Origin of the sequence: Microcoleus sp. T3_B1 (assembly GCF_036700445.1) — a bacterium.
Taxonomy (GTDB): Bacteria; Cyanobacteriota; Cyanobacteriia; order Cyanobacteriales; family Microcoleaceae; genus Microcoleus.
Genome location: NZ_JAUBOX010000014.1, coordinates 1 through 43,411, shown reverse-complemented (window position 1 = coordinate 43,411; position 43,411 = coordinate 1). Strand labels below are relative to the sequence as shown.

Below are 43,411 nucleotides of genomic sequence, written 5' to 3'. Positions count from 1 at the left end.
TGCCTTCTGCCTTCTGCCTTCTGCCTTCTGCCTTCTGCCTTCTGCCTTCTGCCTTCTGCCTTCTGCCTTCTGCCTTCTGCCTTCAACATCCGTTATTAATTACTTCCGCCACGGCCATTGCGTAACTTTCGTCCAGCAGCCAGCATAGCGCCTCCCGCCATCAAACCCCCCACAGTCATCGGTTCGGGAACCGGCTCAGCTTGAACCGTCCCCACAGAACCGCCTTTAATAAATACAGCAGAATCTAACTTGCCATCGCCCACATCTTTAATGCGGATGCTGAGAACATTCGTCTGATTTTGCTTGAGCAAACCCTCAAAACCTAAAACTTTAGTAAAACCGTCGAGCTTAACGATGTTAGCAGCAATACCTGTCAAACTTGGGTTATCAATATAGTCTGAGTGATATGTAGAGCGATTATATGGATCTGGAACCAGATTATTAATCGTAACTGTTTTTCCGTCGCTCAATTTGGCCAAATTAGTGCCGTTCAGCAGCAGTTCAAAATCGTCATTATATTCTTCATAAGCGCCGAACTCAGGAAACTCCTCAGAAGCAAATACATATTGAAAGAACAACTTTTGAACCGTGCTATCAGCAAAAAAGCTGAGGTTTAGCTGAGTCACATCCCCCTGTTCACCTTCAGGTCCAAAGTCCGTGCTTAAATCGCTGTCCTTTATCGTGAAGTTATCAGTCTGATTCGTACCCGGTATATCGGCGACTCTACCAGTGCTCAGAACAACACCTGATGTCAAACCGAAGGGGTCATTAGTGAAAGTACCAAAAGCAGCCGAATTACCCCTAATTGAAACAGAGAAATTACTCAACCCGGCTGTATTAGCCCCCAATAAATTATTTCTTAAAGTCGCAGTGTTATTAGTTGCCCCTACCGAAAATGCCATTGCTGGCGCTGCCAACAAACTCAGAGCAGTAGTTAATGTAGCTGTTAAGGCAGCAATTTTGTGAGTAATTAGCATAAATTTTTCCTGGAAGATACAAACCTGATTCTCTGCACAACTTAATTTTTACATTATATAAGTATCAATGTCTAGTGCCTTTACAATAACTTTACACATAAGTGTATATACGCTTTCTATGGTTATTCTTTTTGGTAGTTCTTGGCAATAAGTCAGCCTATAAACATCAGCGCAAAAATACGGATGCAAAAATACACGTACACAGACTAATAATTTCAGGACTTACGCACTGGAGACCCAAGAAACCCGGTTTGGATACCGTTGGCGCTCTCCAAAATGACTAATGACTAATAGCTAATGACTAATGACTAAGGACTAATGACTAATGACTCATGACTCATGACCTCCCCCAAAAAAACCATACAAGCCCCCGATTCCTGTCGTAGAGAGATCAAAATTTTTGACCCTAGTTCAATATCCCAGATTCTTCTCTGGAGTAAATCTAAAATCCTTCAACCCTCGCGCCACTCGACCGCTGGCCGAAGTCTAAAATCTAAAATCTCTAATCGACTGACTTTTGACTAAAACCCCCTTGCTTCTCCTTCCCCGCGCCGATCGGCAGCCCCTTCCAACCAACCGTCTGCAGTCAGGACGATCGCATTGGCATTGCCCCAGCCGTCACCTTCAACAATCTGGTGTCCCCGCCGCCGCAACTCCGAAAGCGTCGCAGCCTCAAAACCTCCCCGTTCCACCCTCAGGCGATCGGGCTGCCACTGATGGTGAATCCTCGGTGCAGATACAGCATCGCCGACATTCATGTCGTAAACCAATACGTTCAGTACAATTTGCAACACCGTGGTAATAATCGTGCTGCCTCCGGGAGCCCCCGCAGCGAGGCGAAATTTGCCATTTTCTGTCACGATGACCGGCGTCATGCTCGATAAAGGAGTCTTCCCTGGGGCGATCGAATTTGCCTCGGAGCCCACCAAACCAAACAAATTCGGCACTCCCGGCGCGACTGCAAAATCATCCATCTCGTTGTTGAGCAAAATTCCCGTACCCGCAGCCACGACTCCCGCCCCAAAACCGCCATTCACTGTAAAAGTTAAGGATACCACATTGCGCTCTTTGTCAACTACCGTGAGGTGGGTAGTTTCGGGAGACTCCCACACAAAGCGGCTCAAAGTTTCAGCGTCAACAGCTTTTACCTCGCTGGAGGGTCTGGCTTTTGACATTTGGATTTGCGATCGTCTGAATTTGCCATAATTGGTGCTAGTCAGAGCTTTGACCGGTACACTCACAAAATCCGGGTCGCCCAAATACTCAGCCCGATCGGCATAAGCAATCCTCATACTCTCCGCCAGCAAGTGCAAAGTATCTGGACTTTGCCTCCCCAACCTCTTGAGATCCGTATCTCCCAGAATATTTAAGATTTGCAACAAATGAACGCCGCCGGAAGAAGGAGGCGACATCGCGCAAATTTCGTAAGTGCGAAAGTTGCCGCAAACCGGATTCCGCCAAATCGGCGTATAGTTTTTCAAATCTTCGAGAGTGATAATGCCGCCATTTTTAGCCATATCGGCGGCGATCGCCCGCGCAATGTCCCCGCTATAAAAACTCTGCGGATTTTGTGCAATCTGTCGCAAAGTCCGCGCCAAATCCCGCTGCACCAAAAGCTGACCAGGTTGGTATAAAATGCCACCGCGAGTAAAAACCTCCCGCGCCGCCCGGTTTTTTTTGAGTACATCCTGTCGTCGCCCGGTAGCCGTGGTAAACCGCGAACTTACCGGAAAGCCTTTTTCCGCCAGGGCGATCGCCGGCGCCACCACCTGTGCCCAAGGCAACTTACCATACTCGCGGTGCACCGTATAAAGTCCAGCAACAGTGCCGGGAATACCCGCCGCCAAATGCCCGTCCAGACTTGCCCTTTGGCGCACCTTCCCTTGCTTGTCGAGGTACATATCCCGCGCCGCCCGTTTCGGAGCTCGTTCCCGGAAATCCAGCGCTTGCACAGTCCCCGTTTCCACCCGCCGCAGCAGCAAAAAACCCCCGCCGCCGATACCCGCCGAAAAAGGCTCCACCACCGAAATCGCCAAAGCCGTAGCAGCCGCCGCATCCACTGCATTGCCGCCCTGTTGCAGCACGGCCAGCCCCGCAGCGCTCGCCAGAGGGTGAGCTGAAACTGCCATCCCCTGTTTGCTGCGCTGTTGCTGCAAGTTTGGCTGTAGCTGCTGCTGGCAGCCACCCAACACCAAGACTGTTAGGCAACAAGTATAAATTCGCACTTTACTCAAGAAATTTGGCAACATTTTTTACGGGTGAGGCGAGGATTTTTTACAGTATAATTTTATGATGGTCTTCCCTAAGAACTAGCAATACTAAGTTCAATCGCAGATAAATTACCTGTTATGGCAGACGGAAAAACGATTTGACCCTGGGAGGCGATCGCGGTACAAGAGGAAGAGAAAAATCAGGGACAGCTTATGGCCAATTCATAATTAAACAAGTTTGAAAAAGCATCTTTTTTAAGAAAATACCGATTTCAAAAGAGCTGAGGAACCTACAAAAACGCCGTTGCTGATTTACGATAGAAAAAACTAAAGATGCCAATCATATAAACCAGGATTCACAAAGCTTCTGAATCTTCAAATTATTTTTGTTTCAGAGCATGATTAAGCAACAGCAAAATAATCAGTATTTTAGGTGATGGCTATGGTAATCCAACATAGAGCAGATTTAGCATATAGCAATCCTCGCATCATTTGCATAATTATTGTAGGGGCAATCCCACGCCCGGTTGCCCGATAGATAGGGGGTAGGCACTCTTAGCACTACCCCTACAAATTTATCTGAATCATTTAGGATTGCTATAGCCGTTTTTGGGCAGTTGTTCGACTGGTTAGTTAATCAATACAACAGGATTTACCCAATCTGGCTCTCAAGTTTGATTAAATAATTATAATGAGGCTGGCGAGTGAGGAATCAAAGTCCTCACTCGCCAGCCTCTGGCCCATGAAAAACAATTTTATGCTCACCGATTAACCGGAATCGCTCTGAGTCAGAAACCAGGTTTTTTAGTAGCTCTATAGTTCTCAAACCAATGATTTTGATTGAGACCGGGTTTTTCTGGGTAAGTCCTATTAAAGCAAAAAGATGCGATCGAATTTAGGACAACTCCAGTCCCCCGTAAAAACCCTCAATCCCTCGCACCCGTGGCCTTCGTGTCAGAAAAATTGCCCGCCAAATAATAGTCTGCACTCCGCCTGCTAACGGCTGTCCCCTCCTTATGGTAGCTCGCACTAATGTCCGTAAACCTGTTATATTGGCAGTATCTAGGCCCGTTTCCTGACTACAGGTACTTGCACGTAAATGAGTCAGAGTGTCTGCTTCGAGACTATAGCAATCCTCGCATCAGTTGTAAAAATATGTAGGGGTAGTGCTAAGAATGCCTACCCCAGCCTGCATCGGGGCAACCGGGCGTGGGGAGAGCCCCTACAATAATTACACAAATCATTTAGGATTGCTATATACTTCGGCGAACAACTACCAAACCACACCTTAATGCAAGTTATGAACAGCCAAAAAGTCAGCGTAATCATTCCTGCATTCAATGCTGCCGACACTCTGGCCGAGACAGTTGCCTCCGTACTCAATGGCACCCACAAGAATCTAGAAATTTTAATTGTTGATGACTGCTCTACTGACGCTACTGACAAAGTTGCTGCTAAGCTGGTCGAGCAAGATTCGAGAATTCAATACTTCCAGAATCCCCAAAATTACGGGGTTTCTAAGGCTAGAAATTTAATGATATATCGGGCAACGGGCGAGTAGGTAGCGTTTATCGACAGCGACGATACCTGGGAACCCAATAAGTTAGAAGTTTGTTTGAAGATGCTCGCAGACAATCCCGAAGTCAAAGCTGTGGCTCACGCTTTGCGGTATTTAGACAAGCGCGGCAACAAGTTGAGTTACATTCCCACCTATCCTACCACTAAAGCAGAAATGCAGGCGATTAAGGAGACAGGCGAATGTCCTTGGGTTTTCCCGTCTTCTGTTGTAGTCGATCGCTCTATTCTACTCCAAGAAGGCGGGTTTCCCGAAGATTGGCAGGTAGGAGAAGATACAGAGTTATTTACCAAAATTGCTCAAAAGTACGGTTTGCTAGCGGCGACAGAACCTTTGGGAAATTATCGGATTAGAGGGAACTCTCTCACAGATAAGCACTGGCTGAAGAAGCGCATAGCTTCTGATTGTGTCAAGGAAAACCAACTGTGGCGCTTGCGGGGAGAAAAAGAGTTATCACTCCAGGAGTACGAAGAGTTATGTTTTAAGAATTTGCCGCTTTTGCAAAAGCTTAACAAATTTCGAGAAGTTTTGGCACTGCACTACATGAGAAAGCTGGGACAAAGTTGGTTAAATCGGGAGGTTTTGCCTACTATTGTTTACGGCATCGCTACCACAGTGCTCAATCCTCAAGCTACTGTGCACAAGTGGAAATGGATGAAGACTCACGAAAAGTTGAGTCATCAAACCGCAGAAGGTATCAGTCATTCGCCAGAATTAAACCCCCAGCGATCGTCTGAAATCGGGGGGTTGTCCTAAAGGATGTTATACTTGTATAGCCTTTCTCATTAACATGAGGTGCACACTTGATAAGCGGGCATAGGCCTCCGTGGGCATAGGGCATACCTCACCAAGATTGAGAACTGCTGTATGCGGGTTGAGTCAAGAAATGAGGTGCTGCCAATACAGCCGAATCAAAGTTGATAGCCCTGGGGCTGATTAATACGCGATATTCGGGTTTTGATCCGTATTTGACTGTTAATATCCTGTAGGGTCAATTACCCGCAATACCAGCTACAGCGGCTTGCAGCCGTGCGATGGGACACAATATAAAAATTTTTGAAAGTCGCGGATGTCAGCCTTGAGTTATTCGGCCGCCAGCTTCAACCCTATACAGGGCGAAAATAGCAGCGATCGCCAGCCGTGCTATTTGCCCCCACAACAGTTAGAATAAATAATGTATAAGTAAAAAGGAAAGTTTTTGGAATTAAAAAATGGGTAGCAAACCCCTTTTTGAGGCCGAAAATAAAAGCAAAAATTTATAAAACATTCGGCCTTCTACCTTCAGAGGACGATCGCCTTTTTATTTGGAATTAGATTGAATTTATGGACTGGCAAGAAATTTCTGGTAACTGGGTATTAATTCCTTCAAGACCGATCGCGATCGTACATTTTCTCGGCGGTGCATTTGTGGCGACAGCACCGCAACTCACCTATCGCTGGCTGTTAGAGGCTTTGGGGAATCAAGGATATGTTGTAGTCGCAACGCCGTTTGTCAATACTTTGGATCATATTGCGATCGCCCGCGATGTCCTCAACAAATTTGAAAATGCCCTCGATCGCCTGCGCGCCACTAAATTGCTCAAATCTTCCTATCTCCCCGTTTACGGTATGGGACACAGCATGGGATGCAAACTGCACTTGCTGATCGGTTCTGTATTTGACGTAGAAAGGGCAGGCAATATTCTGATTTCTTTCAACAATTATGCGGCATCCGAAGCAATCCCGATCGTCGAGCAAATTTCCCCCGTCTTTAACGTCGAGTTTACCCCTTCCCCGCAAGAGACTAATCGCCTTGTCCAAAATAGCTATCAAATCCGGCGCAATCTTTTAGTCAAATTTAACGGCGACAATATCGACCAAACCCTGCTGTTGACCAAACTGCTAAAAGCACGATTTCCCGACATGATTACAGTTCAGACTCTAGCGGGCAACCATCAAACGCCCTTGGGGCAAGATGTTAGCTGGCCTGTGGGTCAAATTTTTACGCCATTCGACGCGATCGGGCAGTGGGTCAAACAAGAAGTGTATCGAGAATTAAATGAATTAAAACGGACAATTCTGCTGTGGCTTAATCCTCTGTCCAAGGATTTTAAATCTTAAAGTTCAGATTTTAGCTTGGTGACATTAAATTGAAAAATTACGCATAAACTCTATCTGTAGGGTGCTTATGGCGCACACACTACTTAGGAATTACGCATAAACTCTATCTGTAGAGTGCTTATGGCGCACCTTACACTACCAATAGTGTTAAAAAGCCGTTTGCGTAACTCCTAAAACTGCCAAGGGATGTCTCAGCTATGCACTCATAGCCGCGAAGATCCTACTTTTCCGACTTTTCCGACTTAAAAGATCCGACTTTTCCGACTGACATGAGCCTGAGTGGTGAGTCAACATGGTGATAGGTGCATCTGAGGCTAGGTAAATTACGGCCTAAATTAATCGCCAGTTGTTTGTCCACTTAGAGTTTCGGCACCCACAGATGTTAATTTCTAGTTCTGCATCAGTCCCTTCCTCATGCACTCCAGATATAGATTCAGCTTTTTGGAAATTATGGCAAGATAATCAAGATTACCTTTACCGTTGCTGTCGCAAGTGGATGGGCAACCCAACCGATGCGGAAGATGCCCTCAGTCGCGCGATGCTGAAAGCTTGGGAGAAAGCAAGAGATGGTACGGATGATATCAAAAACTTTAAGGCTTGGTTAACCAAACTGACTTATAACCTGTGCGCCGATATCCATCGAGAGCGCAACAGGGGTGCAGTAGGAGTTGAAAGTTTGGACACCATTGCTTTAGGAAACGAAACCGAATTAATCAGCCAAGAAGAAACACCAGTTCGCGCTGCTATGCGGGGTGAAGTCGAATTATTTTTTCGCGCCGCAATAGATGAGTTGCCAGATAGATTGCGCGAGACTTTTCTTCTCCATTTTGAATCAGGGCTGTCTTATCCAGATATTGCAGAACAGCTTGGCATATCTTACGATAACGTCCGCAAGCGCATTTCCCAGGCGCGGGCAATTTTGCGTCAGCGGTTCAATGAAAATTTCGGGGAAGATGGGACTGACTCGGATTTGTCTAATCCTAAGTCGAGGGTTTCTCCTCAGTCTGCAAAAGGGAAAAAGTCTCAGAATATTGTTGAAAAAAAAACGGTAACAGAGGAGATTGAAGAAAGAGAAATTGTTGCCGGTGGGGAAATTCAAGAATCGGTTTTAGTGAATGCTAAATCTGATGGGGAGATAAAAGAAAGAGAAATTGTTGTCGGTGAGCAACAGCCAGAAGTGGCGGTGTGTGTTTTGCATCTAAGCGCGAAGGATTATTCGCCACTACGGATATTGGCTAATAGTCTGGGGAAGGACAGCGAAAAATCGATCGCCCCTAACGCCTACAGCGGATTGCTTTCTGAGTCTTGGGAAAGCCAAAAAGCTCTTGGTGTGCAGGAGGCATCATTAATGCTGCCGGCACAGGGCTGTTGTACCATCAGCGACTGCAATCCGCTGTATTCCCAGTTTCTCAACAGAGAAAACCAATACTTGACCGATGTTCGATCGCCAGAAATGCGATCGGGCCAGGGTGCAGGAGGCATATCGCGCAACGGTGCGTCTGCTGTATCGCTTTTTCCACTGTACAGGAGGATGTGGGCAGACAGTGGCGGCTGGCTTTCTTCCATCTGAAAAATAGGCAGGCAGAAAATCGCTTTAAATCAGTAGTGCGTAGGTTGGGCCCGTGGAACGAACCCTCCGTTTCACTCCGCCCAACATTTTCTTTAACCCAAGCGTATTGGGCATTAATGCTGCCGCGAGCTGCAATCCCCTATATTCTCGCTTTCTCTATGACTGGCGCGATATGGCGCTAGGCCGAATTTGGCATGGAAAAATTCGGCATCCCTGGTTTCGTCAATCTAGATTTTCAGGAAGAGATAGACCAATACGCTTGGGTTAAAACTATTTATTGCTCGGAGATCCCCTTAAATCCCCCGAATCGTTGCGGGGACTTTGAGTAAGTTCTTGTCCCACCCCCTACTCCCCTTTTTAAGGGGGGTTAGGGGGGATCGAGCTTAACTGAACCGTATTGAGAGATCGACTGCGTAGCAGGAATTGGTCAAATCCTCCCTCAAACCGGGTCACCCCCAAAAGTTAGAGATGTCATCTATCTAAAGACTGAATTATTCACAAATCGCCTTCGGGAAACGTCTAACTAATAGAACACAAAAAACCAACCCTGGAGTTGAAAAATTATGATTCGTCGTATTGCTTTCGTTAGTGGTCTCGTTATTCTCAATGCTTTTGGTTTCGCTACCGTAGCCCGTGCCGGTGAAGGTGGTATAGCAGGTTCCGCAGCTTTCACCGTTAACTCCGACAAAGTTACAGGTGTGGCTGTCTCGGCGGCGGTCGGTAAAGAAAACGCTTCTGCTGCTGCTTTCAACTACAGTGCTGCTGGAGGGGGCAATGCTTTACAGAACTCAGCTTGGGCTCTGGGTAGTGCAGGGATACAGGCTTTTACGACTGTCGGCAATCCGACTGGTTTCGACGTTACGCCCGTTTCTGACACCGCAAGAGCTACCCCACAAGAGAATAAGTTTAATGCTGGAACTGTCAACGTGCAGATTGGTACCGCTACTGGCAATGCTGTTGTTAAGTCTCCCACTCCCTAGAACGGTTGTGAAAGGTTAGCTAGCCAGCTAACCTCACCGGTCAATCAATTTTATCTCCGTTCAAATATCAGATCAGGATCTCCGCTTCCCTCGAACCAACCAGTCAGCCGAGAGCCTTATTAATAGGGTGTTTTTATCCGCAATACCTTCTGATGAATAACAGGACATTCCCCCGATGAAACCCATGCTAAATACTTCAAAAACTATCAATCCAGCCACCAGAATTGTTTTTATCGATGCTGGAGTAGAAAACGCCGATCTACTCATTGAGGATGTCATTTCCACTACTGAAGTCTTTGTCCTAGATGGGACGGCCGATGGCATCGAGCAAATTAGCCTGGTTTTACAACACCGTCCAAATACCGATGCCGTTCATATTATTTCCCACGGTTCCCCAGGTTGCTTGTATCTGGGCAATAGCCAACTAAGTTTAGATACCCTAATCCACTACGCCCCGCATCTCCAAAAGTGGGATGTTGCCAACCTCGTCTTCTATGGCTGTAAGGTTGCAGCCGGAGATGCTGGCGAAGAGTTCATCGCACGACTCCACAAACTAACAGGCGCTCAAATCGCTACCTCTGCCCTACCCATTGGCAGTGCCGCAGGACTCGGTGGTTCTCAGTTGCTCAATAGCGGTTTGGTGAGGACGAACGGTATTAGCTTCCATAACAATTCAGCAATTGGCGGCCACGGCGGCAACTTCTGCGACTTTTTTGCACGCTGACCTCTGTAACTCTTTCAGCGCCAAGTTTTCAGGTGTGTATGGAGGTAAATTATCTCTTCGCTACTTTGACGCAAATTCACTATTTTTCAGGAGAAAGTATTTCATGGCGAGCGAGTTAATCTACGGGCCTATCTACGGTACACCCAATAACGACATTCTGCGGGGTACTGCGGCTGGTGACCAAATCTACGGTGACGCCGGAAACGATGTCCTCTATGGTAACGCCGGAAACGATACCATCAATGGTAATTTGGGCGACGATATTGTCTACGGTGGCAATGATAACGATTCGTTGCGGGGGGGTCAAGGCAGCGATCGCCTTTACGGTGATGCCGGTAACGACGAACTCCTCGGCGATCTGGGTGATGACATCCTCTATGGGGGTGATGGTAACGATCTCCTCAATGGCGGTGCAGGGAGCGATCGGCTCTACGGGGATGCAGGATTTGATACCTTTGTCCTTGCACCAGGAATGGGTCAGGATCTGATCTATGGCTTCCAAGGTGGCCAAGACAGAATCCGATTAAATGGAGGTTTAACTTTCGGCGATTTACAGATTGCCCAAAGTGGTAGTTCCACCTTAATTAAAATTGCATCAACCGGAGAAACCCTCGCTTCTTTAGTTAACACAAATTCTGCCTTAATTGGGAAGGATAATTTTATCCCAATTTAGGGGGATTTGGCTAACTATAGCGCTAGCGTAGTTGTCTAATTGTCTAAATTCTGAAATTATCAGGTGCGTTAACTTCCGTTAGCGCACCCTTGATTCTGATCTTATAATTATTAAACATTCAAAATATTCATCCCAATAAATATTTTTTTATTGCATCTATAGCGAACCTAAATAAATTCTGTAATTCTTGTAGGGGCAAACCCCCCGTGGTTGCCCCGATCCGTGGGGCGTAGGCACGGGGAGTAGGGGTAGCACTACCCCTACATATTTATTTGTACCAATGATTTATACCAATTTAATGTGAAGTTGCACATATCTCGATCCCCCTCGCATACCCCCTACTCCCCCTGATTGTTGGGGAGTAGGGGTTGACTTTGAGAAGAATCTTGTCCCCCCCTTATTAAGGGGGGTTAGGGGGGATCAGATTCTACGGGGCCTCATAAAAAATTGGTATTAGACCCGCTATATATAACACAATACGCTTGGGTTAAAACTATTTATTCCTCGGAGATCCCCCTAAATCCCCCTTAAAAAGGGGGAATTTGAGTAATTTCTTGTCCCACCCTTCGTAGGGGCGGTGCCCCCGTGCCCGCCCTTGGCTAGGGGGGCTCGGAATTAACCCAAGCCTATTGATATATAACAATATTAAAGCCAGAAATAGAATTGTTATTAAATCATCAGGATATCAGGATTGAATCACTGTATTAACTAATATATTTAATCCCTACTTTTCGCGCTTTTAATGATGATTAACCTCCTCAAATTTATCGTTAACCCTACGGCGCTCCTTTCAAGAGCATACAATGCTAGTATTGTCGTCGGTTTGGCTCTCCTGAGCATCGCTTACTCAACCCCAGCCATAGCAGAAACTCGCTCCAATTTACTCGACACATCCAATCAAATGGATGCCTCTGCTGCGAGTGTTTCTGACCTTCCAGAAACGAGCCCTTTATCAGAAACACCCAACTGGTTTACTTCTGCTACAAACCAGGAACCCTCATCCCCAAATTTAGCCTCTGAACCTCAACCCAAAAAACCCCAATCAACTAATAATCCTAACGGATTACCCCAACCTTCTGCGCCATCTACTGACCCCGATTACATTATTCCACCTCCAAGCGCTCCCAGCGTTTCCGACCTTCCACAAGCCACCCCTTTATCAGAAACACCCAACTGGTCTACTTCTGCTACAAAATTGGAACCCTCATCCCAAAATTTACCCTCTGAACCTCAACCCACAAAACCCCAGTCAACTAATAATCCTAACGGATTACCCCAACCTTCTGTGCCATCTACTGACCCCGATTACATTATTCCACCTCGAATCGCGCCCGACGAAAAACTTAGCCCCTTCACGACTACTTTACCTCTCAATGACATTCCCATCAGCCATCTAACTGAATGGGAGTTTAGTGGTTTCCATACTTTTGCTGACACCACAGACAGCGATATTTTTTTTAATGGCACTCTCAAACTTAACAGTCGAGTCAGTGAAAGTTTAAGCCGAAATAATATTTATAGAGTAGACCAAAAAGGCACTTATTTTCAACTGCGGACTGTTCCCCTAGAACGAACAATTACAACCACAACTACCGCACCCCAAACCATGACGGGGTTAGAAATTCAAATGAGTTTAACGGGGGCTTGTATTTTTCCCAATACTCCCAGTGACCAACAATGTACTTATACCCCAGGTTTAGTTATCGATCGCAATAGTATAGATCCAGAGTTTTTCGTGCCTACCCGCGTCTTTCAAACGTCTCAGGTTGGGGAGGTTCTCAAACCAGAAACTTTGGCTTTTATGCAGCTTCCAGGCTTTCAAGGGGGAACCAGCAGTCAACCGATTGGTGTCGATTTTTATTTTCCCAATTCGGGTGCTTATCCGGGAAACAGCCAATCCCAAAAAACAAAAGTTGAGAGAAAAGAAGAAGTTGACTATACGATTGCAGGTACTGTTTCCCGTGTTCGTCAAGTTGTTAAAGCCAATGATCGAGAAGCCGTTTTAGGACGGACTATTCGAGGCTTTACTCTCTTTGTTGATGATGAAAATCGCTGGCTCAATACGGCAATTCAAGCGGGGGCGCAAATTTTACCCGATGTCATTCCTGACCTAGAAGGCAGTAAAAATCCAGTTAATACTAATATCAACCGCAACTTATTTTTAGCGGCTAATAATACTCGTTTACCCAGCAGTAGTTTTACGATATATTCCGCCGGACTCGGACGGGCAGAAAGTTTAACGCCTAATGTCACCAGCTTAAGTCAAGTTCCTAGAGCGAATTATAATAGCCTTTGGCTCGGTCTTTCTCCCGTGATCGATCGCAATATTGAAGATGGTCGAACCTTTTATGATCCAACAGGGCCACAAGTCACCCTTGTAGGTGCTGGTGGAGAAGGTGGAGCAAATAGCAATGTACAGTTATTCTCAGCAGTTAACCAAAATCAGTATTCTACGGCCAATTTGCAGAATTTTTATGCCCAAGTTTATTTAAGCTTTTTACAGCAAGATGTCAACTTTGTTAGAGAAAGTATCTATCGGGAAGAAAGCTCTTACTATCCTCATCTCAGCTTTACCGGAAACTGGACAGGAGTCGAAGATATCCTGCGATACTATACGGGTGTGATTGCTTCAGAAAATCCCAAACTCTACGTCGGTGCTGATTACACGAGAAACACGCTAAACAATTGGAGTTTTCGGGGCGGTGCAATTGGTTATCTCAACCCCGATCGCGATTATTACAGCCAACTTTGGGGGAGTGTAGCCAAAACCTTTCCCTTCAGTAGGCAGGCCAATTTAACCTTATCAACTGGCTTTAATTATGCTCTCGATCGAGAAACAAGAATTGGTGATGTACTTAGTATTTCACCAGCTAGTGAAGTTGCCGTTAGCGCTCGCGTAAATTGGGGAATTTTTTCTCTGGGTTTGACCAACTATTTTGGTGATATCCTACCCAATTCCTACGACGATCGCTTACTGGCTGAGTTAACCATCCGTCCTCTAAGCACTCTCACTCTGTCTGGTTATATCGCCCCCATCGATAAAAACTCAACTCGCTCTCTCTACGGTGCTAGTGTAAGTTGGCAACTGGAAAATAACTACAACAGTCCTACCCTATCCCTGAATTGGCAAAATAACCAATATGATTATGGCGATGATGTTTTGGGGAATCGTTTATTATTGAATGATAATGTTTTTACGATCCTTTTTCGGATTGGTTCTCCAGCTAATCCGCTCTCTCGTTAATCTTACTCAGATTAGAAGCCAACTAATTTGCTAAAATAAAAAATCAGACTTCTGCCTCATCCCCGCCTGTGAACCGTTTGAGAAAATCTAAGGAATGAGAATTAAATAACTTCCACTCTTGAAAGTGGGATGGGCGTCCCGCCCGTCTTTTTTGGACGGGCGGGACGCCCATCCCACCATAACAATTAAAATTGTAAGTTATTTAATTCGCGATCCTAAGCCAATAGGGACTCTCACCGAGATTACCTCCTTTGCGAGTTAATCTGCTTCGGACGGCAGTGCCATAATATTTTAGGGTAATAAGTACGGAAGAACCGGAAATACCGATGCTATGGGAACTGCCAGTATCTAGCGAAGCAGTCAAATCAAAAGATCATAAGCTGCGTAGCCGCTTAAGAGTCACCCTGGGTTCTGAGGGAAGGGTTGAGGCTACCCTCAACCCTTACCCGCTAAAAATATTAGTGTTATTTTCGAGCGTCGATACAGGGCGAATAATTTTTGACCATCGACAAACAGTTCCGTCCATCAGCCATTCTCTCGTAACTAATACTGTCTGCGATGTCTTTGATCAATTTTAGGCCCCGCCCGCCCGGAGAGTGAACATCGACTTTTTCCGAAATATCTTGGATTTTTTTCTCTAAATCAAACGGATCGCCCGAGTCCCAAATTTTAATCTCTAAAGATTCAGCGAATACCGCCACCTGAATCTCCACAGGCAAATCCGCTGGTTTGCCCTTGTGGGCGTGACGCACCGCATTCGTAAAGCCCTCAGCCAAAGCCAACTGACACCTGATCCACACACTTGTAGGAATTCGCGAGTCGTACAATTGTGCAAACCACGACAAAACCCAGCTTAATCCATTCAGACCTGTATTGACTTGAAGATCCGCTTTTTTTAGCATCGGCAACTTTTCGGAACCCTTTAATTCAATCACGCTCACCACACAAGTTCTTCATCGGCCCGTGGGCAAAATACAACGAGACAAAATACAACCAGATAAAATACAACGAGACAAAGTATAACGGCGGCAAAATTGAATGGTAGTTTGAGGATACTAGCTTTGGTGGGCCGTCGATCGATGTCTAATCCACTAATCGGTTAGCCACTATACCATAAATAGCATTTTCATGTCAACCAGCGCCTGTGGGAAATAAAAGTCTATAAAAATTTATATTCTGAGTATAAACTGAGTGAAGTTCGATCGCGCCAAATTTCTATCAAATTTTAACGTAAATTGAACTCAACGACCCGCCCTCAAAAGCAATTACCTCGAAAGCGATGTCAATCAACTATACTCAATCTCAGACAAGGGCGCTGACAGGATATATTTTAAATGACCCCCAGACCTTGAAAAACTTGTAGTACCTAAGTGCCCATGTTTCAAATTCTGGTTATTGACGATGATACGGCTGTTCAAGAACTGCTGAGAAGAACCCTGAAAAAACAGGGTTACGAAGTAACAGTAGCAAGCAATGGCGAAGACGGTGTAGCCCAGGCGCAAAAATTGCGTCCGGCCCTGATAATTTGCGATTGGATCATGCCGCGCTTGACCGGCATCGATGTCTGCCGTCGAGTTAAGGCAGATCCGGATCTGTCAACTACACAATTCTTTTTGTTGACTTCTTTGGGTTCGATCGCCGATCGAGTCAAAGGGCTCGACGCAGGTGCCGACGATTTTATCTCCAAGCCGATCGAACTCAACGAGTTACAGGCGAGAGTACGCGCGGGATTGAGGCTGCACCAACTCAGCCGAGATTTGAAAATAGCCAAGCAAAGTCTGGAAGCCGAGTTAGCCGAGGCCGCCGAGTACGTGCAATCGCTGCTGCCAGATCCGATGACGGAACCTATCAGCATCGAAGCAAAATTCATTCCCTCCCGGCAGTTGGGGGGAGATTGCTTCGACTACAACTGGCTAGATGCCGATTATTTGGCGATTTACTTGCTAGACGTAGCCGGTCACGGTTTGCGGGCGGCGCTGCCTTCGGTGGCCGTGCTGAATTTGCTGCGATCGCGCACGCTCCCAAACATAGACTACTACAAACCCAGCGACGTTTTGCGCGCCCTGAACACCACCTTCCAGATGAGCTACCAAAATGACAAGTATTTCACCATCTGGTACGGCGTTTACAACCGCATTTCTCGCCAGCTAGTTTATGCCAGCGCCGGCCATCCACCAGCCGTCTTGATTTCCCAGTCCCCTGCGAGCACCGCTAAAATCCAGCGATTAAAAACCCCCGGAATGCCGGTCGGGATGTTCCCCGACGCCCCCTATGTCGATAATTGCTGCGATGTCGAGGATTTGAGCACTCTCTACATCTTTAGCGACGGGGTATACGAGATCCACCAACCTGACGGCAATATCTGGGGGCTTGACCCTTTCATCGACCTGTTAGCAGCTTACAACGGTGCAAGTGCCGACCAGTTAGAGCTGGTTTTGAACTACATTCAAAAGTTGAACGCTAAAGCAGTTTTTGATGATGATTGGTCTTTACTCAAGGTAAACTTTGGCTAGCTGACTTCTTGCATTGCATCTGCGACCAAATAGCAAGAAGGCAGCAGCCCAAAGATTTAGTTAGTTGAGAGAATTTTGCTATTAAAAGCATCGCGGTTCTGAAATATCTCGAAAACTCGATCCATACTGGTGAGTTCAAATAAGATGCGGATTTGCTCGTTGATAGAACAGACAACTAATTGACTCCCAGCGGCCCGGACTGTTTTGAGTGCCAAGACTAAAGCGCCCAAACCAGAACTATCCATAAATGTCACATCAGTGAAGTCTATCAATACCACATCAGCTCCCGCTTCCACTAGGTCGCTAATCTCTTGGCGGAATTGACTTGCCTTGGTGCCGTCTAAAATGCCAGAGGGCTGAATAATTTTAACTACAGGACTCATATTTTGCGGTGGGAATGTCAGAATTTCTAGCCAGACTAGGCTAGTATAGCTGCGAGATGGACTCCGATCCAAATAAGAGAGTGGGAAAGCGCCAGAGCCTGAGAGCGGGAGAATAGTTTTGAGTGCAAAAGATGGTGTTCGTCGCGGATCGTAACGCCGATCGCAGTCGCAGCGCTTCGCCGGGAGTGAATTTTGAGATAGGGACAATCTTTGTTCTGCCGAATGCCTTCTGGTATTAATCAAACTGGGCTAACTTTGGCGCGGTAGAGCAGTTTTTCGCCTTGTCTGTAGCCTGTGTAGCGGACTTTGACGGGTTCTCCGGGCTCGGCTGTTCCTTCCATGAGCTGATGCTCTTGGGGGTTGTAGGGAATCTGGACTCCGACTGGGGCGATCGACTCCACTCCCCAATGCTCCAATAACTGCTCGACGGGCCGCAGCAAGGGCAGTAGTTTCTGAGCCCGCAAGTTGTGATTTTCCTGAGCTTTGCTCGCAGCCGTCGGCCACTGCAACATCCAAGATTCTAAAATTTGCACGCTAGATAGCTGGAATTCCTGCATCAAAGATTCTCGCTGCTGTTCGATCGAAGCTTGCAGGCGCTGATATTCTTGTTCTAGGGCTGTCGGTGGTGCCTTTTCTAACTCTACATAGTTTGGCGCCAAGGTTGCGAGCAGTTCGGGTAAGGAAATTTGCAAAGCTTGACTAATTTTGAGCAGGATGTCGGCTCGGGTTTGCAAAGCTAAACCGCGACGCAGGCGACTTAGCTGGATCTCGGAAACTCCTGCTTTTTGGCTGAGTTCTCGATCGCTCGAAAGCCCCGCCTGTTCCATCAGGCGTTGCAGTTGAAGAGCATAATCTGGAATATTGGCAGTCACGAAAAACTCATCCAAATTAATAAATGGACATATTCTCGATCGTAAACTGTCACGAGCCTTAAGGAAATACATCTGTGGGGCGGGCTCGGGCGCCCACCCCACAACTGTTTTTGTGGCTATTTGACGGCAACTTTTTCGGGGGCGGCTGTTGCAGTTGTCGCAGAACCTTGCAAATGCGCTTCTAGGAACCACAAACGCTTGTCAATTGTCCGCGAAATTTCGGTGTAGAGATCCGCTGTATCGGCGTCGCCGAGTTCGTCTGCTTTGCCGATGGCGACTCGCAGGTGTTGGGCGTAGGGCGCGTAGCGATCGGCCAAAGCCGTCACATATTCTTTCCCGTCTAAAATGTCGAAAGGAAACTCTGGCAGGATGGAATCTGCGGCTGCTGTGCGGACTGTTCCTACAGCCAAACCGCCCAAAGCTGTGACCCGTTCGGCAACCAAATCGATGTATTCTTCGAGTTCTGTTGCCATTTCGTCAAACAGCAAGTGCAACTGGTAGAAGTCCATGCCTTTAACGTTCCAGTGAGCTTGCTTAACTTGAGTTTTTAAGTCCAGAGTCGTTGCCAGCGTGGCGTTGAGCAGCCCGACTACTTGAGAGCGGGTGGCTGCTGACATATCGATGCGGGTAGGGTAAAGATGTTGTTTGTGGTTGTTGGTAGTCATAGGTTTTTAGCTTGTTATTAGTGATGGTCGATCGAATATCTTTGCCTGTCGTGAATTTCTGTTGAGAGGCTCAGGCTAGGTGCATCTGCAACACGGCACGGGGAGCTCGGCGTACTTTACAGCGGATAGTTTCTAAACCGAGACGCTGGCAAGCTTCGTAGCGGTGGCAGCCGGAAAATCCGTAATACTGTCCATCTACTTCTAGCACGTCGATGGGTTCGTTTAAACCTACCTCGCGGATGGATTCCATGAGGGCGGCGACTTTGGTTTGGTCGTTGACTCGCGGCAGGGGGCGGCGAATCTGGTTGAGGGGTATTTCTTCGATCCTCATGGCGTTGGTCTGTTTTGCTTCTTGTTAAATCATACTCGTAATGACTTCGTTTTAGCAATAAAAATGTCAGGAAATTTTGAGATTGGCAGAAGGGGGGCGTGCGATCGCCCGTTTGCTGTAGTGTCGGGGAATGGAGGGCGATCGAATGCGAGTGGGAGAATCAGCATGAAAATTTCTGTCTCATCAACTGGGTAGCTCAATTGATTATCCGTGTCTTGACATTCTCATCAACTGGGTAGCTCAATTGATTATCCGTGTCTTGACATTTGAATGCGGTAATTTGAATCCCCTCAAGTTATAATTTTGTTAGGCTTTGCCTAGGACAATTGTTAATTTACTGCATAACAAATAAATTCGCTGCGATATAATGCCGTAAACTACCCGCCGCTAATTCGGAGTACCGAATCTAGCGGGGGCTTTTAAGAGAAGCCCAGAGTTTACCCGACTAAGTACCTTGTGTACTTCGTTTTAGAAGCCATCACACCTACGGATACGAAGCCAGTCTGTAGCTCTGTGGTCAACGATTAAACAGACATATCGGGTCGAAGTCAGTGTCGTTGACGCGACAAACTTCTAAAACATTGTCAAGGCTAACATTACCCGCAAGGAGACTCACTCGTGAGTAAAGTTTTCGTTCTGGACACCAACAAACAGCCTCTCAATCCTATTCATCCAGGTAGAGCGAGAATGCTGTTAGCTCAAGGGAAAGCTGCTGTACTTCGCAGCTATCCCTTCACACTAATACTGAAAGAGGAGGTGTTAAATTCTCAAGTTGAACCACTGCAAATAAAGATCGATCCGGGTGCCAAGACCACTGGAATAGCGCTGGTCAACGATACCACAGGCGAAGTTGTTTGGATAGCTGAACTACAACATCGTGGCTTCCAAATTCGGGATGCTTTAACTTCACGCCGTCAATTACGACGGTCACGCCGTAACCGTAAGACGCGATATCGCAAACCACGCTTTCTCAACCGCACTCGACTAAAGGGTTGGCTACCACCCTCTTTAAACAGTCGCGTTGCTAATATTTTGACTTGGGTTAAACGACTATCTGCACTGTGTCGAATTACTGCCATTTCTCAAGAATTGGTCAGATTTGACACACAACAGATGGAAAGCTCCGAAATTAGCGGGGTTGGTTATCAACAAGGAACTTTAGCCGGATACGAAATTCGTGAGTTTCTTCTTTCCAAGTTGAACAGAACTTGTGCTTACTGCGGTGTAAAAGAGACCCGACTTGAGATTGAACATATTCAACCTCGGTCAAAAGGAGGTTCAAACCGAGTCAGCAACCTGTGTTTAGCCTGTGTCCCTTGTAATCAGAAAAAGGGTAATCAGGATATCAAAGACTTTCTCAAAGGTAAACCTGACTTGCTCAAACGAATCTTGGCACAAGCTAAAAAACCCTTGGCTGATACGGCAGCCGTTAATGCGACCCGATGGAATCTGTACGAAAACCTTAAAAAAACAGGCTTACCTGTTGAAGTTGGCACAGGGGGTCGCACAAAGTACAACCGCACGATTCGAGGTTTAGACAAGACGCATTACTGGGACGCGGCTTGCGTGGGAGCATCTACTCCAGAACGGTTAATCACAAAGGTCGTCAAGCCCTTACTGATTGCCGCTAAAGGGCATGGAACCCGTCAGCAATGCCGCACAGACAAGTTTGGTTTTCCAGTTCGTTATTGTTCTAGAACCAAATTCCACAAAGGTTTTCAGACAGGTGACATTGTAAAAGCCAATGTTACCTCTGGGAAGAAGGTTGGGACTTACGTGGGTCGAGTAGCTACTCGTGCCACTGGAAGTTTCAACATCTCAACAACCGATGGGCTAGTTCAAGGAATTAGTCACAAATACTGCATACACATTCACAAAAAGGATGGCTACGCTTATGTTGCCTAGACCCCGCCCCCCTTTTCCTCCCACCACCAATCTGGGTACAGATATGGTGGGGGTTTCCAAGGGGGAAGAAAGATGATAAAAACATTCCAATATCCCGATATTATTGTGACCAGTCAAGATGGCGAATATCTAATGCTTGTTGAGGTAAAATTCAAACACATCAGTATCGCTAAAAGTGCTATTGAACAGCTTAAACATACTATGGCATCTATTGGTTGTTCAGTTGGACTTGTCGTAGCTGGTGAGCGTGTGATTCTCCTCCGCGACTCCTTAGAAAAGTATAATGGTGAGTCAATTTATGTAGTTGGTGAAGCGCAACTTCCAGATTCTTTGCTACCACCTGCAGATGAGCAATGGAAGGGAAACCCTGCGAGTGAGTTTGAATCGCGAGTTCAGCGATGGCTTGAGAAACTGAAGCTGACTGCCAGTATGGACAACTTCCCAAATGACTTAAGAAACCTACTTGGCGAACAAATAATCAGCCTTCTCCGAATTGGGGAAGTGAGGGCTGCTGGCCCTAGATGGAGTAAGAGTGCAAAGTGAAACCCAAAGCAGTTTTAGTGGAAACAAATTGGGTAGTGGATGTTATTGCTCCAGCACACTTGCAAAGTCCACAGGCTATTCAGTTGCTCCAACGTGCTCAGGCTGGTGAGTTTAAGTTATATGTGCCTGCAATATGCCTTACAGAAGCACGTGAAACCGTACCTCGAAGGTTTTCCCCACGCTCTCGCTCTGATGATTTACGCAAATTTGTGAGATGGGCAACAGATGAAGGTCGAGTGACCGCTGAGGATGCGGATGCAGCACGTCGGGTATTTGCTCTATTTGATGGATTAGTGGCAAATGAACTGACGAAAGTTTCAGAACGATTGAATGACTTAGCGAACCATCCTAGTCTCAACGTCTTTCCGCTTTCAGAGCCAATGCTGGAGCGCCAAATATCTATCGGTGCAATGGATGATCTCTCCCTTAAACCCTATGACTTAGCTGTTTTGGCGGCTGTGATAGTTAAATCTGAAGAATTACAGGCAGAGGGGCATCCCTGGGTTGGTTTCTGTGAGCTAGACTCCGATCTTCAACCGTGGGACAAATCCGGTGCCCGGAAACGTGTTCTTAGCGATCTCTACGATGATGTCCGAATATTCGTGTACGCAAACTTCCTACTAGAAGATGTAAGTGAGCTTCCCGATGGTTGGACTACTTCAATTTAGCAATTACCACCTAACTATTATTAGGATGAAAGTTTCCGCATCATACTCTAAATCATACCACTGCTACTTAATCCTCTCAACTCAATCCAGCAATAATATTGACGCTCATAGCCAGAATAGCGGTGTTAAAAAAGAACGACAGCACGCTGTGAAAAAGGACCAGATACCTCGTGGAACGAGAAGTGCTCTGCACGTCTGCAACGCCGGCAAGTCATGCCAATACCAAAGGAGAAATATAAAAAATCTTTGTAATCTGCTTCCTCGTCGCCCGGAAAATCCAAACCCTCCGCCTGTAAGTAACTGCCGTGCTGCTTGCTGCGGTTTTTGTAGTAGCTGCGGGCATAGTGCATCGTGAAGATAGTGTGTACCTGCATCCAAGACCCAACAATTGTTAGGACAGAAAGCCCCAAGTGCAGAAATAGCAAATTCGGCAACAGGCCTTTGGGATCGCGCAGCAAAAAGAAGATGGCTAACAAGCTAGCACAAGCCGCTGCCACGATCGTACTTAAGATTGTTAAGTGGCCAGCATCCAACTGCTGAGCGTGGTGGCGCATCAATTCGGGAGTGCCTTGCAGCATCAGCATCCAAGTCAAAATCAGGAAACTGACGGCGCCCGCGTTCCAAATGCACAGCGTCCGAGTCAGGGGAGATAGTCAGGTGGCAGCAACACAGCAACTGCCATAGCAAAGAGAAAAGACACAAACAGGCGGTGCCGGACGCTCCAGACCCAGTGCATTTTACATTGGGAAACATTTTTCACAGTAATCTAGTGTAATTTACGCACAGTAAGGGTTAGAAAATCCCAACTACTGCTATCTTGGCAGGAAATCCCAAAAAGTAACTATGAATTGGCAACACGCAGCACAGGCAGAATTTTTCATGCCTTTCGATAGATCGATCGACCTCAACGTTCTAGGTAGAGTGTGAGAAAAGATAAATTGTGGCTTGAAATTATGGCATCCTCCCAACCCCTCAAAGGCCTTGAATTGATCGACTGCGCCAAAGCTAACGCCCAACAAGGAATCGCCACAGCCGCGAAGCTCTGCGGCTACGGAAGCGACCTCAACACCTTCGAGCGGGAACTAAAAAAGGCTTGCCAAGACATCGGCGTCGAAGTCAAAGAGTTAAACGACTTGATTACGACTCAGCAGATGATGAAACAAGGAATGGGTATTGAAGTCGCTCCAGATACTCCCTCAGAACTCTAGGCTCAATCTCCACCGCAGCAGTTTGAGAGCTAAGATTGCCCTCACACCCGTATTTTGAGTCTGCTAGCTGAGGCAGGCTAGAATGTTTTGCATGGGAGCTTCCGACTTTTGGCAGGAGTCGTGTTTCCTCCCGCGAAGAGGGTGCTTTCTGGAGGGTGCACAGATTGTTAGGAGGACTGTCGTGTCAGATCAGCAAGACCGAATTATGCGTTTGTTTATAGAGGAGGCTAAGGAGCACCTCGATACTCTAGAAAATGGTTTAGTGGATTTAAAGTCCACGATGAAAGACCCCGAAAGCGTCCAAGAGATGTTTCGAGCCGCCCATTCCGTGAAAGGAGGGGCGGCTATGCTTGGCTTAGATAGTATTAAAACAACCGCTCACCGCTTGGAAGATTGTTTTAAGGTGCTCAAGGACGGGCCCGTCAAGCAGGTTGACCAAACGGCAGAATCCCTATTTTTAAAGGGAGTTGATACGCTTAAGGACTTGCTGGGGCGACTGGAGGGGCCTTTCGGCTTGAGGAATGAGGAGGGAGAAAAACTTGTGCAGCAGGTGATGCCTGTTTTTGCTCAACTCGAAACTCACCTCGATAAATTGGCGTCGGGCAAAGTGCAGGCGGTGGCTGCTGGGTCTGCTGCGCCCGCCGCTCCAACAGCGGGCGCTGTGCCGCCAAATTTTGCTGTTGAAGTGATGACTTTACTCAAAGAAATGTTGCAGGTGTTCAAGCAGAAAGAATCGGCTGCTAGTCGCTCTGAGTTGACGGCTGTGTGCGTTCGCCTCTATAAGTTGGGAGGTAAAATAGAGACTTGGCAAAATTTAGTAAAAACAGCTAGAGCCGCGATCGTTAATCCCAAAAACTCTTATAAAGTCTTAGCTCCGCTGATTATCAAAGAACTCAAAGAAGCTGGCGATTTAGTACAAGTGGGGAAAGTCAAGACGATCGTTCCGAGTAAAAATTTGCTACTTTTGGCAGCAAGCCCAAAACCAGCAGAGGCAAGCCCCCCAGCCGTTCCAGCAGCCCCAGCAGCAGCCTCGAAGCAAGTAGCACTTCCAGCCGAACCGAAGGCGGTAGTCAAGCTTTTGCTCAAAACTTTCAACAAAAAGCAACTCTCGGAAATCGCCAAGTTATTGGTTAACGCCATCAAATCCTCGAACTAGGAGTTTTGGCAGTAGAAGATAGAATCAAAGCAATATTTCTGAGGGGGATAATTGTCTGGGGGTGCTGGCAGCCGGAGTTGAGCAGCAACTAGAAAAAATTCACTCACTCGATATTTTTGCCTTCTACCTTCTACTGTTGGGCAACCCTGCGTTAGAATTAGTGGATATGTAGGCGTGCAATATTGTACCAGAATAAAAAATCGAGCAGGCTTTATAAGGCGGTAGCTGTGAAACCAATTAGTTCATTAGAAGATGCTTTAAACCGCTGTCAGGCGATGGGAATGCGCTTGAGCCGCCAGCGTCGATTTATTCTAGAACTTTTGTGGGAGGCAAAAGAACACCTCTCGGCTCGCGAAATTTACGATCGCCTCAACAAACAAGCGCATTCGATCGGGCATACTTCTGTGTATCAAAATCTAGAAGCTTTGTCGAAAGCAGGGATTATTGAGTGCATAGAACGCTCGGAGGGACGCTTGTACGGCAATGTCAGCGACTCTCACTCTCACGTCAATTGTCTTGATACGGCTCAGATTCTCGACGTTCATGTGGAACTGCCGATCGACTTGATCGAGCTAATCCAAGAGCAAACGGGTGTCAAAATTGTAGACTACCGGATAGATTTCTACGGATATCGATCTGCCGAGTCCGCCACGCAAGCATCGAGTGTCAGCGATACGCCACAGGCTTCGTAACTGATAAAGCAGCGGCTGTTGGACGCAAAACCGATATTTGTACAAGGTCGATCGGTGGTATAAAATGATTTAAGTATTTAGCTGGGTTCGATCGGTTTTTTTTGCCGTTGCGCGCCGGAATTCGGCACAGTAGAAAAAAACAGAAAACAGAAAAATGAAACTCGATCGGCAAGTTTGGCGATCGGGAATAAAATTTACGACTAAGGATCGCGAATTAAATAACTTACAATTTTAATTGTTATTGTGGGATGGGCGTCCCGCCCGTCCTTTTTGGACGGGCGGGACGCCCATCCCACAATCTTGTGGAAGTTATTTAATTCTCATTCCTAAACCCAAAAAATCAGTTCTACCGGCTACACGTAAAAGTGTAAACCAAATCCGGCTGTAGTCCCCCCTTGATTTTTTAATCGGCTTGGAGGAGACGAAAGTTTGTGTATTTGCGGTTTCAACCGCTGAGTCTGATAAGGGAATTTCTGATCCGGATTTAATATTAGACCTTAGTTTAATCCCTCCTCCAATTCATCTGCAGAGTCAATTCTAAAATCTAAAATCTAAAATCTAAAATCTAAAATTGATGGACAGACGGGGCTTTATACTGTTTTTTCTGCTAAACGGCCCCGGAATCTGTGAATAATTGTTTGATAACTGGTATGATTTACGTGCTTCTTGAGCCTAAAATGCTCGGAAGCAACCAGTGGGGCCAGACACGAACCTCACTATAAAACACCGTAGAGGGAAAGATTGCCAGTACCTTGAAGGAAGTTCTCGATCTCCTTAACCGGAGTCAGAAGCCGACATCACAATCTATGATTTGATGTGGGAGTGTCACGTGAAGAGTGCGCATTACAGGACAGGCTGAAGTAATGGCGAGACGACAATCTGACCAATTCCACACACCACCGCAATACAACCCATCCCCTAAACCGACGGCACAGTTCAGTGCAGAGGCGACAGGCGATGCGAGTTCCTTCGTAACGGCGCAGCCAACCGAGGGAAAAAGAACTTTTTGGCAGTGGCAGCTTATCTGGCTGAGTCTCCTGGTGGGATTTGGAGTAACCGGTGCCGCTGCATTTCTGTGGTTGCTGACGATGCCGCCACCGCCGAATTGCCAGCAACTGTCGCCACTGGCGGCGGACGGAGAGCGACTTTACTGCGCTCAACAAGCTGCTAAGTCGGGCAAGCTAGAACAGATAGAATCGGCAATGGCCTTGGTGCAGGCTTGGCCGAAAGAACATCCGCTATACTCGCAAGGTCAACATTTGATAGGGGAATGGTCGAAAGCCATTCTGGGATTTGCCAGGGCAAAAATTGAGAAGGGCGATTTGAAAGGTGCTCTGGAGATTGTGGCGAAAATTCCGAAAACCAGTCGGTCTTACCCAGAGGTAGAGGAGGCTGTGACTGCTTGGGAAAAAAATTGGCAGGAGGGCCAAAAACTCTACGATACAGCCCTAGCAGCTTTGAAAAGTGAGGATTTAAGGAAAGCCTGGGATTATGCTCAAGCTCTATTTAAGCTGGAAAATATTTTCTGGAGTCAGAAGCGTTACAACGAGCTGATCCAGCAGATTTCTTTGGAAAGAAACGGCTGGCAGCGCTTGCAAGAGGCTAGAGATTTGGCGAAGGACGAGACTCCGCAAAAGTTCGCTGAGGCAATCGTCCTGGCTCGGAAAATAGACTCGCAGCTTTTTGCCCGCGCTAAAGCTGAGAAGGAAATTGAAGGCTGGAGCCGGATTTTGCTGGCAATGGCTACTAAGCGGTTGGGGGCGAAAGATTTGCCGGGGGCGATCGAGGCTGCTTCTGTTGTGCCACAGGATTCGCTACTGTTTGCGGAAGCTCAAGATTTGATGCAGTTGGGTAGGGCTCAGGCAGTGACGTGGAACCAGTCGATATCAACTCCGCTGCCACAACACATTTTTAGCTTGCTGGAAGGGCAGGGGGCTGCTAGCAAAATAGCTCCGGGTCGCCCTCTGTACAAGCAAGCTCAAGTTCAAATTGAAAATTTGCAGGTGCAGTTTCAAGATTTGCTGCGGCTGCAAGTGGCGAGCACGATCGCTAGTTTCGGTCAGATAGGGACGTTTGGACTCGCGATCGAGCAAGCGCAAACCATCGGACTCAAGCAGCCGCGGCGGATTCACGCTCAAACTTTGGTGGCTTCTTGGCGCCGGGAAATTGAGCGGATCGAAGACCAATCTTTTCTGACTCTGGCGAAGCAGTTGGCAGAAGCGCAAACGGTTGAAGGACTAAAGGGCGGCATCGCTCAGGTAGTTCTGATTGCTCAAAACCGCCCTCGCAGGATAGAAGCGCAAACTCTGCTGGCTCAGTGGACGAAACGCATAGAAGTTATTCAAGATCAGCCTTTTTTGGATGAAGCGATAGCCCTGGCGAAGCAAGGAAAACTTAGTGCTGCTATTGAAAAAGCTTCGCAAATTAAGAGCGGTAGGAGTTTGTACGCGAAAGCCCAGGATAATGTTTATCAGTGGGTGAGCGAACTGCAAGTCGCTCAAGACAGACCGATTCTCGATCGAGCTGCGGAATTGGCATCTCAAGGCAGTCTAGGAGCGGCGATCGATACGGCTTCCCAAATCGGTTACGGTAGGGCGCTGTATTCAGAGGCAGCAGGTGCGATCGGGCGCTGGAGTGCTGAACTTAGAGCCAACAGTGCACCGCCGCCGGAACCCGCTCGCGATTACGCGCCGGAACCCGCTCGCGACTACGCGCCAGCTCCAGCAGAGGAGTACGCGCCAGCTCCGCGACAGGATGAGTACGCGCCAGAGCCAGAGCCTTACTATCCGCCTGCGAGAGAAGAGGCCCCGGCTCCCGAACCTTACAATCCGCCTGCTCCGGAGCCGGAACCTTACTATCCGCCCGCGAGAGAGCCGGAACCGGAACCTTACTATCCGCCCGCGAGGGAGCCGGAACCTTACTATCCGCCCGCGAGACAAGAGGCCCCGGCTCCGGCCCCGGAACCTGCTGCTCCTCCTCCGGCTCCGGCTCCAGAACCCGCGCCGCCCTCGATTCCTGAGTCGGCTGGGCCTCCTGATGCTAATTTGATTCCCGAGTAATTGGGTTTTCGCGCGATCGATCTCTAAAATCTCCAATCTAAAATCAAGTGAGTAATTTCCAACTGCTGACGATCGATGGCGACCCCATTTTCCGGCTGGGGCTGCGAGTTGCTTGCGAGCAGTATCCAGACTTGCAAGTTGTCGCAGAGGTTTCAACGGGAAAGGAGGCTTTGCGGGTTCTAGAAGCTCGCTCGCTCGACTCTGAAACAGCCAAGAAGCCTGGAGATTTGGCAATTTTGGCTGTTGAGACTTCAAATTGGCGATCGGGTCAAATAGAGGCGGTGGCATTTTGTGGCGAACTCAAAAGTTTGTACCCCAACCTGCCTCTGTTGCTGCTAGGCGGATCCCTGACACCGGAGCTGTTGGCCCAGTTACAGGCGGCGGGCGCGAATGGCTATTGTCCTAAAGGTAGAGATATTTCCCTGACAATCGAAGCTATTCGCGCGGTGGCGTCTGGTTGCACTTATTGGCCGACAGATACGGCAACTAACCCGGAAATAGAACTAAATAATGCAGCGGTTGTTCAAACAGTAGAAAACTCCGCAGCAATTGCAGAGAAAAATGCAGATAATTCGACAGTTGATACGCCAGTACACAAAAAAATGCTGGCTTATTTTTGTCGGTCTGGACTACAGGAAATAGATGCAACTTTGGCGATTGTCCAAGCGGATTTGGAAGAGATTAGGGCTGCAAATCCGACAGATTTGCCCTCTATTTTAGATGGGGTTGTACTCAATGGGCGTCGCAGAGAATTGCTGGCTGCTCGCTGGATTGTCAGTCAGTTATTATTTGAAGGAAAAGGGGAGAAGGCAGAAGGCAGAAGGCAGAATGCAGAAGGCAGAAGCCAGAAGGCAGAAGGCAGAGGGGAGAGGGGAGAAGGCAGAAGGCAGAGGGGAGAAGGCAGAAGGCACAAAGAAGAAATTAGAGGCGAGAATTTGTTAAATAATTCTCAATCGCAATTAGCGAATTCCCAAGTTTCGGCTGAATCTTTGGTGGTTGCAACTAATTGGCAAGGTAGCTTGTTTGACTCGGCGGCAGCTAAATTGCAATTTGATTTGGTGAATTTGACTGGCTTGCCTTTGGAAATCGATATTTTGCGATCGACCAAAAAGCGCGAATTGATGAGTTCCATCCTGCGGAAGTTAAAGGATTTGCTGGAGGAATTGCGCTTTTCGCAAGTGCAGCAAACTCAATTGTCGCAAAAAATGCCTGCTATTTTACGGGATTTGTGGGAGGCGACAATCATAGATTTTTTTGGCAGATACTATACACTGCCAACGGGAGAAACTCTGGTTATTGATGGCAGTCAAACAAGCTTGACACTGGGAGAAAGTCAAGGGGAAAGCGCTGCTGATATCTTGGCAGCCAGCGGTATAGAAGTTGTGTCGGTGCTGCTGGCAGATGCTGATGCAGTTGCAACAGAAATCCTTGACAAAATACCGATGACCGTTGATTTTTTTGCACATTTGCTATTTGAAATTCCTTTAACTGTTGACAATATTTCTTGTGTTGCTGGCAGCCCGGAAGCGATGCAGCGAGCTGAAGCTTTGTTGGAAAATTTGGCAATTCAAGTTGCTAGCGGAGTCGTACAGCCTCTACTAAATAATTTGGCAAATATTGAAGAAATCAAGCAAATTTTTTACGATGGTAAGTTGATTTCGACGCGAGAAATTGAGCGGTTTCGGAATGAGTTGTCGTGGAGATATAGCTGGAATAGATATTTTGTGGAACCGAAAGCTATTTTTGAAAGCAGGTTTTGGCTGTTTGTTTTGGGCGATTCTGGAATTAAGAAAATTTCTATTTATGCTCCAAGAAATCTGGAGTTAGCACAGTTGTCTGGGTGGCAGTTAGCCTTGACTTTGGTGCTGGAAACCAGGGATGCGATCGCACCTAGAGTTCGCGCGGTTATTTCGCTGTTGGGTGCTGGGGTGGTTTACGTTTTGACTCAGGTTATAGGGCGGGGAATTGGTTTGATCGGGCGGGGAATTATCCAGGGGATTGGTAATTCTTTGCAGGATAGCAAGTTTGGGAAAAATGGGTAATTAGTCATTAGTCATTAGTCATTAGTCATTAGTTGGTAGTCATGAGTGAGCTAAAATATTTATAGGTGGTGGTATGATAACTAAATGGTAGACAGTTGACAATCAAGCAATTGGCTACTCGCCTCCCGGATTCATCTGTGGGATTAATCTAAAATTTAAAATGGGTTGACTTTTTATGAGTATTATGATAGCGATAGATGCCGATGGCATAAACAGTTTAGATTTGTCTCCGGTGCGGACTGTGATTGAAAAGTGGCTGGCCGAAGGAGCGATCGCCCAAAACGAACAACAGCTACAATTTGAAATAGAGTATCCGCGCGAAGAGTTAGATCCGCGAGAAATTTCGGAAATTCCCGAAGTAAGGCTGTGGTTTATTCGCTTGGATGCTTGTTACCCTTGGCTGCCATTTTTGCTGGATTGGAAAGCGGGAGAATTGGCCCGCTATGCGGCGATGTTGGTGCCGCACCAGTTTCACCGAACCCAAGGTATTCAGTACAATCCTGAAGCTTTGGAAATGTTTTTGATGAACAAAATTTTTGTGTTGACTGATTGGTTGAATCAGCAGGGAATTCCCAGTAAATCGAAGTTGATGGCGATGTCGCAGATGTTTGGTTATGATTTGGAGGATGCTTTTTTTGATGTGATCCTGCCACACCAATAAGCTGTAAGTAAGCCCACCTAAATTGTATTTTTTGGGCAGGCGGGACGCCCAACCCCTACTCCCCACAAGAAGTCGCTCAAACTTGACTGTTAAGGAATGAGAATTAAATAACTTCCACTCTTGAAAGTGGGATGGGCGTCCCGCCCGTCCTTTTTGGACGGGCGGGACGCCCATCCCACAATAACAATTAAAATTGTAAGTTATTTAATTCGCGAGCCTAAATTTAGATGCTTCACACTATTGTGGGGTGTTGTATTTTTTGGGCGTCCCGCCCGCCCAAAAAGGCGTAAGGTACGCAGTGCGTACCCCACAAATAGCGTGGTAAGCCCTCTTCAGAATTTCCTCAGAATTGAGCGTTAGTTTAAATAGACAACGATCGCCCGATTCAATCGATCGAGGAAATTTACCATGAAAACAGATTACCTCATCGTCGGCAGTGGTTTATCAGCACTGGTTTTCGGAGCTTTGATGGCAAACTCCGGCAAAACCGTACACATCCTCGAAGCTCACGAACATCCCGGAGGCTTTGGTCACACCTTTACGATGGCCAAAAAATACACCTTTAATGCCCAATTCCACTACGTTTGGGACTGCGGCGAAGGACATACAGTCAATCGAGTTCTCAAAAAACTCGGTCTCGATCGAGATGTCACCTTTGAACGGTACGATCCGAATGGCTACGACCACATGAGAATGCCTGGGTATGCGCTCGATATTCCCTCGGAACCCGAGGAACTGATCCGGCGATTGTCGGCGCTGTTTCCCGAAGCGGGCGAGAGAATTCGCCAATTCGTCAACGAAGTCGAGAAAACCGGCAACGGACTCAGAAAACTCGCTCCTCCCGTCAAACCAATTGAATTGCTCAAAAATTTCGGTGACGTATTCTGTGCTGTCCAACATCTCAATAGTACACTTCAGGACGTTTTCGACAAGTTCCAACTCCCGCAAGCCGCCCAAACCCTATTAGCCCTGCAATGGCCGGACTTTTTGCTGCCTCCAAATCAGCTTTCTTTCTATGCTTGGATTGCCTTGTTTAGAGGCTATCAAGAAGGTGCATTTTACCCGACGCAGCATTTTGAATCTGTCATCAATTCTTTAGTTAAAGTCATTGAATCCAACGGGGGGAAAGTTCTATTAAACCATGAAGTCACGAATTTCAGGGTAACAAACAGAACAGTAACTGGTGTTGAAGCGATGGATTTGACCACCCATCAAACCCATGAATTCACTGGGGACACGGTGATTTGCAACCTTGACCCGAAAAGAGCAGCCAAGATGATTGGAGAGGAACTGTTCTCTAAAAAAGTGCGACGGAAACTCAACTATGAGTATTCTGCATCTAATTACATGGTGTACTGCGTTGTCAAAGATATCGATCTCCGGGACTATGGATTTGGCAAGTGGAATACGTTTCATTCTGAACACTTGGATCTAAATGAAGCGTTTGCTCAAATGTATGAGCAAAATGATTTTTCTCGTCCGAGTTTTGCAATTACAACGCCAACTTTACTGACCCAAGCGCGGCGGGATTGTCCAGAAGATTGTCAAATTGTCGAATTTCTGACTGTTGCTAATTACAGCTATTTTAAACAGCTTTGGGAGAGCGATCGCAAAGCTTACAGACAGAAGAAACAAGAGATTCTGGACTCAATTTTAGATGTTGTGGAAAAACACTATGTTCCGAATTTCCGCAAACACATGGTCTTTCATATTACCGGAAGTCCGACGACTAACGAGCGCTTCTGTTGGTGTCCTAACGGTAATTCCTACGGTTCCAGCCTGACGCCGCGCAACATGGGGGTCGATCGGCTAAATCATGAAACATCCCTCAACAATTTCTATTTCTGCAACGCCTCCTCGGGCTATCCAGGCTTTGCACCGACATTTTGGACGGGGGCGCTGCTTTATCAACGTTTATCCGGCGATGCGATTTTAGGCTAGGAGGAATTGGTTACTCGGCGATTGAAATCGCTACTACAGAAACGAAGTCTGCCTCCGCAGACTAAAAAATAAAAAGGGCATCACATCCAACCTGGCAACGAGAGAAAGCTAGAAAAAGGTTCTTGTCCCCCCCTTATTAAGGGGGGTTAGGGGGGATCGGATCGTTTCTCCAACAGCTCTTAAGCATTCGATGATTAATGTTCCATTCTATCAATCTAGGAGTGAACTATGAGAATTGCAATTGTTGGGGGCGGAGCCAGTGGTATGGCAGCAGCCTACTGGCTCGATAAACAGGGGCATCACGTCACTGTGTTGGAAAGTCAGCCGATTTTAGGCGGACACATTCGGACGCTGAACAAAAATGTTCTGCCCAATCAATCGGAGTGCAATGAAATATTAGAAAATGGGGTGCTGGAATTTCCCACAGTGTTTTACAATTTCGTGGCTTTTATGCAGGAACTAGGCGTTGAATTAGAACCGGTGCAGATTGGTTCCGCGCTGTTTTTTAAAGATGGCACTCACTTTTTGTCTGCGGTATCTATCCAAAATAATTTCACCGGAATCCAACGCCTGATCGAGTATTTGTGGCTTGATAGTCTCTACGCTCGTTCGGCGGGATTTATTTTAAGAATGCGGTTTGCTAAACAGCATGATTTCTACGACGTGTCGCTTTCTGAGTCTTTGAAAAGCTCGTGCGTCCGCAATTATTGGCTGAAGTTGCTGACGATGTACAGCTACTCGATACCGTTTGAATTGCTCGACAATTTCCCGGCAGAATTAGCGATGCCTGTTCTACGCGAATATGGCTTGGTCAACTGGGTGAGGATTAAAGGCGGGGTGTATTCTTACATTGAAAAGATTTTGGAGCGATTTAAGGGCGATATACGGCTAAATGTGGAGATTGCCAATATTTTTAGAAGTGCGGATGCTGTAAAAATGGTGCTTTCTGATGGGGAAATCCAGGAATTTGATAAGGTGGTTTTTGCGATGCCACCAGACCAAGTTATGAGGTTATTGTCTGATCCGACGGAGGCGGAAAGGAAGCGGTTTTCGGCGTGGAAAGCCAATTATGCAACGACTGTACTGCATTCGGATACATCGATGTACGATCGCTATGGTATCCGCAAGTTATCTGAATTTGATTTTTTCGAGACGGACAAAGGGTGGGGATATAATGCGAGCTTGAATCAGCTTTGCGGCATCTCATCGCCACGAGAGTACAGTTTAGCATTTCATCTGGAGGAGTCGATCGCCCAACAGCACATTATTCACATTCAGAAACATCACACGCCGCTGTACACTGTCGAGTCTTTTCGATATAGAAATGAAGTTATCGAGACTAATGGCGAGAACAACACTTATCATGCGGGAGCTTATTTGGGGGATGGTTTGCACGAAGGAGCCATTACCTCTGCTTTGCGAGTCGCGAAATTAATCGGGTGAGCTCAATTGTGATGCTACAAACTCTCGCAAATATCAGTAACTTTCCTGTCGGTGCAACACTCTCACGAAAGTAATGATGTCTGCATCAAAAGTTAAACCAATGCGAGAGTCGTCCACTCGGATGCGAAATTAATTTTTGGCCTTGCCTAAGCTGCGACACCACGTGCTGCAGTTAAGTAGACATCATGGCTCACAGATGCGGGCATTGTTGATCCGCCTAACTGAGTACCCTCAAAGTTGGTTCCCGTGAATGTTGCCCCGCTCAAGTCGGCTTCACTCAAGTCTGCATAGCACAGCCTAGCCCAATCGAGGTTTGCCTGCACCAAAGAAACTCCCACCAGATTTGCCCTGGTTAAATCTGCTCCCATCAACTTGACGCCCCGCAACTGAGCCCCGCTGAGATTGGCGGCTAACAAGTTCGAGCCTTCCAGGTTTACCCCGTTCAGTTTGGCTTCGCTGAGGTTGACGCCATTGAGATCCGTCCTGCTCAGGTCGATCCCGTTGATGTAAGCTTTCCTGAGATAGATGCCTGTTAGTTGAGCGCCAAAAAGCTTTGCACCGCTGAGTTTTGCCCCTCCACAGTTTGCCCAGTTGAGGTTGGCTCCCGTGAGGTTGGCGCCCCGCAGGTTGATGAATTGCATATCGGCTGTACACAAATTGGCGTTCCAGAGGATGGCACTCCGCAGGTTGCTACCGATGAGTTGGGCGCCACTCAACTTTGCTCTGGGCAGTTTTGCTTTGACGAGGAAAGCTCCGTTGAGATTGGCTTTTGTAAGCTCTGCGTCGGCTAGCCTGGCTTGGCCCATTTTGGCAAAACTCAGATTTGCCCTGTAAAGGTTTGCGCCGTTGAGTTCTGCTTTGGTGAGATGCGCCCGACTCAGGTTAGCTCCCGACAGGTTAGCCCTCGAAAGGTTTACGCCAACCAACATAGCTCCGCTGAGGTTTGCTCCGCTGAGGTTTGCCTCAGCAAAGTCTCTGTTTCCATTTTCGTACTGTTTGAGCAGCTCGGTTACTTCCATACGGGTCACATTCCTAACAGCAGAAATTCATCTACGAATAAACACTCTTTATAAGTATTTTATCTCAAAGGGACCGGATGCGATCGCACTTTCTTGAAAGCTGACAATTCACTTTATATTTATACATATACTTTGTGCTTTTTCCAGAGTCCCGACCGTTTTGAGGTCATAGTCTGAAACCCTTGATTTACTTACCCTCTAGTGTGCTTGGGCAAGCGTTGCGATCGTACTGAGATCCGTGAAACCGTTATTCTGAGTAGGTAAGCCATCAAACACTGTCCGAAGTGTTAATCAATAGTAAAATCAATATTTTTGTTTTCCACTGTGGCTAACAGCTTTTTTCAACCGAGACTGCAAATTTGTTGGTTGTGTTTGCGTCAGGTGTCGCGAATGCTTGCATGGCCATAGCTGCATATTTTATCTACTGTCATTCGATTTTAGATTTTAGATTTTAGATTTTGGATTGACTGGCGCGAGATAAATTCGGGGGCGTGAGGATTTTAGATTTTAGATTTTGGATTGATTCCACGGATAAATCACGTGGCGGGTACCACCTTTGAAATTCGCTTGTCATTTTTTAGGAAAATTAGAGGTGGAACAACAGCTTAATCAGCCATAATTTTTCTCGGTAGTCTCGCAGCAGTTATACGATCGTGCTTTTCCATATTTGCTTGAGTCGATCGGGGCTAAAAGTAATTTCAGACATTGTACTTGTGAGGAATTTATCGATATGCCTAACGGTAGATGCTATTTGTTCAAAACCTAGTGCATAATCTACTGAAGATTGTACAAAACTAACAGCGAGTAATATCCGTATAGCATCACCTCGTCTACTTGCAGTTAGGTCGATGTGTCAATGTATGTTATTCTGAGTAAAAATTGAGGAATAATTATGTCAAAAGAAAGAAAAAGCAACAAAGAAGTCAAAAAGCCAAAGAAACAACCTGATGGTGTTGCTAAGCCGAAGGATGACAAAAAAAATTATGGTAGCACGGACGGCCGCAAGTAGAGATAGCTGCCACTCTTCGGATTGCGATTAATTTTGTTCAATTGTCATTACTATCGATTTTTAACAGATTCAAATATCCTATTTTGGGATTATCCGAAAACAGGTTTATTATATCTAGGGAATATGCAGTGCTAAACCCAAAGTATAATGAAATCTGTTTTTAGTGATGAATATGAAACATTCCGTTGCTGTATGATTGCGGCTCGTAAAGAAGCGCAACTAACTCAGGAGTCTGTTGCTAAATCTCTTAAAAAGCCCCAGTCTTTCGTAGCCAAATATGAAAACGGTGAACGACGGTTAGATGTAATTGAGTTTCTGTTAGTTGCTCATGTAATTGGTGTAGATCCTTGCGATATTATTAGGAAAATTTCACAAAAAATATCTGAAGCATCTTGTGAGAGGGAGATATGAATACGCAAGATGTAATCAGACTTGCATCCCAATATCTTGATCGTTTATCGGGTAACACTTTCGACGTTTTAGATGTATCTAAACCTGTTACCGTAGATGCAGCGGTGAACCTGTCTAAAGTTATCTCAAAGCTTTCGCCCTTAGTCGGAAATTTAATCGAATTTAACACCGTTGAATTCTTGAATCAACAAAATGAGTTCGGTGAATTTGGAAAGTGGCATAGGCAAGATCCAGGCTTTCCAGATACTATTTTCCTCGGCATAGTTCAACCAACGCCAGGATTAGAAATTAAAGCGTGGTTCCCACTAGCAACAGAGATAACAGCACGTTTCAAAGATAGTCAGAATCACTTTAGGTTCGATCAGACCTACGTTGCTATCCTGGCATGGCTACCCGATAAAATCATCTATGGCAAGCCTCGCATTCTTGATGTGTGCGTTGTCTCTGGTTTATCGGTAGCTGTAGCGAGAGATACCCACTATCACAATCCGCCAGATTATCTTGTTTTAGAGCCGGAAGATACAACTCAAAGAACAGCAAATTTGCAACAAACAAACACCAGTGGATATAAATTCCAAGGCTCTGCTGAGGAGTTTTTAGAAGCTGAGAAAATAGTTGATTCATGGGGTACTCAAGGAAAAGTCTACAAACCAACTAGAGAGTATCAGCGCCTTCTGCGGGAGCTACGGATACGCTATGAATATAGACTAGATACAAATTTCGCAAAGATGGACAGAATTGTACATCCAGGCATTGAGGAATTTAAGCGACGTGTCTACAATACTGAAGTTTCCGGTATGACCGTGGGTCGGTGGAATAAGCTTTTATCAAGTCGCCTAGAAGGCAGCATCAAGAAATCCCTACAAGATTATCTACAGATTAGAGAAGAGAGTATTGATGAAATTCTTGATTAAATCTCTGTACACCATAGTAGAAATAGTCGGGGTCTATCTCGCAAGAAAAGGCTTTTCGTTTTAGTTTACGTGCTGACAAAGCTGCACTGAAAAGTCCACCAAAAGGTTCCCATATCACATCGTTTTCATCGCTCGATGCCTCAACAATAAGGTTCATCAGATCCAAAGGTTTTTGGTTGAGATGTAATGCTTTTCCAGAGAGAGTTTTAACTCTCTCATCGCCCCGTAAAGCTTGACGCTCCCAAACGTTTGTAAAACCGTGAGGGCATCTAAATTTCGATCGCATCTTGCTCCATTCTTGTCCCGTTAAAGGCTGATTGCCATCCAGCGAAAAGTATGGTTTTCCTTGAGGACTACCATACTCATTTGCATAGTTCACTAGCCTTTCAAACATCTCGGTCGGAGGGAAATACCACAAATGCCCTTGATCGAAGTATTTCCTGGTTGCTGCATCCACCACCCCGCAAGCATTATTGGCCCGTCGTAACGGCAACCCAGAGCGTTTCCACTCTCGCAATAACCACGCCTTTAAGGTAAGTTCATTAACGGTTACTTCTCTAACGTATTGAACGCAGACTTCTGTAACGACGGGGAACCTGCGAATTTTCTGTGTGTTAACATTCCCTGCGATATGACCTTTTCCCTTGTTCCAAATATTGGAATTGACATAGCGCCAACCATATTTTTCTAGAAGTGGATGCACAATAGCCCAACCAATCTCTGAATTCCAAAACCAGAGTGTTGTACAGGGTATGGCTGCTTTTGACCAGGCCTCGATATGAGGTTTATACCAATTAGGTAAATCAATGTGATCTGAGGTATCTCCTTCAAACCCAAGAATACCGTAAGCTCCATCTGAAACTATGACAGTAGGTTGCTCCCAATTGTCGTAGTGCTGGAGACTATCGCCGAGATATAAAGTAACGTATTCGTCACTCCATGTAGAAAAATTAAAATTGGTATTGAGATTAGCTACTTTGCCACGACCAACAGTGCTGCTCGCTTTGCGTTTTAAGATGCTGGGAGAATTCGCTTCTGCGTTAGGACTCATTTATTGACTTACGTGACTGTAAAAATTAAGTACAAATATTTTATCCTGATTTGGGATATTGAGGCTAAGTAATACCAAAGTTAACCTACCTACTTCCGCTTTGTTGACAAAAAAAATAGTTCGATCGCCCAATCCCATCAAATCCCATCAAATCTATCACAACGATATCTCAGTCACCGCAATATTACCCTCAAAACACACGTCAACATCAGTCCCCGCCGCCCGATCGCGCGATCCATACTCTCCCGCATAATAAAAGTATTCTCCCTCCATCCGGTACACCACGGGCAACGGCTGCGTCGAAGGCTGGCAAAACACAATTTCCGGTTCCGCACTTCCCGGCGCTAAATGTGGCAAATTCACATTCCAGAAACACCCCGACTTGGGTTCCCGGTGCAGCAAATCTGCCAACACCCGCGATGTCCAACGAGTAGCGACATCCCAGTCTATTTCGAGTGGCCTTTTAATCCGGTGGGAAATTGCGATGGCAGGAATACCGTGCATGGCTGCTTCCCGCACAGCCGCAACCGTACCCGAAATATACACGTCAACCCCCAAATTGCCACCCGCGTTAATACCCGAAAGCACCAAATCCGGCTTCGCACAAACGTGATGAAGAGCAATACGCACGCAATCGGCCGGTGTTCCCCCTACAGCATACTCAAATTCCGATCGCCGATCGACATGAATCGGACTGTGAGCAGTCACTTGATGCCCGCAGCCCGACAATTGCCCCTGCGGAGCCACCATAATTGTTTTGCCTTCTACAGCCTGCAAAAGTGCCTGAATCCCTGGAGCATCGATGCCGTCGTCGTTGGTTAAAATTATCGTCATTATGTGTCGGTTTTATAGAACCGATTTGAGAGCGCAGAGGCTGGCAACCTTCTGATAGTTCTAGCCCAAATTGGTTGTTGATTGGTGGCGATCGTCAGTATGAGCATTGCCACACATTTATATCATCGCATTAATTGAACAGTTGCCCCAGAAATGTGGCGCGCCACATTTTAGCCGAGTCGCACCTTGATATGACAGCTAAAGCGACTTGTTACGCTTGCCCCAGTGCAGCATTCATGACATCAGTGTCGATGCAAACATCTAATCACATAATTTTTTCCTCGGCTCTCCCCGATGCTTGGTGTTAAAAGTAGCAGATGATACTAAGTATCTGAAACTGAAGGTTGAAACCCTCGATCGTGCTAAATTATTAGCTTGCGTTATCACCATAAGTACGAGAGAGCCGATAATAAGTTAATGTCGATTCCTATTGGGCTTTGACGCAGGGGATGGGAGAATAGATATCAAATATTTATCAAAGATACTATCTAAGTTACGTTACCGAAAATTTTTGGTTTAAAGCCCCGTCCTTCGCTCGACGGCTTTTTATCCTGGTTTATGTTAAGATAAAGACAGTAAATATCAAAAACAAATGAAAGCTAGATATCGCTACCGATGCTATCCGACACCCTCTCATAAATTGGCGTTAGCCAAGTTATTTGGGTGTGTCAGAGTAGTATGGAACGATAGTCTAGGTTTTTGCATTTCTGAATATATTGGAGGCCAAAAGAAACCGAAAAATGCCGAACTTCAAAAGCAATTCATCACTCAAGCTAAGAAGTTAGAGGAACGGGAATGGTTATCAGAAGTTTCAGCAGTTCCCCTGCAACAATCCTTAAACGATTTAGAGCAAGCATACCAAAACTTCTTCAATTCCTGTAAAGGGAAACGTCAGGGACAAAAAGTTAAACCCCCTCGTTTTAAAAAGCGGAAATCTCAACAATCCGCCCGATTCACTCTCACTAGGATTTTCCATCAAAGGCCAGAAGGTTTATTTAGCGAAAGTTGGGAAGCTTAAGGTGGTTTGGACAAGAGAGTTGCCCTCAGAACCCAGTTCAGTCACAATCATCAAGGACAGTTCTGACCGATATTTCCTCAGTTTTGTCGTGGAAGTTCAACCCGAAGTCTTGCCATCTTCTGATAGTTCAGTTGGTATCGATCTAGGAATTTCAACCTTTGCAACTCTGAGTAACGGACAAAAAATAAAAGCTCCCAAACCCCTAAAGGAAAGGATTAGGAAGCTAAAAAAGTTATCTAAATCTCTATCTCGGAAAACCAAAGGATCTAAACGACATGAATTTTATCGAAAGCGGTTAGCTAAACTTCACGCTAAACTAGCTGATACTCGCACAGATTTCCTGCACAAGTTATCAACTCAACTCATTCGTGAGAATCAAACGATTGTGTTAGAAGACTTAAATGTGTCAGGAATGGTTAGGAACCGTAAATTATCCCGTGCAATTTCTGATTTAGGTTGGAGAACATTTAGAACTTTCCTAGAAGCAAAATCAGAAAAATATGGCAGAGATTTTCGAGTCATTGATAGATGGCAACCGACTTCTAAAACCTGCTCTTGTTGTGGGTTTAAAATCGGGAAATTAGATCTCTCAATTCGAGAATGGATTTGCCTCAACTGTGGCACGTCTCATGATAGGGATATTAACGCCGCAACTAACATTTTAGTCGCCGGAGGACTTTCGGAGACTTTAAACGGGCGTGGAGGAAGCATAAGACTATCCCAGGATAGCAGCACCCAAAGAAGCGTCAACCCACCAGAATTTAAGCAATTGTCAATTTTTGATTGGCTTGAATAGATGGAATCTCCGTGCGTTCACGCCGGGGCGGATGTCAAAGTCCTCATTTCCCATTCATAAATCAAATACTTATCTACACTGTTACCATTATTACATTTTAACTCAGGAGAGCCAGATGAGCGAACCCACTCAAAGCAATACCGAAGCAGGCTGTCCCCCAGTTCCTCAGTCAATTATGACCGCCAGTCGAGATGAACTAGATAACATCGATTTAGAATAGTTAATGAAAAGGGTAAGGTGAAAAAAATGATCGTTCTTTCAGGATACGAAATTATAGAAAATATTTACGAAGGAGTCAGAACCGTTGTTTATCGAGGGATAAGAAATCGGGATCGACAGCTTGTTATCGTTAAAATAATAAAAAATGAATATCCTACGCTTGAACAAATCACCAAGTTAAGGCAAGAATTTATAATTACTCAAAATTTAGAGTGTGAAGGAATTGTCAAAACTTACAATTTAGAAAATTATCAGAAGAGTTTAGCGCTAATATTAGAAGATTGTGGGGGTCTATCCCTTTATCATTTTATGGCAGCCAATAACCTGTCAATAACCGAGTTGCTGAGGGTAGCGATCGCTCTATCCGAAACTTTGATCTATCTCCATCAAGTACCGATCATTCACAAAGACATTAAGCCCTCAAATATCATTATCAATCCAGCGACCGGAAAAGTAAAACTGACTGACTTTAGTATTTCATCGCGCTTGGAATTGAAAAACCAAAGCATTAGCAATCCCAACTTGCTAGAAGGGACTCTCGCTTATATGTCACCCGAACAAACGGGGAGGATGAATCGAGCAATTGACTACCGCACCGATTTCTATTCTTTAGGAGTGACTTTCTATGAAATACTGACCAACCAGTTGCCATTTACTACCACCGATCCGATGGAGTTGGTTTACTGTCATATTGCCAAACAACCCGTCCCACCTAAAGAGGTAGCAGAAATTCCTCAAGCGGTTTCAGATATTGTGATGAAACTGTTAGCAAAAAATGCGGAAGACCGATATCAAAGTGCGGCGGGATTAAAATTTGACCTGGAAACTTGTTTGCAGCAATTGCAGACAACTGGCAAGATTGAAAGTTTTCCCATCGGTCAACGCGATCGCCGCAACCAATTACTCATTCCCCAGAAGCTTTATGGTAGAGAAATCGAAGTCCAAATTCTTCTAGATGCCTTTGGACGAGTCAGCCTCGGTGCTACCGAAATGATGTTAGTTTCCGGTTATTCCGGGATTGGTAAAACTTCAATCGTCAATGAAGTTCATAAACCAATTGTAGCAGCTAGGGGATATTGTATTGCGGGTAAATTTGACCAGTTTAAGCGCAATATTCCGTATGCAGCGTTAATCCAAGCATTTCAAGAATTAGTTCGTCAGCTATTAACAGAAAATTCCAAACAGATTGCTATTTGGAAAGAAAACTTATTAAAAGCGCTAGATAATAACGGTCAAGTTATTATTGATGTTATCCCCGAAGTAGAACTAATTATCGGTAAACAGCCTGAAGTTCCTCAACTGGGATCTTCGGAATCGCAAAACAGATTTAATCGGGTATTTCAACAATTTATTCAAGTTTTTTGTCAACCCGAACACCCGCTAGTCATCTTCCTTGACGATTTACAGTGGGCAGATTCGGCATCTCTAAAGTTAATCCAACTCTTGGTAACCGATCCAGATAACAAATATTTGTTAACGATTGGAGCTTATCGAGATAACGAAGTCAGTCCCGTTCATCCTTTAATTCAGACCATAGAAAAAATTCAAGGAAATGAAACGGTGGTGAATAATATCACCATTCAAGCGCTGGCTTTGGATAGCGTCAACCAATTAATCGCCGACACTCTCGATGCCAGCGTAAACTCAGACAAAATTAAAGTTTTTTCGGAATTACTTTTTAATAAAACCCAAGGCAATCCGTTTTTCTTAACGCAGCTACTCAAAACCCTGTACTCAGAAAATCTGCTGGTTTATCAAGTAGATACAGACCGCTGGGAGTGGGATATTCAACAAATCCAAGCAATTGGTATCGCAGATTTCAATATTGTTGAACTGGTTGCCCGAAATATTCGCCAACTCCCAGAAATAACCCAGAAATTATTAAAACTAGCGGCTTGTATCGGCAACCAATTTAATTTAGAAGTTTTAAGCTGTTCAGCATCTAAAACGCATATTGCATAGTATAATATGATGATATTTATAAAAAGTCAATGCCTACTAAAA

The 43,411-nt window shown here is 46.0% G+C and carries 37 protein-coding genes; 25 read left to right on the top strand and 12 right to left on the bottom strand.

Going from position 1 to position 43,411, the window contains the following annotated elements; translation table 11 throughout:
- Window positions 1-95 precede the first annotated feature (95 nt).
- Together QT990_RS10235 and ggt are read right to left on the bottom strand one after the other, a co-directional pair.
- Entirely contained in the window at window positions 96-977 is an 882-nt protein-coding gene (locus tag QT990_RS10235; RefSeq protein ID WP_333306651.1) for a choice-of-anchor L family PEP-CTERM protein, read from the bottom strand.
- Between the two features lie 521 nt (window positions 978-1,498).
- Window positions 1,499-3,226, bottom strand: coding sequence for a gamma-glutamyltransferase (gene ggt, locus QT990_RS10230; RefSeq protein ID WP_333141662.1), 1,728 nt, complete (start codon window positions 3,224-3,226; stop codon window positions 1,499-1,501).
- A 1,261-nt stretch (window positions 3,227-4,487) separates the two neighbouring features.
- On the opposite strand from ggt, the gene QT990_RS10225 reads away from it, so the two are divergent.
- The 8 genes from QT990_RS10225 to QT990_RS10190 all read left to right on the top strand — a co-directional run bounded on the left by QT990_RS10225 (window position 4,488) and on the right by QT990_RS10190 (window position 14,054).
- Window positions 4,488-4,748: a glycosyltransferase family 2 protein gene (locus QT990_RS10225; RefSeq protein WP_333141664.1), complete on the top strand. Its 261-nt coding sequence runs from the start codon at window positions 4,488-4,490 to the stop codon at window positions 4,746-4,748.
- Window positions 4,749-4,757: 9 nt separating this feature from the next.
- Window positions 4,758-5,519, top strand: coding sequence for a glycosyltransferase family 2 protein (locus QT990_RS10220; RefSeq protein ID WP_333141685.1), 762 nt, complete (start codon window positions 4,758-4,760; stop codon window positions 5,517-5,519).
- 567 nt (window positions 5,520-6,086) lie between these two features.
- The gene (locus QT990_RS10215; protein WP_333465202.1) at window positions 6,087-6,863 is read left to right on the top strand and encodes a DUF1350 family protein; all 777 of its coding nucleotides are present in this window, start codon (window positions 6,087-6,089) and stop codon (window positions 6,861-6,863) included.
- Between the two features lie 379 nt (window positions 6,864-7,242).
- Entirely contained in the window at window positions 7,243-8,433 is a 1,191-nt protein-coding gene (locus tag QT990_RS10210) for a sigma-70 family RNA polymerase sigma factor (RefSeq protein WP_333465201.1), read from the top strand.
- 563 nt (window positions 8,434-8,996) lie between these two features.
- Window positions 8,997-9,413, top strand: coding sequence for a hypothetical protein (locus QT990_RS10205; RefSeq protein WP_333465200.1), 417 nt, complete (start codon window positions 8,997-8,999; stop codon window positions 9,411-9,413).
- Window positions 9,414-9,597: 184 nt separating this feature from the next.
- Window positions 9,598-10,137: a DUF4347 domain-containing protein gene (locus QT990_RS10200; RefSeq protein ID WP_333465199.1), complete on the top strand. Its 540-nt coding sequence runs from the start codon at window positions 9,598-9,600 to the stop codon at window positions 10,135-10,137.
- 103 nt (window positions 10,138-10,240) lie between these two features.
- The gene (locus QT990_RS10195) at window positions 10,241-10,810 is read left to right on the top strand and encodes a calcium-binding protein (RefSeq protein ID WP_333465198.1); all 570 of its coding nucleotides are present in this window, start codon (window positions 10,241-10,243) and stop codon (window positions 10,808-10,810) included.
- A 742-nt stretch (window positions 10,811-11,552) separates the two neighbouring features.
- Window positions 11,553-14,054 carry a hypothetical protein gene (locus QT990_RS10190; protein WP_333465197.1) on the top strand — a complete coding sequence of 834 codons (2,502 nt, stop codon included), beginning with the start codon at window positions 11,553-11,555 and terminating at the stop codon, window positions 14,052-14,054.
- A gap of 464 nt (window positions 14,055-14,518) precedes the next feature.
- On the opposite strand, the gene QT990_RS10185 is transcribed toward QT990_RS10190, so the two are convergent.
- Window positions 14,519-14,998 carry an anti-sigma regulatory factor gene (locus QT990_RS10185; protein WP_333300324.1) on the bottom strand — a complete coding sequence of 160 codons (480 nt, stop codon included), beginning with the start codon at window positions 14,996-14,998 and terminating at the stop codon, window positions 14,519-14,521.
- A gap of 432 nt (window positions 14,999-15,430) precedes the next feature.
- Between QT990_RS10185 and QT990_RS10180 the strand changes: the two genes are divergently transcribed.
- Window positions 15,431-16,567 carry a SpoIIE family protein phosphatase gene (locus QT990_RS10180; RefSeq protein ID WP_333147618.1) on the top strand — a complete coding sequence of 379 codons (1,137 nt, stop codon included), beginning with the start codon at window positions 15,431-15,433 and terminating at the stop codon, window positions 16,565-16,567.
- Between the two features lie 56 nt (window positions 16,568-16,623).
- Here QT990_RS10180 and QT990_RS10175 read toward each other — a convergent pair whose 3' ends face one another.
- The 4 genes from QT990_RS10175 to QT990_RS10160 form a co-directional block, all read right to left on the bottom strand.
- Complete coding sequence (locus QT990_RS10175; RefSeq protein ID WP_333147638.1) at window positions 16,624-16,950, bottom strand: STAS domain-containing protein; 327 nt, start codon at window positions 16,948-16,950, stop codon at window positions 16,624-16,626.
- Between the two features lie 239 nt (window positions 16,951-17,189).
- Window positions 17,190-17,894 carry a helix-turn-helix domain-containing protein gene (locus QT990_RS10170; protein ID WP_333147620.1) on the bottom strand — a complete coding sequence of 235 codons (705 nt, stop codon included), beginning with the start codon at window positions 17,892-17,894 and terminating at the stop codon, window positions 17,190-17,192.
- Between the two features lie 44 nt (window positions 17,895-17,938).
- Entirely contained in the window at window positions 17,939-18,487 is a 549-nt protein-coding gene (gene dps, locus QT990_RS10165) for a DNA starvation/stationary phase protection protein Dps (RefSeq protein WP_333147622.1), read from the bottom strand.
- A gap of 70 nt (window positions 18,488-18,557) precedes the next feature.
- Window positions 18,558-18,818 carry a ParB N-terminal domain-containing protein gene (locus QT990_RS10160; protein WP_190733544.1) on the bottom strand — a complete coding sequence of 87 codons (261 nt, stop codon included), beginning with the start codon at window positions 18,816-18,818 and terminating at the stop codon, window positions 18,558-18,560.
- Window positions 18,819-19,436: 618 nt separating this feature from the next.
- Here QT990_RS10160 and iscB point away from each other — a divergent pair.
- The 3 genes from iscB (at window position 19,437) to QT990_RS10145 (ending at window position 21,934) form a co-directional block, all read left to right on the top strand.
- The gene (gene iscB / locus QT990_RS10155) at window positions 19,437-20,723 is read left to right on the top strand and encodes an RNA-guided endonuclease IscB (protein WP_333147626.1); all 1,287 of its coding nucleotides are present in this window, start codon (window positions 19,437-19,439) and stop codon (window positions 20,721-20,723) included.
- Window positions 20,724-20,795: 72 nt separating this feature from the next.
- On the top strand, window positions 20,796-21,266 hold the full coding sequence (locus tag QT990_RS10150) for a type I restriction enzyme HsdR N-terminal domain-containing protein (protein WP_333147628.1): 471 nt from the start codon (window positions 20,796-20,798) through the stop codon (window positions 21,264-21,266).
- Window positions 21,263-21,934, top strand: a complete 672-nt coding sequence (locus tag QT990_RS10145) for a hypothetical protein (RefSeq protein WP_333147630.1) — start codon at window positions 21,263-21,265, stop codon at window positions 21,932-21,934. The genes QT990_RS10150 and QT990_RS10145 overlap by 4 nt, the downstream gene beginning before the upstream one ends.
- A gap of 76 nt (window positions 21,935-22,010) precedes the next feature.
- On the opposite strand, the gene QT990_RS35800 is transcribed toward QT990_RS10145, so the two are convergent.
- A complete protein-coding gene (locus QT990_RS35800; protein ID WP_445252015.1) occupies window positions 22,011-22,097 on the bottom strand; it encodes a hypothetical protein in 87 nt (28 codons plus the stop codon).
- On the bottom strand, window positions 22,060-22,518 hold the full coding sequence (locus QT990_RS10140; protein ID WP_333147639.1) for a DUF1345 domain-containing protein: 459 nt from the start codon (window positions 22,516-22,518) through the stop codon (window positions 22,060-22,062). Before QT990_RS10140 ends, QT990_RS35800 begins: the two co-directional genes overlap by 38 nt.
- A 369-nt stretch (window positions 22,519-22,887) precedes the next feature.
- On the opposite strand from QT990_RS10140, the gene QT990_RS10135 reads away from it, so the two are divergent.
- From QT990_RS10135 to QT990_RS10100, 8 genes are all read left to right on the top strand, one after another.
- On the top strand, window positions 22,888-23,142 hold the full coding sequence (locus tag QT990_RS10135) for a hypothetical protein (protein WP_333465196.1): 255 nt from the start codon (window positions 22,888-22,890) through the stop codon (window positions 23,140-23,142).
- A gap of 82 nt (window positions 23,143-23,224) precedes the next feature.
- A complete protein-coding gene (locus QT990_RS10130) occupies window positions 23,225-24,298 on the top strand; it encodes an Hpt domain-containing protein (protein WP_333290061.1) in 1,074 nt (357 codons plus the stop codon).
- A gap of 227 nt (window positions 24,299-24,525) precedes the next feature.
- The gene (locus QT990_RS10125; RefSeq protein ID WP_333147636.1) at window positions 24,526-24,990 is read left to right on the top strand and encodes a Fur family transcriptional regulator; all 465 of its coding nucleotides are present in this window, start codon (window positions 24,526-24,528) and stop codon (window positions 24,988-24,990) included.
- Window positions 24,991-25,853: 863 nt separating this feature from the next.
- Complete coding sequence (locus tag QT990_RS10120) at window positions 25,854-28,049, top strand: hypothetical protein (RefSeq protein ID WP_333148180.1); 2,196 nt, start codon at window positions 25,854-25,856, stop codon at window positions 28,047-28,049.
- A gap of 47 nt (window positions 28,050-28,096) precedes the next feature.
- Window positions 28,097-30,091, top strand: coding sequence for a DUF3685 domain-containing protein (locus tag QT990_RS10115; RefSeq protein WP_333148182.1), 1,995 nt, complete (start codon window positions 28,097-28,099; stop codon window positions 30,089-30,091).
- A 175-nt stretch (window positions 30,092-30,266) separates the two neighbouring features.
- Window positions 30,267-30,752, top strand: a complete 486-nt coding sequence (locus QT990_RS10110; RefSeq protein WP_333148185.1) for a CRR6 family NdhI maturation factor — start codon at window positions 30,267-30,269, stop codon at window positions 30,750-30,752.
- Window positions 30,753-31,160: 408 nt separating this feature from the next.
- A complete protein-coding gene (locus QT990_RS10105) occupies window positions 31,161-32,693 on the top strand; it encodes an NAD(P)/FAD-dependent oxidoreductase (protein ID WP_333147246.1) in 1,533 nt (510 codons plus the stop codon).
- Between the two features lie 228 nt (window positions 32,694-32,921).
- Window positions 32,922-34,136, top strand: coding sequence for an FAD-dependent oxidoreductase (locus QT990_RS10100; RefSeq protein ID WP_333147248.1), 1,215 nt, complete (start codon window positions 32,922-32,924; stop codon window positions 34,134-34,136).
- 146 nt (window positions 34,137-34,282) lie between these two features.
- Here QT990_RS10100 and QT990_RS10095 read toward each other — a convergent pair whose 3' ends face one another.
- Window positions 34,283-35,155 (bottom strand): pentapeptide repeat-containing protein, encoded by an 873-nt coding sequence (locus QT990_RS10095; protein WP_333147250.1) that lies wholly within the window; start codon window positions 35,153-35,155, stop codon window positions 34,283-34,285.
- 1,156 nt (window positions 35,156-36,311) lie between these two features.
- On the opposite strand from QT990_RS10095, the gene QT990_RS10090 reads away from it, so the two are divergent.
- Complete coding sequence (locus QT990_RS10090; protein WP_333147252.1) at window positions 36,312-36,575, top strand: helix-turn-helix transcriptional regulator; 264 nt, start codon at window positions 36,312-36,314, stop codon at window positions 36,573-36,575.
- On the top strand, window positions 36,572-37,489 hold the full coding sequence (locus tag QT990_RS10085) for a hypothetical protein (protein ID WP_333147254.1): 918 nt from the start codon (window positions 36,572-36,574) through the stop codon (window positions 37,487-37,489). Before QT990_RS10090 ends, QT990_RS10085 begins: the two co-directional genes overlap by 4 nt.
- Here the strand turns inward: QT990_RS10085 and QT990_RS10080 are convergent.
- A complete protein-coding gene (locus QT990_RS10080; RefSeq protein WP_333147256.1) occupies window positions 37,455-38,540 on the bottom strand; it encodes a DNA methyltransferase in 1,086 nt (361 codons plus the stop codon). The genes QT990_RS10085 and QT990_RS10080 overlap by 35 nt on opposite strands.
- Before the next feature lie 156 nt (window positions 38,541-38,696).
- Complete coding sequence (gene surE, locus QT990_RS10075; RefSeq protein ID WP_333147259.1) at window positions 38,697-39,374, bottom strand: 5'/3'-nucleotidase SurE; 678 nt, start codon at window positions 39,372-39,374, stop codon at window positions 38,697-38,699.
- A 592-nt stretch (window positions 39,375-39,966) separates the two neighbouring features.
- On the opposite strand from surE, the gene QT990_RS10070 reads away from it, so the two are divergent.
- From QT990_RS10070 to QT990_RS10060, 3 genes are all read left to right on the top strand, one after another.
- Window positions 39,967-40,392 carry a transposase gene (locus QT990_RS10070; protein WP_333147261.1) on the top strand — a complete coding sequence of 142 codons (426 nt, stop codon included), beginning with the start codon at window positions 39,967-39,969 and terminating at the stop codon, window positions 40,390-40,392.
- On the top strand, window positions 40,349-41,188 hold the full coding sequence (locus QT990_RS10065; protein ID WP_333147267.1) for an RNA-guided endonuclease TnpB family protein: 840 nt from the start codon (window positions 40,349-40,351) through the stop codon (window positions 41,186-41,188). The genes QT990_RS10070 and QT990_RS10065 overlap by 44 nt, the downstream gene beginning before the upstream one ends.
- A 246-nt stretch (window positions 41,189-41,434) precedes the next feature.
- Complete coding sequence (locus tag QT990_RS10060) at window positions 41,435-43,369, top strand: AAA family ATPase (protein WP_333465195.1); 1,935 nt, start codon at window positions 41,435-41,437, stop codon at window positions 43,367-43,369.
- The last annotated feature ends 42 nt before the right edge of the window (window positions 43,370-43,411 follow it).

Bases quoted from the DNA above. Each gene is read 5' to 3' on its own strand.
- QT990_RS10235 (WP_333306651.1), bottom strand. From the start codon at position 977: ATGCTAATTACTCACAAAATTGCTGCCTTAACAGCTACATTAACTACT.
- ggt (WP_333141662.1), bottom strand. From the start codon at position 3,226: ATGTTGCCAAATTTCTTGAGTAAAGTGCGAATTTATACTTGTTGCCTA.
- QT990_RS10225 (WP_333141664.1), top strand. From the start codon at position 4,488: ATGAACAGCCAAAAAGTCAGCGTAATCATTCCTGCATTCAATGCTGCC.
- QT990_RS10215 (WP_333465202.1), top strand. From the start codon at position 6,087: ATGGACTGGCAAGAAATTTCTGGTAACTGGGTATTAATTCCTTCAAGA.
- QT990_RS10210 (WP_333465201.1), top strand. From the start codon at position 7,243: ATGTTAATTTCTAGTTCTGCATCAGTCCCTTCCTCATGCACTCCAGAT.
- QT990_RS10205 (WP_333465200.1), top strand. From the start codon at position 8,997: ATGATTCGTCGTATTGCTTTCGTTAGTGGTCTCGTTATTCTCAATGCT.
- QT990_RS10200 (WP_333465199.1), top strand. From the start codon at position 9,598: ATGCTAAATACTTCAAAAACTATCAATCCAGCCACCAGAATTGTTTTT.
- QT990_RS10195 (WP_333465198.1), top strand. From the start codon at position 10,241: ATGGCGAGCGAGTTAATCTACGGGCCTATCTACGGTACACCCAATAAC.
- QT990_RS10190 (WP_333465197.1), top strand. From the start codon at position 11,553: ATGATGATTAACCTCCTCAAATTTATCGTTAACCCTACGGCGCTCCTT.
- QT990_RS10180 (WP_333147618.1), top strand. From the start codon at position 15,431: ATGTTTCAAATTCTGGTTATTGACGATGATACGGCTGTTCAAGAACTG.
- QT990_RS10175 (WP_333147638.1), bottom strand. From the start codon at position 16,950: ATGAGTCCTGTAGTTAAAATTATTCAGCCCTCTGGCATTTTAGACGGC.
- QT990_RS10170 (WP_333147620.1), bottom strand. From the start codon at position 17,894: ATGTATTTCCTTAAGGCTCGTGACAGTTTACGATCGAGAATATGTCCA.
- dps (WP_333147622.1), bottom strand. From the start codon at position 18,487: ATGACTACCAACAACCACAAACAACATCTTTACCCTACCCGCATCGAT.
- QT990_RS10160 (WP_190733544.1), bottom strand. From the start codon at position 18,818: ATGAGGATCGAAGAAATACCCCTCAACCAGATTCGCCGCCCCCTGCCG.
- QT990_RS10150 (WP_333147628.1), top strand. From the start codon at position 20,796: ATGATAAAAACATTCCAATATCCCGATATTATTGTGACCAGTCAAGAT.
- QT990_RS10140 (WP_333147639.1), bottom strand. From the start codon at position 22,518: ATGCTGATGCTGCAAGGCACTCCCGAATTGATGCGCCACCACGCTCAG.
- QT990_RS10135 (WP_333465196.1), top strand. From the start codon at position 22,888: ATGGCATCCTCCCAACCCCTCAAAGGCCTTGAATTGATCGACTGCGCC.
- QT990_RS10130 (WP_333290061.1), top strand. From the start codon at position 23,225: ATGTTTTGCATGGGAGCTTCCGACTTTTGGCAGGAGTCGTGTTTCCTC.
- QT990_RS10120 (WP_333148180.1), top strand. From the start codon at position 25,854: ATGGCGAGACGACAATCTGACCAATTCCACACACCACCGCAATACAAC.
- QT990_RS10110 (WP_333148185.1), top strand. From the start codon at position 30,267: ATGAGTATTATGATAGCGATAGATGCCGATGGCATAAACAGTTTAGAT.
- QT990_RS10105 (WP_333147246.1), top strand. From the start codon at position 31,161: ATGAAAACAGATTACCTCATCGTCGGCAGTGGTTTATCAGCACTGGTT.
- QT990_RS10100 (WP_333147248.1), top strand. From the start codon at position 32,922: ATGAGAATTGCAATTGTTGGGGGCGGAGCCAGTGGTATGGCAGCAGCC.
- QT990_RS10095 (WP_333147250.1), bottom strand. From the start codon at position 35,155: ATGGAAGTAACCGAGCTGCTCAAACAGTACGAAAATGGAAACAGAGAC.
- QT990_RS10090 (WP_333147252.1), top strand. From the start codon at position 36,312: ATGAAATCTGTTTTTAGTGATGAATATGAAACATTCCGTTGCTGTATG.
- QT990_RS10085 (WP_333147254.1), top strand. From the start codon at position 36,572: ATGAATACGCAAGATGTAATCAGACTTGCATCCCAATATCTTGATCGT.
- QT990_RS10080 (WP_333147256.1), bottom strand. From the start codon at position 38,540: ATGAGTCCTAACGCAGAAGCGAATTCTCCCAGCATCTTAAAACGCAAA.
- surE (WP_333147259.1), bottom strand. From the start codon at position 39,374: ATGACGATAATTTTAACCAACGACGACGGCATCGATGCTCCAGGGATT.
- QT990_RS10070 (WP_333147261.1), top strand. From the start codon at position 39,967: ATGAAAGCTAGATATCGCTACCGATGCTATCCGACACCCTCTCATAAA.
- QT990_RS10060 (WP_333465195.1), top strand. From the start codon at position 41,435: ATGATCGTTCTTTCAGGATACGAAATTATAGAAAATATTTACGAAGGA.